Source organism: Streptomyces sp. NPDC002276, from assembly GCF_053891435.1.
Window position 1 is genome coordinate 1 of record NZ_JBSFCQ010000022.1, and the last position, 57,671, is coordinate 57,671.

The following is a 57,671-nucleotide window of genomic DNA, read 5'->3' on the forward strand; positions in this document are numbered from 1 at the left end:
TCCGTCACCGGGGCTTTCGCCGTGCGCAGGGCCTCTGTTGCGCAGAACGGGACAATACGGAGAGGGCCGGGGTCACGGGCGGACCGTGAGACGAGGGTACCGCCGCGGAGGGATCGACCTGTCCTCTTCTTCCAGGCATCCACCAGGGTGGTCGAAAGTGTCGTCCCCGGTCGGTTCCTGACGGGATCGAGGGCGAAGGTGCAAGAGAGTGGTGCGAGCCGAGGTCGGCCTCAGGCGCTGGTCGTTTCGCGTGGCGCCAGGTTGGTGATCGGCCGGGCAGGACGTCTGACGTCGCACGGTATCCGCAACCTTTGGGCAGGACTACGCTGCGAGGTGAGGCCCCAGTCCCCGGTATCGATGCTGTTTCCAGCTCCCGGGAGGCCCGTTGTGTTCGTCTTGCTCCTCATCCTCATAGTGGTCCTGTTCGGCTTCGGTTTCCTCAATCCGCTCTGGTGGGTGGCCGCGGCGGCACTGGTCTACGGCGTCACCTGCCTCGGCCGTGATCGTGGCGGAGGCCGGAGCCGTGACGGCGGTTCCGATCTCGGCGGCTACCGGGACTACCAGGAGCGCCGGAGTCGCCGAGAACGCTGGGACCGCCGATACAGCCGCCAGCACCGGGCGCGCTGGCGGCGCGAGGACCGCCGCGACCACGAACACCGCAGGTGACCTGCGGGGCGCCCTACGAGCCCGGCGCCGCCGGAGAACGTCAACCGGCGCGTCGTTCGATCACCCGTCAATGAGGTGACGGCCCTGCCCCGTGCCTTCGCCGGGGGACGCGGTTCTACTGGCCGAGGTCCTCGAACTACCCGCCACGAATGAGCAGTTGGAACGAGCGCCGACGAACCGTGCGGCAACCGGTCCTGAGATCAGCGGGAGCCTCCGGTCGTCGGACGCCGTGCTGCGCGGCCCACCCAATGGATTTCGCACACCGAAGTCCTGACGCAAGCGAACGGTCCGGGAACTCGCCACCGATAGGGGATACACGTGCCCACGTCGCCCGCACGCGCTCGGAGCCCACGAAGCACCTCCACCTACACCGATTCCCCGGACACCGGCGCCGCGTTCCGCCGTATCGCCGCCCTGCCGGACGGGCCGGAGCGGACCGCACTGTGCCAAGAGGTGGTGTGCGCCTGGGCACCGATGGCCGTACGGCTCGCCCGGCGCTTCCGTCACTGCGGCGAGCCCGTCGAGGACCTCCAGCAAGTCGCCCGACTCGGCCTGGTCAAGGCGGTGTCCCGCTTCGACCCCAGCCGCGGCACCGCCTTCCCGAGCTTTGCCGTCCCGACGATCCTCGGTGAGGTGAAACGGCACTTCCGGGACCACCTCTGGGGCGTGCATGTGCCGCGACGTGTACAGGAGCTGCGCGGCCAGGTCCGCTCCGTCGGGAACGAATGGGCTTCGCTCTACGGTCGTGAGCCCTCCGTCAGCGAGATCGCCTCGCACGCCGGTCTCACCGAGGCGGAGGTACGCCTCGGCCAGGGGGCGCTGGACAGCCTCACGGCCCGGTCCCTGGACGACGTGTCCGGCCACTCCGGGCGCAGCCGCCCGCTGGCCGACACCCTCGGCACCATGGAGCCCGGCTTCGACCGCGTGATCAACCGCGAGGCCCTGCGCCCCCTGTTACAGGCCCTGCCCGAACGCGAACGACAGATCCTCTACATGAGGTTCTTCGGGGAGATGACACAGAACCGCATCGCCCTGCAACTCGGTCTCTCGCAGATGTACGTCTCCCGTCTGATCATCCGCACCTGCGCACGCCTACGGGACCAGGTGATGACCGAAGCCCACGATTAGCGACACCGAGCCGACGCGGGCCTCCCCCTCCGAGGCGTGGGTCAGGCCCCCAGACCGGCAAGGGGTTCGGAATCGTCGACGAAGGCGCGGGCCACGTCGGACAGGCGCCGGTTGTGGGCGCGGGCGTAACCGCGTAACGCGCTGAACGCCTGCTCCATGTCGATGCCCTGGCGTTCGGCGAGCTTCCCCTTGGCCTGTTCGATCAGCACCCGGCTGTTCAGCGCCGCCTGCAGCTGTTCGTTGAGCATTGTGCTGCGGTGGGCGGTGCGTTGTTGCAGCAGGCTGATGGTGGCGACGTCGGCCAGGGCCTGGGCGATGTGCGTGGCGAGCGGGTCGAAGGGGCCGGATGCGGCGCGGAAGAGGTTCAGGGCGCCCACGGTCTCCTCCCGCAGGCGCATGGGCAGCGCTTGTACGGCCCCGAATCCGCTGCGGTGGGCCGCCGTGACGAAGCGCGGCCATCGGTCGATCTCCCGGGTCAGGTCGTGGATGATCACCGGTGCGCCGGTGCGGAAGCAGTCGAGGCAGGGGCCTTCGTCGTTCTGGAGCTGGAAGAGCTCCAGCAGGCGCACCTGTTCGTCGGAGGCGGCCATGACGCGGAGTTTGCCGTCCCTGTCGGCGAGCAGCACGCCGGCGGCGCTCGCGTCGAGCAGGCCGACGCAGCGATCGGTCAGCAGGCGCAGAAAATCGATGAGATCGAAGTCGGCGACCAGATTGTCGGCCAGCTCGACGAACGTCTTGGACAGGAGCTGTTGATCCATCGTGGGCACCCTCGATCGAGACTGGTCCCGGCCCGAAGGGGCGGGAAGTAAGGCACATTTCTCGGACGGCACCCATGCGTCAGGTCTCCTCGTCCGTCTGGTCCGGCTCCGCGTCCGGTGAGAAGCGCAGCCGCCGGGCCACCACGTCCGCGGCCACCTCGGCGAGTCGGCGTCCCTGCGCGAAGGCGTAGCCGCGAAGCCGGACGAAGGCTTCCTCGATGCCTACGCCGAGTTGGACGGTCAGGACGCCGCTTGCCTGGTCGATCTCCGCCCGGTACGCGCCCAGGTCCTCGATGGGGCCACCGCGCGGCCCGCCCGTCTCGTCGATGCGTGCGTCGAGCAGCACAAGAGTGGCGAGATCGGCGAACGCCAACGCGTCCGCCAGTTCCTCCGCGTTCAACCGGACCGGAACCTGGGCGTACAGGTCCAGAACTCCCAGACTGATCGCCCCCTTTTGCAGCGGGAGCGCGAACACCGCGCGTGCCCCGGCTTCCAGGGCCGCATCCGCGAACACCATCCAGCGGTCCTGCAGTTCAGGGGTCAGCAGATCGGGCGTCAGGACGGCCGAACCGTGCCGGAAGGCATCCACACACGGCCCCTCCCCCAACGTGAGCTGGAGTTCTTCCAGTTGCTCGCTGATGTCGTCGGTGCTGCACAGCGGATGACTCGGCGCGGTCCCGGACATCGCCGACAGCCCGGCCCCGCCGACCGGCAGCGCGGCCACGGCCGCCGTACACACGTCCACCACACCGACCCGCACACCACGCAGGGCCGCCTGCTCGGCCACCAGCACCTGGATGCGCTCCGACCGACTGTCAGGTCCCACCCGGGCCACCGCCCGCAGACATCGTCACATGGTCCACCGACGCGGCGCCGGACGATGCCTGACGGTCCGTCAACAGCTCCTCCCGCTCACGACGGAGGAGCCCCCGCTCCAGCGGATGCGGCCGGATCACGACATCACCGGATCCGAAGGCGCCGCCGGACACCGTGAGTTGATCGATGCTGCTGCATGGCGGTAGGCACCACCCGACTTCCGGGACCGCCCCCGCCAACGGTCGTCCGTCATCGCTCATCGCCCGAGAGGACATGCACCAGCCGGGCAGAGCCCTGTGTTGAAGTGGGAACGGGCGCGGCCAGGATGTCCCCGAGAGGAGGCGCCGGATGACCGAGGAGCAGGAACTCGCCGCCGACGACGTCGAGAATCCGAAGCAGCATGGTCGGTGGATGGTGCAATCGCAGAGTCCCGCCGAGCGCTTTGGACAGCTGTGCGGCGCGGAGGAACGTGTTGAGCCCGCTGCAGTCGCAGAAGGTGACGGAGGTGAGGTCGACATCGATGGCGCGCATACCGTCTTGCAGGCATCGCTCCAGGGACACACGCACCAACGGCGCGGATTCGAGGTCGATCTCACCGGCCAAGGTGAGCAGCGCCCGTGTCCTTCGGTCATGGCGGTGGACGGTGAGCTGTGGCAGGGGCATGGCGCCTCGGTTCGGAAGACCATCCGGCAGCGGGTGCGGTGGTGCCGGAGTTACGGCTCCCTGGGCGCGCTCCCGGCGGGGGCGTACTTTCGGCGGAGGCAGAGCAACGGCCGGTCCGACAGCCTGCGCAGCAGGACAGAGGATCAACCCGGTTCCCTCCAGGGATGCGCCGGGTGACAGACGAAGAGTCCGTACCCCCCAGCCATCTGCGTTCAGCATTTGAATGCCGCCGGGGTCTGGGACGTCTGTTCAGCAGACTAGTCCTCGCGTCGTCCCAACGGACGGTTCGAAGCCGCCCAATCCCAGGATGTGGGCGGTGCAAAAGCACGATGCCCGAGTATGCCCGAGACGGCACGCGGTCCTCACGGACGGGAAGACGGCCGAGCATCAAGGTGTCCCGCTACCGTCAACTCATCCACGGGGCCACCAATCGCGGTCTGCCAGCGCCCGCGCGCGTCAATCACACCGCCGAGTCCCTCTCCGGTTGTCAGAGGGAAGGGGCAAGATCAGCCCATCAGGCAACTCCGCGCTACATCAAAGGGCACTCATGTTCACGGCCCGGGCCTCGCCGTTGCGCAGCCCGCACCCCGCCATCATCATGATCTCCAGCGCGAGATCCTCACGTGCGACGGTCAGTGCCTGCTTCAAGTACTCAAGGTTCGGGATGACTACCGTCTGACGGATGTACTCCGGCTCCTGCACGCCTTTCACCGGATCTTCCGCCATCGCTCCCTTGTCACAGGCGTCCCGGAGGATCGTTTTCAAGGTGCGGAATATGCTGACCTGGTTTCCCCGGCCGACCCCGTCGGCCTCCAATTCGTCGAGGAAGCGCTCCACCACGATCGGCGTGACGGTATTCAGCTTCCGCGAGCCGACTCGGGGAACTATGTGGACGTTGATGGAGCTGTCGACGTGCTCTCCCGTGGAATAGTCCGTCATCTTCCGCTGTCGAGGCCGCCACTGCTTCGCGTACTCCCCCACCGTTTTCTGACCCAACTCGCGGCGCGCCTCCGCGACGGACGGCGCCGTCCGCTTCTTCTCCCGGTAAATCAGCGTGAGGCGTTCAATGGCGTCGTCCTGCGTGGGAAAGCCGCCCTCTTCGGTCTGCCTGCCCAGTCCGTTGCGAAAGCGGATCGTGAACGGGTGGGGGCACCGAGTCGGCTTGGTGCAGTCGCAGTCCTTGAAGAACGACCCCATACCGCGGGCGAGCTGGCGAGGCATGTATCGGACCTTCCGGGTCACAGTCGGGCATCCGTCCAGATGCGACCGTGGCGGCCCCTGGGTCAGCGAGCCGGGACCCTATGGTGCGCAGCATCGGACACTCCCGGGACTCGGCTCCCTGCCCGCGGTCGCGGGTCAAGGGCGGGTTTCACAGTATCCGTTGCGGTTGCCGGGTTCCCTGCGGGGGATGAATGTGGCCACAGAGGCTGGATCAGCACCTGGGAGGCACCGTGACCACCGCTTCAGAGCCCCGGGTGTCGGGGCTGGAGATACGTTCCATCGACTATGTCCCGTTGAACGAGCGCCACGGCAAGCTGTGGCACCTGGGCCCCCTGTGGTTCATGTCGAACGCACAGATCGCCACGCTGGCGGTCGGTCTGATCAGCATCACCGAGGGCGGCAACCTCATCTGGTCGCTCATCGCGATCGTCGCCGGCACCCTGCTCGGCACCTTCTTCATGGCCTTCCACTCGGCCCAGGGTCCGCAGCTCGGACTGCCGCAGATGATCCAGTCGCGGCCCCAATTCGGTTACGTGGGCGCCCTGCTGGTGTGGCTGTTCGCCTACGTCCAGTACGCGGGCTTCAACGTCTTCAACACGATCCTGGCCGGTGAGGCCCTGCACACCACGGTGCACGGCAACACCAAGATGTGGGTGGCCGTGGTCACCGTGATCGGGTTCGTGATCGCGCTCGTGGGCTACGACGTCATCCACAAGGCGGAGCAGTTCCTGACGTACACCTTCCTGGTCGTCTTCGGGGTCTTCACCGTGGGTGTGCTGGCGACCCTGCACTACCCGGCGGGCTCCTTCGACCTCGGCGGCTTCTCCTGGACGCCGTTCCTGGCGCAGTTCGGCGTGGTCGCCGGCTATCAGATCAGCTGGGCGATCTACGTCTCGGACTACTCGCGCTACCTCCCGCCGGACGTGACGGTCCGCAAGACCTTCTACTGGACCTACTTCGGGTCGGCGCTCGGCGGGGTCTGGCTGATGACGCTGGGCGCGCTGCTCGCGGCCTGGGCGGGCAAGGACTTCGACACGATCCGCTCGATCAACGCGGCGGGCGACAAGGTGTTCAGCGGCTTCGGCGCGATCGTCCTCCTCTTCGCCACGCTCGGCCTGGTCTCCGTCACCGCGCTGAACATGTACGGCGGTTCGCTGACCCTGATCAGCGCGATCGACTCCCTCAAGAAGGTCCAACCGACCGTGGGCGTCCGGGCGTTGACGATCGGGCTGACCGCCGCGCTCTCGCTGGTCGGCGCGTTCGCCGCGACCTCCGACTTCCTCACCAACTTCAACAACTTCCTGCTGCTGGTGCTCTATCTGTTCATCCCGTGGACCGCGGTCAACCTGATGGACTACTACGTGGTGCGCCGCGGTCACTACGCCATCGCGGAGATCTTCAACCCGCATGGAATCTACGGCCGTTGGGGCTGGCACGGGATCATCTCCTACCTGGTGGGCTTCGGTGTGATGGTGCCGTTCTTCTCCGTCGGCACGCTCTACGTCGGCCCGATCGCCCATGCCATGGACGGCGCCGACCTCTCCCTGTTCGTCGGGCTGCCGGTCGCCGGGCTCCTGTACTGGTGGCTCAGCCGCTCGATCGACGTGGAGGCCGAGATCCGGGTGGCGGAGGCGGAGGCCGAGGAGTTGGAGAAGGCGGCGCACGAGCACCGCGAGCCCTGAGGCGTCGACCGCGACGGCTCGCGGAACTCCTGGCCCCCCGGGCCCCTGACCCCGACCACGCCGTCCCCAGCGCCGGGAGTCCCGCCAGGGCTCGCACATGCATGCGGTACGACGGAATATGCGTCCAGATGCGTATGGATACGACACCCTCGTATCTCGGCATACTGCTCTTCCGCGGTCGCGGCCCGCCGTCGCGTCGCCGCGGATTCCGTCGCGCCGGGGGGAGTGCGTCATGGCTCTGCGTCCGCTGTCCAAAAAGCCGGGGTCCCGATTTCGGCTACGGCCCATTCGGTTACGGTCCATTCGTTCAGGGCCTATTCGGTTGGGGTCCATTCGGTTGCGGCCCGGAGCGCCGCGGACCGATGTCGCCGCGGCCGGCTTCGACGCCTTCATCTCGTACAGCCAGAAGTCCGACCGGGTGCTGGCCGAGGCGCTGCGCGGAGGGCTCCACCGCTTCGCCCGCCCCTGGTACCGGCTGCGCGCGGTGCGGGTCTTCCAGGACGTGGCGAGTCTGTCGGCCAACCCCGGGCTGTGGCCGACGATCGAGGAGGCGCTGTCCCGGTCCCGGCACCTGGTGATCCTCGCCTCGCCGCAGGCCGCCGCCTCGAAGTGGGTGCGGCAGGAGATCGAGTACTGGCGGGCGAACAAGCCGGCCGACGCGCTGCTGCTCGCCGTGACCGACGGCGACTACGCCTGGGACGACCTCGCCGGCGACTTCGACTGGTCCCGCTCCGACGCGGTGCCGCGGGCGCTCGCGGGTGCCTTCGGCCATGAGCCGTTCGTGGTCGACCTGCGCGGCCTCGCGGCTCCGGAGCAGCGGTCGCTGCGGCACACCGGATTCCACACCGCGGTCGCGAGGCTGGCCGCGCACATCCGGGGAATTCCGCTCGACGCGCTCCTGGGTGAGGACGTCGTCCAGCACCGTCGGCGGCGGCGGGTGATCTGGGCGACCGTCGTCGTACTGGCGCTGCTCGCTGTCGCCGCGAGCGCCGCCGCCGTGGTCGCCACCCACAACGCGAACACCGCGGAGAAGCGGCTGCGGGACGTGTCCTCCCGGCAACTGGCGGCCCAGGCACTGGAGTTGAAGAGCGGCTCGATGGACACCGCGCTGCTGCTGGCGGCCCAGGCGTGGCGCACGTCGCCGACACCGGCCGCGCGCAACGGGCTGTTGTCCGTCGTACAGGAGGCGGAGCAGGGGCTGGAGGGGTATCTGCGACTGCCGCCGGGCGTTGCCGCGCCCTTCTCCCTCGACACGGTGGCGGTGAGTCATGACGGCCGGTGGGCGGTCGCCGGGCACTGTCCGTGCGGCTCCTTCTCCGCCGGGGACGCCGGCGGCCCGGACGACGGGCGGGTCTTCGTGTGGCGTACGGACCGGCCGGACCGTACGGCCCTGGTCCTCGACCCGCGCGACCGGACCGCAGGTGACCTCGCGGAGCTGCTTCCGGGGGCCGACGGCCGGTTCGTCCTCTCCCTGGACACCCAAGGCCGGGTCCGGCTCTGGGACACCCGGACCCGTACCGTCCGTGCGCAGGGTCCCGCGTATGAGCCCGCGTGGATCACCTCGACCGGCGACGGACGCCACTTCGCGGCGGTCGTGGCGGCGGGCCGGGTCGTCTTCTTCGACGCGCTGACGGGCCGCCGGACGGCCGAGGTCCAGGGGGATCTGCTCAGGGCGGACGGTGCCGCGACCCGGCGCCCGGTACTGGTGGGCACGGACGCCCAGGGCCGCCTGGTGCTGTGGGACGTGCGGACGGGCCGTGTCCTCGGCCGGGGCCCGGTGCTCGGCGCCGCCCCGGCGGACATACCGGCGCCTTCCTTCAGCGCCGACGGGCGGCGGGTCGCGGTGGTCGTGGGCACGGACCGGGCGCGGGCGGTGGTGCTCGACACGGCGGACGCGTCCGTGGTGGCCACGGTGCGGCCGCCGGGCGGCGGGTCCCTGGCGCAGGCGGCGCTGCGTCCCGACGGGAAGGAGATCGCCCTCGTCGACAGCGGCGGCAGGCTCGCCACTCTGCCGGTCGCCGGGGGCGCCGCCCGCCTCGACGTCCGGATGGCGCTCGCGACCGGCGCGGAGGTGAGCCGGCTCGTCTACAGCCCGTCGGGGCGGCTGCTGTCGGTGACCACGGCCGACGGCACCTCGGGCGGCACCTTCAAGTACGTCGTCACCGCGGCGACCGGCGCCGTGCGGGCCGGACTCCAGGTGTGGGACGCCCAGTTCGCGGCGGGCGAGAAGCTGATCCTCGGCTGGCGCGACACCCGGGTGGTGGTCGGTGACCTCACGTCCGGCCTCACGACACGCGTCGAGCCGGTCTCCGTGAGCGCCGCGGCCCGGTCGGCGGACTCCCGCTACGCGGCGATCGCGGAAGGCGACCGCGTACGGCTGTGGGACCTCACCTCCGACGACGCGCGGCCGGTCGAACTGCCCGGCGTGGTCGGCGGCGTCCAAGGGCTGGCCTTCGCGGGCACCCGCCTCATCGGGGTCGGCTCGACCGGCAGCGCGGTGGTCTGGGACATCGGCCGGGCGGTCCGGCATCACCTGGCGGCCACGCTGCCGTTCGATCCGAACGATTCGCGGCGGGGCGTCGGTTACGCCATGGCCGACGACGGTCGCGGCTTCGTCACCGTGACCCGGCAGGGACGCGTCCAGGTCCACGACCTCACGACCGGACGCGCCCTGCGGACCTTCGACCTGCCCCTCACCACGACGGCAACCCCCATCGTGTCGCTGTCGCCGGACGGTGGCCATCTCCTGGTGTGCTGCACGGACGAGACCCGGAGCGCGGACGGCTCCGTGTCCACCACCACGACCCTGGTCCGGATGAGCGACGGCAGGACGCTGCACGCGTTCCGGGACCTCGCGTCCACCGGCCTCGGCTTCAGCGGGGACGGCGGCCGGCTCGTGCGGGTCACCAAGGACCCGAAGGACGGTGCCCGTGCGGTCACCGTGTACGACACCGCGCACGCCGACGGTCCACCGGTGGTCTCGTTCCCGCTGACCGGGTTCGGGGCGACCGACACGCTCACCTTCGCTCTCGACCGGACCGGTGCCCGGTTCGCCGTGACCGACGCCGTGGGCCGCACCGCCGTCCACGACGTCGCGACCGGCCGACGCCTGATGCTGTGCGCCAGGCAGATGGGCCCGTCCGCCGGGGGCAGCCGGGGCATCGCCTTCGATCCCCGGGGTACGACGGTCGCCGTGTCCTCCCAGGACGCGGCGACCCGACTGCTCACACCCGGCGGAGACGGCGGATGCCGGGTGCTCGCGACGGTGCCCGGCAGCGGCCACACAGTGGCGTTCAGTCCCGACGGGACGCTGCTCTTCACCGAGGGCGACATGCGATTGCGGGACACGGAGACCCTGGAGGTCGTGGGCGAGCCGCTGTTCGACGACGCGGGCCTGGCCGCCGCCGTGTTCTTCACGACGTCCGGTCGGCTGATGCAGGTCTCGTACGACGGCACGGTCCGCGCTCTGGCCCTGGATCCCGAGGAACTCACCCGCCGCGCCTGCCGGTTGGCCGGACGGGAGCTGACGCGGGAGGAGTGGAGCCGGTTCGGTGTGCTCGGTGACTACGGGCCCCGGTGCTCCCGTTCCTGACTAGGCCGCCTCCCCGATCTCCGAGGCCGCGAACCGGAGTTCGGCGTACCGCCCGCCGAGTGCCGACAGTTCCTCGTGCGTGCCCTGTTCCACGACCCGGCCCGCCTCGATCACCAGGATCTGGTCCGCCGAGCGGACGGTGGAGAGGCGGTGGGCGATCACGATCGCGGTCCGGCCCTCCAGGGCTTCCGTGAGGGCCTCCTGCACGGCGGCCTCCGAGGTGTTGTCCAGGTGGGCGGTCGCCTCGTCGAGGATGACGACGCGCTGGCGGGCCAGCAACAGGCGGGCGATGGTGAGGCGTTGGCGTTCGCCTCCGGAGAGCCGGTAGCCGCGTTCGCCGACGACGGTGTCCAGGCCGTCGGGCAGCGACCGTACGAGATCGTCGAGGCGGGAGCGGCGCAGCGCGTCCCACAACTCGTCCTCGGTGGCGGCGGGTTGGGCCAGCAGGAGGTTGGCGCGGACGGAGTCGTGGAAGAGGTGGCCGTCCTGGGTGACCATGCCGAGGGTGGCCCGCAGGGAGGTGGCGGTGAGGTCGCGGACGTCGACCCCGCCGATGCGGACGGCGCCTTCGTCGACGTCGTAGAGCCGGGGCAGGAGTTGGGCGATGGTCGACTTTCCGGCGCCTGAGGAGCCGACGAGGGCGATGGTCTGGCCGGGTTCGGCGCGGAAGGTGATGCCGTGCAGGACCTCGGCGCCGCCGCGGGTGTCGAGGGAGGCGACCTCTTCGAGTGAGGCGAGGGAGACCTTGTCGGCGGAGGGGTAGGCGAAGCGGACCTCGTCGAACTCGACCGCGACCGGGCCCTCGGGGACCTCGCGGGCGTCGGGTTTGTCCTCGATCAGCGGTTTCAGGTCCAGTACCTCGAAGACGCGCTCGAAGCTGACGAGGGCGCTCATCACCTCGACGCGGGCTCCGGCGAGCGCGGTGAGCGGGGCGTAGAGGCGGGTCAGGAGCAGGGCCAGGGAGACGACGGCGCCCGGCTCCAGGGTGCCGTGCAGGGCGAACCAGCCGCCGAGGCCGTAGACGAGGGCGAGGGCCAGGGCGGAGACCAGGGTCAGGGAGGTGATGAACACCGACTGGGCGGTGGCCGTGCGGACGCCGATGTCGCGGACGCGGCTGGCGCGCTCGGCGAACTCGACGGACTCCTCCTCGGGGCGGCCGAAGAGTTTGACGAGGGTGGCGCCGGGGGCGGAGAAGCGTTCGGTCATACGGGTGCTCATCGCCGCGTTCAGGGTCGCCGCCTCGCGCTGCATGCGGGCCATACGGCTGCCCATCCGGCGGGCCGGGATCACGAAGACCGGGAGCAGTACGAGGGCGAGCAGGGTGATCTGCCAGGACAGGGTGAGCATGACGGCCAGTGTGAGCAGCAGGGTGACTACGTTGCTGACCACTCCGGAGAGCGTGTTGCTGAACGCCCGCTGCGCGCCGATGACGTCGTTGTTGAGTCGGGAGACGAGCGCTCCCGTACGGGTACGTGTGAAGAACGCTACCGGCATGCGCTGCACATGATCGAAGACGGCTGTCCGCAGATCGAGGATGAGTCCCTCCCCGAGCGCCGAGGAAAGGCGTCGGCCCAGAATCCCGAGCGCGGCCTCGGCGACCGCGATCAGGGCGATGAGCAGCGCGAGGCGTACGACGGTGCCGTCGTCGCCGCCCGACACGATCGCGTCGACGACATGTCCGGCGAGTACGGGGGTCGCGACGGCGAGCAGTGCGGTCAGCACCCCGAGCAGGACGAAGCGGGCGATCGGGCGGCGGTGCGGGCGCGCGAACGCGGCGATGCGGCGCAGTGTGGCGCGGGCCAGGGGCCGGCGCTCCTGTTCCGCGGTCATGACGCTGTGCAGTTGGGTCCAGGCCGTGCTCTCCATGCTCATGAGGGAGAACGTAGGACCTCAAGCGGTGTTGAGGTCAACGTATCCGGCAGATCGCCGCGCAAGGCCTCATGTAACGCCCCGCGTAAGGAACTGTCCGTGCTGCCGCAACCCGCAGTTGTCGTGGCGCGGAGAACCTCCAGTGGTGTGAGACACATCCGCGTCCGGCAGATCCTGTGCCTGCTTCCGCTGCTTCTGGTCGCCGTCGTCGCCGTCCAGCACCGGTCCGTCCTCGTCGCGGGCTTCGGCCAGCTGCGGTCGGCGGAGTGGCCCTGGCTGGTGGCCGCGGCCGGTGCCACCTGTCTGACCTGGGTCGCCGCCGCCTTCACCCGACAGGGCGCGGTGGTCGAACGGCTGCCCACGCGGCGGCTGTTGGCCACGCAGTTCGCGGCGGGCGCGGCAAATCACCTGCTGCCCACGGGACTTGGCGCGGGTGCGGTGAACCTGCGCTTCCTCACGGTGTGCGGGCTGCCGCTGGCCCGTTCGTCGGCCGCGCTGGCGCTGTTCCTGCTCGCCGAGTCGATAGCCCGGCTGACCCTGCTCACCGCTCTGCTGATCGCCTTCCCGGACGCCCTGCGCCTGGGAACTCTCCTTCCGGCGGGGGCACTTGGCCCGCTGCTCCTGATCATCGGGGCCGTGCTGTGCCTGGCGGTCGTGGTGCTCGTTCTGGTGCGCCGGCTGCGGACGGCCATCCTGTCGTTCCTCCGTACGGCGCTGAGTGAGGCGCGTTCCGTGCACACGCGGCCGGCCCGGGCGCTGGCGCTGTGGGGTGGTTCGCTGGCGTTCCCCGCGCTCCAGGCGGCCGGACTGGTGGCCGTGGGGCAGGCGTTGAACCTGCCGGTGCCGCCCGCGCAGATGGCGCTCGCGTATCTGGCGGCGACGGTGGCCGTCGCGCTGGTGCCCACGCCGGGTGGGATCGGTTCGGTGGAGGCCGCGCTGATCGTGGCGCTGGTCGCGGCGGGCGGTCCGGTCGCGGTGGCCACGGCGGTGGTGCTGGCGTACCGGATCATCACGGTCTGGATCCCCATCATTCCGGGCGCGTTGACGCTCGGCGCACTGGTCCGGCTTCGAGTCATCTGATTCGCGACTCTGTTCTGACACCTCTGTAAAGCAGCATCAGCCCCGGTCGAGCCATCGACCGGGGCTGATTCGCGTTTGCCTCAACTCGCTTGTTTTACTTTTTACTTGACTCCACATGACAGCACGAGTTGACTGAAGGGCGTTGATTTGTCAGCCGAGGAGGCGGGACTGTCATGGGGGACGAGACGTTAGGCATCATCCTGGCGGGAGGCCGGGGCGAACGCGCCAAGCCGCTCACCCTCGCCTCGTCCGACTACATCCGCAGCAAGGCCCTCATCCCGTTCGTCGGCCGTTCCGTCGTCGAATGGCTCGTCGAGTCCTGCCGTGACCAGGGCATCCGCCGCTTCTACGTGATCGCCCAGGGCGCCGAGAACCACAGCCAGATCAAGCTCGTGCTCGGCCACGGCGAACGGTTCGGCGTGGAGATCCACTACTCCCGCGCCCGGCTCGACCGCTACAACGTCGGCTCGGGCGCCGCCACCCTGCACAACCTCGAACAGTGGGATCTGACGAGCCGCGCCCTGGTGCTGCCGGTGGACTCCGTCTTCGAGTTCGACCTCAGCACACTGGTCGACACGCACGACGCCGCCGACGCCGTCGTGACCGTCGCCACGGTGGGCCGTACGCCCGAGGAGATCGCCGGCAAGTACGGCGTGATGCAGACCTCCTCGGACGGACTGGTCGCGGGGTTCCTGGAGAAGCCTGACCTGGACCGCGTCCACCGCGTCTTCCCCGAGACCTCGCTGCCCGGCTCCCGCACCACCCTGCCCACCAACGCCGGGATGTACCTGGTCGACTGCGGCCGGCTGCGGCTGGCCGCGCGCAACCCGGAGATGATCCGGCTCGCCCAGCAGCGCCTGGACTGGGGCGGCGACCTGCTGCCCTGGCTGGTCGGGCGCGGACTGCCGGTCGCGGTCGCCCCCATCGACCGGCTCGGCGACCTCGGCAGCATCCCCGACTACCTCGCCACCCTCGGCGATGTGCTCGGCGGCCACTACCGCCGGATGAACCAGGCCATGGGACAGCCCACCAGCACCGACCCGCGGTACTGGATCCACGAGTCCAGCCTGCGCACCAAGGACAGCGCGACCGGCACCACCCTGGCCCAGAAGATCTCCGAGGGCAGTGTCGTCATCGGCCCCGCCGTCCGCATCGGGCGCAACGCCGAGATCGGTCCCGGAGTGAAGCTGCGGTTCAGCGACATCGGCGACGGCGTCGACGTGGACGAGGGTGCCCGGCTGAGCCGGACGGCGATCGGCGACGGCGCCGTCGTCGGGCCGTACGCCCGAATCACCGACTCGTACGTCGGGCCGCTGGCGCGGGTGCACTCCGAGCACGACAACCCGGTCCGGCTGCTGCACTCCGCGATCGGCGAGGCCGCCGACCTGCGTCCCGGTACCCGGCTGACGGGGGGGTGAGCGTGTATCCGCGGCTGCGGGTGCCCGCCGTCACCGGTCTGCCCACCGGCACCCATCTGACCAGCTCCGACGACATCCTGCACTGGATCTGAGCGCGCCCCGCCAACTCCCCCGCCCCTTCCGGCTCTTCCGCAGCCCCGTGGAGATCTCGATGGACAGCCCGATCGCAGTCATAGGAGGAACCGGCCGAGTCGGCCGGCTCGTCGCCCGTCAACTGCTCGCCCGCGGCGAGAGTGTGCGGGTCATCGGCCGCAGCACTCAGCGCGCCCGGCGGCACAATCCGCCGCAGGCGCAGTTCTTCGCGGCCGACGTACGCGCCCCCGCCACCGTCCGCACACCCCTGCACGGTTGTTCGGCGGTGGTCTACATCGTGGAGCCGGGCACCGACGACGCCGGTCCCGACAGCCCCGAGTCCACCCTGCACACCGGGGTCCGCCATGTCCTGGACGCCCTGCGCGCCGCCTCCGGCAGCCCGCACTTCGTGCTGGTCAGCCAGCGCCATGTGACCCGCCGCGACCACCCGATGAACGCCTACGGCCGGATGCTGGACTGGCGGCTGGCCGGCGAGAACGCGGTCCGCTCCTCGGGGCTGCCGTACACGGTGATCCGTCCGGGCTGGCTGACGGACGAGTCCGGCCACGGTCATCTGCACCTGGAGCAGGGCGATGTCGGCGACGGCCGGGTGGCCCGCCCGCATGTGGCGGACGCCTGCGTCGAGGCGCTGTACTCCCCCGCCGCCCGGGGCGTGACCTTCGAGATGCGCAGCGAGGTGGGGCCGGGCGCCGGCTTCCCGCCCTGGGACGAACTGTTCACCGGCCTCCGCGCCGACACTCCGACCGCGGCCCGGGCCGCACTCGCCTGAGGGTGGCCACCGATGTGTACAACACTCCGACCGACTCTGCGACAGATGCCATGACAGAACAGATGACCTTGAGTCCCGAAGAGGCCGCTGGCACCCACGGCGGCCATCCCTCCGACGTCACCCCCGGCCGCCCGCAGCCGCTGGGGACCACCGTCGACAGCGACGGTGTGAACTTCTCGCTCTTCTCCGAACACGCCACCCGTGTCGACTTGTTGCTCTTCGAGCACTGCGACAGCCCGCAGCCCTACCGCACCATCGCGCTCCTCCCCGACCGCCACCGCAGCTTCCACTTCTGGCACTGCCACGTGCGCGGGATCGGTGCCGGTCAGGTGTATGCCTTCCGCATCGACGGACCGCGCGACCTCAGCGCCCTGGGCAGCCGGTTCGACCAGCGGAAGGTCTTGATCGACCCGTACGCGCGGGCCAACGTCAACAGCCGCTGGGAGCGCACCACCGCCATCGGCCCCGGGGACAACGTCGAGCACTGCATGCGCAGTCTGGTCGTCGACCTGGACGACTACGACTGGGAGGGCGACGCCCCGCTGCACACCCCGATGGCGGAGACCGTCGTCTACGAGATGCACGTGCGCGGCCTCACCGCCTCCCCGACCTCGGAGAGCGCGCGGCCCGGCACCTTCTCCGCCGTCATCGACAAGATCCCGCACCTGCGTGAACTCGGCGTCACCGCCGTGGAGTTGCTGCCGGTCTTCGACTTCGACGAGACCCAGGTGCTGCGCACAGGACCCGACGGCACCCCGCTGCGCAACTACTGGGGCTACGACCCCTACGGCTTCTTCGCCCCGCACACCGGTTACTGCTCCAGCCCTCATCTCGCCACGCACATCACCGAGTTCCGCGACATGGTGAAGGCGTTCCATCAGGCGGGCATCGAGGTCATCCTCGACGTGGTCTTCAACCACACCAGCGAGGGCAACGAGTTCGGGCCGACGATCAGTTTCCGGGGCGCGGCCAACGAGGCGTACTACCACCTGTGGCCGCAGGACCGCTCGCACTACATGGACTTCACCGGCTGCGGCAACGCTGTCAACGCCAACCACCCGATGGTCACCAAGTTCATCGTGGAGTGCCTTGAGTACTGGGTGACCGAGCACCACGTCGACGGCTTCCGCTTCGACCTGGCCTCCGAACTCTCCCGCGGCCCCCTCGGCTACGAGATGGCGGTCCCACCCGCTCTGTGGGCGATCGAACTGTCCCAGGTGCTGTCCGAGACGAAGATCATCGCGGAGCCGTGGGACGGCGGCGGCCTGTATCAGGTCGGCCGGTTCCCGGGGAAGCGCTGGGCGCAGTGGAACGGACCGTTCCGCGACGACGTACGGCGGTTCGTGCGCGGTGACGCCGGCCTGGTCGGCGAGGTCGCCTCCCGGCTCGGCGGCTCGGCCGACCTGTTCGCCGCCCAGGGCGAACTCCCCACCAACAGCATCAACTTCATCACCTGCCACGACGGCTTCACCCTCAACGACCTGGTCAGCTACAACACGAAGCACAACCACGCCAACGGTGAGGCCAACGCCGACGGCGCGGACGAGAACTACAGCTGGAACTGCGGGGTCGAGGGACCCACCGACGACTCCGACGTCGAGTACCTGCGGCTACGGCAGATCAAGAACCTGCTGTCCCTGCTCATGCTCAGCCGCGGAGTGCCGATGCTGCTGGCCGGCGACGAGTTCCGCAACAGCCAGGGCGGCAACAACAACGGCTACTGCCAGGACAACCAGGTCTCCTGGCTCGACTGGAACCAGGCCAGGAAGGAGAAGGAGACAACCTCCTTCACCCAGCGCGTCGTTCAGCTCCGCAGGCACTACCGCACCCTGCGCGAACCGCAGTTCTTCTCCGAACGCCTCAACTCCCGCTCCCAGCCCGACATCACCTGGCACGGCACCCGGCTCCACCAACCCGGCTGGGACGACCCCAACGCCCGGGTGCTGGCCTGCACGTACGGCGGTTTCGACGGTGACCCGGACCTGCATCTGATCCTCAACATGTACCACCTGGGGCTCGACTTCGAGCTGCCCGACGTCCCCGGCCACCACTGGCACCGCGTGCTCGACACGGCCCGCCCCGGCCCCTACGACATCCTTCCGCCCGGAGAAGAGGAGCTGGTTGCCGGTCCGACCCACCACGCCCAGGGCCGCAGCGTCGTCCTGCTCGCGTCCCTGCCCGACGAGAAGGGCACCTGAGATGAGTACATCCGCCCAACGACGCACCCACTCCGACACGCTCGCGGGCTACGTCACGTACTACAGCCCCATCGGACGCCGCTTCGGCCTGCGCACCTCGGACGAGCGGGAGTTCACCGTCCATCTGGCGTCGAACGCCGTCTCACGCATCGTCCGCAACCTCGGCGACGGCTACCGCGACACCACGGCCGACACCGTCGACATGCTCGCCGAGGGCCGCTACGTCTACGCGTACGGCATCCTCTACGAGTGGGAGGGCGGCTCCCGGTTCGACGCGAAGGAGATCACCTTCCCGGAGGAGACCCGCGGCCAGTACGTCTTCGAGCACCCGAACTGGTGGGTCCAACAGGCCGCCGCCATCGCCGACTTCTACCTGCGCGGGCACTTCCCCGACGGCGTGTACGACTGGCGCGGCTTCCGCACCCATCTCACGCTCAGCGGCACCCATCTGCCGGACTTCGCCGGCGCGGACGTACGCCAGGAGACGGACACCATCTCCCGGCTGGTCTACGGCCTGGCCACCGCGTATCTGCTGACCGGCAAGGACCGCTTCCTGGAGGCGGCCGAGGCCGGCACCGAGTATCTGCGCGAGCACATGCGGGTGGACGACACCGCCGACGGGATCACCTACTGGTACCACGGCATCGACATCACGTCGTCCGGCCACCGCCCGGTCTTCGCCTCGGAGTTCGGCGACGACTTCGACGCCATCCCGATGTACGAGCAGATCTACGCGCTCGCCGGTCCCACCCAGACGTTCCGCGTCACCGGCGACCCGCGGATCCTGCGGGACATCGACCGGACGGTCGAGCTGTTCCAGAAGTACTTCCGCGACCCCGTGCGCGGCGGGTTCTTCTCGCACCTCGACCCGATCACCATGGACCCGAACGCCGACTCGCTGGGCCGCAACCGGTCCCGGAAGAACTGGAACTCGGTCGGCGACCACGCCCCGGCGTATCTGATCAACGCCTTTCTCGCGACGGGCCGTTCGGACTTCGCCGCGCTCCTTGAGGAGACCGCGGACACCATCGTGGAGCGGTTCCCGGACGAGCCGAACAGCCCCTTCGTGCAGGAGCGGTTCCACGCCGACTGGAGTCCGGACCGGACCTGGGGCTGGCAGCAGGACCGGGCGGTCGTCGGCCACAACCTGAAGATCGCCTGGAACCTCACCCGCATCAAGTCCCTGCACGACAAGCCCGAGTACGCCACGACCGCCGGGCGGATCGCCGAGATCATGCCGCCGGTGGGCAGCGACGGGCTGCGCGGCGGCTGGTACGACGTGGTCGAGCGGCAGCCCGACCCGGACAGCGGCATCCACCGCATGGTGTGGCACGACCGCAAGGCCTGGTGGCAGCAGGAGCAGGCGATCCTCGCCTATCTGATCCTGGCCGGCACCACCGGCGACCCGGAGCAGCTGCGGCTGGCGCGCGAGGCGGCGGCGTTCTACAACGCCTTCTTCCTCGACTACCAGGACGGCGGCGTCTACTTCAACGTCCTGGCGAACGGCATCCCGTACCTGCTGGGCACCGAACGCCTCAAGGGCAGCCACGCGATGGCCGGTTACCACGCGCTGGAGCTGTGCTACCTGTCGGCCGCCTACACCGGGCTGCTGCTCAGCGACGACCCGGTCACCCTGCACTTCAAGCCGCGCCCGGAGGACCTGCCGGGCCGGGTGCTGCGGGTGGCGCCGGACCTGCTGCCGGCCGGCGCGGTGGAGCTGACCCGGGTGTGGGTCGACGACCAGCCGTACCACAACTTCGACGGCAAGGACCTGACGGTCGTCCTGCCGCGCGGCGACGAACCGGTGCGCGTGCGCGTCGAGTTGGAGCCCGCCACGATGCGGCTGCGGATGCGCACCTCGTTCGAGGGCGGCACCGCGCACGTCAGCTGCCACGGCGTGATCGACGCGACCGAACTGGGCAAGTTCCGCCGGGTGTTGGCCGAGGTCATGGCGGCGACCCCGCAGCGCGTGGAGTTCCATCTGTGCGAGGTCGGCGGCATGTGCCGGCCCGCCATCAACGAGCTGCTCTTCCAGCGCACCAAGGCGGGCCTGGACGTCGACTTCGTCATCGTGGGCTGCGCGCTGCCGGACGTGGCGGACGCCCTGCTCGCGACGGACGCCTTCCTGCTGGCTGGGGGTGACGAGTGCAACCATGAGTGATCTCGCGACCATCACCCTCCCATTACCCCCGATGCGCACCCCGGGGGCACCGCCGGGCACCTCCGCCGGGCTCCCCGCCTACTGCCGCGAGCTGTTCGGCGACTTCACCCGCGCCGACCAGCGGCGCTGGGGCGAGGTGTATGTGCGCGGGCTGCTGGACGTGCCCGGGCGCAAGACGCCCGCCCGGATCTCCGAGCAGGTGCTCGGCAGGCGGGCCGTGCAGCAGATCCAGCAGTTCGTGAACCAGAGCCCGTGGGCGTCCGCTCCCGTGCGGGGGCGGCTCGCCCGGCAGGTGGTGCGGGCCTTCCGGGCCGAGGCCTGGTCCGTCGACGAGGTCGTCTTCGCCAAGAACGGCGACCGGTCGGTGGGCGTGGCCCGCCAGTACGCGGCCTCCCAGGAACGGACGGTGAACTGCCAACTGGCCCTCGCCGCCTCGCTGGTGGGCCAGGCGGGCGGGGTCCCGGTGAACTGGCGGCTGCTGCTGCCGACCCGCTGGGACCGCGACGAGCGACTGCGCGGCCAGGCCCACGTCCCGGCCCAGGAACGGTGCAGGCCGCGCTGGAGCTACGTCCTCGAAGCGCTCGACGAGATGCTCGACGAGTGGTCCCTCGAACCGCTGCCGGTGCTGGCCGACTGGCGCTGCGAGAGCGACCCGGACCCGCTGCTGCGCGGCCTGGAGGCGCGCGGCCTGGGCTACCTCGTCCAGGCGGCACCGCACACCCCGGTGCTGCTGCCCCGGCGGCAGGCCGCCGCCCCCGGCACGCGCGGCACACTCGCCGAACTCGCCGCGCACGCGGCGCGCCACGGCGAGCGGGCCTCGGTGACCTGGCACGACCCGGTGACCGAACGCATGCGGCACTCGGAGTTCGTGACCGGCCCGGTGCTGCTGCGCGCGGACCCGGCCGCGGGCACACTCCCCCGGCCGCGCCTCCTGCTCGCCGACTGGCCCTACGGCCGCTCCCGGCCGCGCGCCTACTGGCTGACGAACCTCCCGGCCCGCCGGCTCGCGGAGATCGTGCCGCTGGCGCAGTTGCGGCGGTTCGCCGAGGGGGCGCTCGGCCGGATGCACGAGGAGTTCGGGCTCGGCGACTTCGAGGGCCGGTCCTTCCGGGGCTGGCACCACCATGTGACGCTGGCCTCGGCCGCGCTCGGCTACGACATGGTGCGCCAGCAGGCGGACGAGAGAGCCCTGAGCCGCCCGCGTGCCTGAACCCGCACCTCACGACGGCCCCGTACGGATACGTCCGTACGGGGCCGCCGTGCGCTCACTTCTGCCAGCCGACCCGGCTGAAGTCGACGTCGCCGAGTCCCGGCACCCCGTAGTTGGCGAGGCCCTTGCGGACGGCGAGGATCTGCGGGCGCTGGTAGAGCTCGATGTCGTGGCCGAGCCGCCAGATCTCGGCGTCCGCCCGGTCGTAGAGCCGCTGGGCGGTCCGTTCGTCGAGGGCGCCGACGGCCTGGCCGAGGAGCTGGTCCACCCGTGCGGATCCGACCCCGCCGTAGTTCTGGAAGGGCTGTCCCGCCTCGGGGCGGCGGTAGATGGCGTAGGCGGAACTGGGGTACGTCAGGCCGGTGAACCGGAAAATGGCGAGGTCGAAGTTGCCCTTCTCCAGGTACTGCGGCGCGTAGGCGGACGCGGGCACCTTCTGGATGTCGACCCGGACGCCGGCCTGGGCGAGCATGTGCTGGACGAGTTGGGCGAGGTCCTCGCCGAGCCGGTTGGTGCCCTCGCTGAGCACGAAGCGGAGGGTGAGGCTACGGCCGTTCTTCATACGGGTCTTGCCGACACCCGGGCTCTTCCAGCCCGCCGCGTCCAGCGCCTTCTCGGCGGCCTTGAGGTCGTAGGTGCCGTAGGGGCGGGAGTTGTCGGTGTATCCGGGCTGGTTGGTCATGAAGAAGTGGTTGCCGAGCAACGGCACCTTCACCGGGAGGCCTTCGGCCGCGACATCGGCCAACGCGGTCCGGTCGACGGCCTGTTGGACCGCGTTGCGTACCGTCTGGTCGGCGAGCGGGCCGCCCGCGCCGTTGAGGGTGATGTGCACCTCGTCCCAGGCGGAGCCGATGCGGATCTCGCTGTCCCGCGCGCTCTTCAGCTGCGCGTAGGCCTCGCTGGTGGCCGCGTTGACCGCGTCGACCTCGCCGTTCAGGAAGGCCTGGAGGGCGGCGTCGGCGTCGAGGACGCGGAGGACGATCCGGTCGAGCCGGGGTTTCGTGCCCCACCAGCGGGGGTCGGGGACGAGGGTGAGGGTCTGCGCGGTCCTGTCGACCGAGGCGAGCTTGAACGGGCCCGCGCTGAGCGGCTGTCGGCCCTGCCAGCCGGAGTTGAAGCGCTGCGGGGTGTCGTAGGCGGCGGCCGGGAAGAGCGGCGTGAACAGCCTGCGCCAGTCGGCGTACGGCTGCTTGAAGGTGACCCGCACCTCGTGCGCGCCGGCGCCCTGGCGTACGTCGGCGATACGGTCGTAGCCGCTGGTGTCGGCGACCAGGTAGCGCTGGTCGGCGCCGCCGAGCGCGTGCCACTGGGCGGCGAAGTCCCGCCAGCCCAGGGCCGTTCCGTCGGACCAGCGGGCCTTCGGGTTGAGCCGGTAGGTGACGACCTGGGGCGAGGTGCCGGTGACGGACGCGGCGAGCAGGTACTCCGGCACCGCGTGCGGGACACCCTTGGCGTCGCGGGCGAAGAGCCGGGGCTCCGTCATGCTGTCGACGGTCCACACGTCGTCCAGGGCGCCGTCGACGTGGTCGAAGTTGAACTGCGTGATCATCTGCGCCATCGGCAGGGTCAGCGTGCCGCCCGCGCGAAGGGCGTCCGCGGGCTGGGCGTTGATGTCGTAGGTGCCGTAAGTCGGCAGCGCCGGACGGCGGTCGGCGGTGGGGGAACCGGAGCAGCCGGCCATGGCCAGGAAGACGAGCGTGCACACCAGCGAGCGCGCGAGCCGGCCCCGTAATCGCTGCACCCTGCGGCCCTCCCAGAACGGACGAACCGTCAACTGCCCGAACTGTCCTGCGCATTGCGGAGCCGGAGCTTAACATCACGATGTGTCACCCACATGAAGCGGAACGAGGGCCCATGCTCTCCCTGATCCTCAGGCGCCTGGTCCACTGCACGATCCTCTTCCTGACCTCTGTCGTCCTCACCTACGCGCTCGCCTCGACCGCGCTCGATCCGCGCGCCTACTTCGAGGGCCGCCAACCGCCGCCGCCCGCCCGGGTGGTGGACGCCGAGCTGTCGCGGCTGGGCATGGACGACCGTGCTCCGCTGCCGGAGCGCTTCGCGCGCTGGGCGGGGCGGGCCGTCCACGGCGACCTGGGCCGGACCATCGACGGGGAGTCCGTGAACGCCGAGTTCGGCCGCCGGGTCGGGGTGTCGGTGCGGCTGCTGCTGATCGGCACCGTGGTGGGTACGGCGGTGGGGGTGCTGGCCGGGATGTGGGGGGCGGTCCGTCACGACCGGCCGGGCGACCGGCTCCTGACGGTGTTCTCGTTCGCGGTGCTGTGCGTGCCCACGTTCGTGCTGGCGCTGCTGCTGAAGACCGGGGCGCTGGCCGTCAACCGGGCCGCCGGGAGCCAGGTCATCCTCTACACGGGCGAGCACACACCGGCGCTGCAAGGCGACTGGACCGTCCAACTGCGGGACACCACCGCCCACTTGCTGCTGCCGGCGATCTGTGTGGCGCTCCCCGCGATCGCCTCCTACAGCCGCTACCAGCGCGCCGCCACCCTCGACGTCCTGGGCGCCGACCATCTGCGCACCGCCCGCGCCAAGGGGCTCACCCCGGGCCGCGCGCTGCTGCGCCACGGCCTGCGGATCTCGCTCGTCCCGGTATCGGTGTTCTTCTCCTTCGGGATGCTGACCCTGTTCACCGGGGCCGTGTTCACGGAGGCGGTCTTCGGCTGGCCCGGCATGGGGAGTTGGCTCGTCGACTCGGTGCAGAAGGGCGACGTGAACTCGGTGGTGGCCGTCAACATCTTCGCCGCCGCCGTCGTCCTGCTCGCCGGGCTGCTCGCCGACGTCCTGCACGCACTGCTCGATCCCCGGGTACGGCAGCCATGAGGTCCGGCGGACGGGGGCGCGCGGTACTGCGCCGGACGGTACGGCGGCCGGGGGCGCTGTGCGGGCTCGCGGTCCTGCTGGTGCTGTTCGCCCTGGCGTTCCTCGGGCCGTACCTCAGCCCGTGGACGCACACGGACGTCGACTACACGGCGCTGCGGCAGCCGCCGGACGCACGGCACTGGATGGGCACCAACCGCATCGGGCAGGACGTCTTCGCCCAAGTCGTACGGGGCCTCCAGAAGTCGCTGCTGATCGGGCTGCTCGTCGCGGTGTTCTCGACCGGGCTGGCCGCGGTGGTGGGCGCCTGCGCGGGCTACTTCGGCGGCTGGACGGGCCGGGTGCTGATGTTCGTCGTGGACCTGATGCTCGTCCTCCCCGCCTTCCTCGTGCTGTCGGTGGCCGCGCCCCGGCTGCGCGACCGGAGCTGGATCGCGCTGGTCGGGCTGCTGGCGCTGCTGGGCTGGATGGTCACCGCGCGGGCGGTGCGCGGGATGACCCGTTCTCTGAGAGATCGTCAGTTCGTGGTGGTGGCACGGCTGATGGGGGTCTCACCCGTCCGCATCCTGTGGCGGCACGTGCTGCCGCACACGGCGTCGTTCCTCATCACGGACGCGACGCTGGCGGTGGGCGCGGCGGTGATCAGCGAGACCGGGCTGTCGTACTTCGGGCTGGGAGTACAGCCCCCGGACGTGTCCCTCGGCACCCTGATCGCGGACGCGACGGACGTGGCGCTGGTGTATCCGTGGATGTTCTTCTTCCCCACCGGGCTGCTGATCGCGTTCGTCCTGGCCGTCAATCTCGTCGGCGGCGCCCTGCGGGACGCGCTCGACCCGACAACAGTGGACACGGTCGCGCCGTCCCGTACAGCCGTGTCGAGGATGTCCCGGTGAACGCCGTCCTGGAGGTCCATGACCTGACGGTCGCCGTCGGCGCGGGACGACGCCCGCCGGTGCCCGTGGTGCGCGGTGTCGATCTCGTCCTCCGTCGCGGTGAAGTACTGGGCCTGGTGGGCGAGTCGGGGACCGGCAAGACCCTCACCGCGCTCTCCCTCATGGGGCTCGCGCCACCGGGCGCGACGGTGGGCGGTTCGGTACGGCTGCTGGGCAAGGAGCTACTGGGGCTGCCGGAGCGGGAGTTGGCGCGGGTGCGTGGGCGCCGGATCGCCATGGTCTTCCAGGATCCGCTGCACGCCTTCACCCCCGTGCGGCGGATCGGCGACCAGCTCGCGGAGGCGGTACGCATCCATCAACGGCCGTGTCCGCGCCGGGAGTCGGCGCTGCGGCGGGCGGTGGAGCTGCTGGACTTCGTGGGGGTGCCGGAGCCGTCGCGGGCCGCGCGGGCCTACCCGCACCAGTTGTCCGGCGGGATGCTGCAACGGGCGATGATCGCGATGGCGATGGCCAACGGCCCCGATGTCCTGGTCGCGGACGAGCCCACCAGCGCGCTCGATGTCACCGTGCAGGCACAGGTGTTGGAGGCGCTGGCCGACGCCCGCCGGGAGACCGGTGCAGCCCTGCTGCTGGTCACGCACGACCTCGGTGTGATCGCGGGTACGGCGGACCGGGTCGCGGTGCTGTACGCGGGCCGAGTGGTGGAGACCGGCCCGGTCGAGACGGTGCTCACCCGCCCCCGGATGCCCTACACGGTCGGCCTCGTCGGCTCGGTACCGCGGACCGACGCCCGGGTCCCCCTCACCCCGATACCGGGAACTGCCCCGACCCCAGGCACAGTTGGCCCCGGCTGTGCCTTCGCACCCCGCTGTCCGCTGACCCAGCCGGAGTGCGAAACCGCCGACATCCCCCTCCTGGGCGTGGACAGCCCGTCCCGCGCGGGCCTCGCCGGAACCGCCGCGCACGAGGCGGCGTGCCGCCGGATCCCGCTGGTCATCCACCGGACGGCGGCGGGACTCTTCCCGGCGGGCGGGGCATGGGCTGCCGTGGGTGGAAGGCACGCGGGACCGGTCGGGACGCGCGGCGTCGACAGCGCGGGGCCCTACCCGAGCGGGCAACCCGCGCTGCCGGGCAAAGGACGACCGGCCGTGCACACCACACCGGGTGGGAGACACGCCCTCCCGAGCGCCTCGGGATCGGCCGCGTTTCCGCTGTCCCGCTCCGGCCCGGACGCTCCCGAGGTCGTGCTCCGCGTCTCCGGCCTCGCCAAGACCTACGTGCCCGTCAGTGGTCGGCGCCGCCGTGAGCGGGCGGTGCGGGCGGTCGAGGAGGTCGATCTGGAGGTGTGCCGCGGGGAGACCCTCGCGCTGGTCGGTGAGTCCGGGGCCGGGAAGTCGACGGCGCTGATGGAGATCGTGTCGCTGGCCGCCCCGGAGGCGGGGACCGTGGAGATCCTCGGGCAGGATGTCGCGCGGCTGAGTCGACGCACCGCGCGGCTGCTGCGCGGTGCCGTGCAGATCGTGCCGCAGGATCCCCTGTCGAGTCTCGATCCGCGGATGCCTGTGGGTGACATCGTCGCCGAGCCGCTGCACGCCCGGCGGGTACCACGGGGTGTCGTAGCGGCGCGGATTCCGCGGTTGCTCGCTCAGGTGGGGCTGGATCCGGCGGACGCGGAACGTTATCCGCATCAGTTCTCCGGGGGGCAGCGGCAGCGGGTCGCGATCGCGCGCGCCCTGGCCGTGAAGCCCGCGCTGTTGCTGCTCGACGAGCCGGTGTCCGCGCTGGACGTGTCCGTGCAGGCCCAGATCCTGGATCTGTTGCTGCGGCTGAAGCGGGAGTTGGGGCCCGCGTATCTGCTGGTGTCGCACGATCTGGCGGTGGTCCGGCAGATCGCCGACCGGGTGTCCGTGATGTACGCCGGGCGGGTCGTGGAGACGGGGCCCGTCGCGGAGGTGTTCGACGGGCCCCGCCATCCCTACGCGCGGGCGCTGCTGTCGGCCGTCCCGCTGCCGGACCCGGTCGCCGAACGCGCCCGGCGCCGGATCGTGCTGCCGGGTGAACCCCCGGCCGGCGTGCCGCTCGTCGCGGGGTGCCGTTTCCGGCCCCGCTGTCCCGTCGCCGCGACCCTGCCGCCCGCTGGGCGGACGCGGTGTGAGACCGAGGTCCCTCGGCAGTCCCAGGTCACCCCGGCCGGCACCCATACGGTGGCGTGCCACTTCCCGCACCGGGGACAGCCCTGGGAGGGGACACGGACGGACCGGGGGACGACCGGCCGGCCCTGGAGCGAGCCGCCGGACCGCCCTCCGGTCCGCTGAGCCTCGTGTGCCATTGTCCGTACGGCCGCCTCAGCAACAGGCGCCGCTCGCACCGCTCGACTGGGCGATGCCCTCGCGCAACGGATGCGTGGTGGCACCCGAACCGTTCAACCAGAGTCCGCTCGTCACTAGCCCACCGACGAAGACGACGATTGCGATGAGCGTGAATACTTTGATGCTCATGAAAATCTCCTCTCCGAGCATTTACGGATGACGCGTTGACAATACGAGTCAACAAGAACTTACTGAATGAGTCAAGTATTAATCTCGCAAAAGACGATCTCCAAAAACGGAATGCCCACACCCAAATGAGATTTGAATTAACGCCAATTCAGAAAGTGCCTGCACAGACCACTTCGCGCCAGCGAATCGATCAAGAAGACTCCATTGGATCGCGAACGACTTACTGGTAACATTGATCTGTCATCCCGGTGGTCATAGCCACCTCCTAGGAGCCCACATGGACCCTCTCGAAAACACGACGACCGCAGGGCTGGGCGACCGCATCCGGCTACTGCGCGGCAAACGTGGCCTCAAGCAGCAGGACCTGGCGTCCAGCGAGATTTCGGCGAGCTACATCTCCTTGATCGAATCCGGCAAGCGCGCACCGTCGGACGCGGTGCTCGCCGCCCTCGCGGAGCGCCTCGGCTGCTCCGCCGAGTACCTGCGCAGCGGACGGGACGACCACGAACTGGAAGAGGCGCGCCTGCGGCTGGCCTTCGGCGAGATGGCCCTGCGCAACGGCAGCAACGGCGAGGCCCTGCAATCCCTCAGCGAGCTGCTGACGAAGCCCACCCTCCTGGACGTCTCGATGACCCGGCGGGCGCGCATGGCGCAGGCCTCCGCGCTGGAGAAGCTCGACCGGACCGAGGCCGCCATCGCGGTCCTTGAGGAACTACAGCGGGACCCCGACCTGGCTCCGGGATCAGCCGAGTGGTGCCAGATCGCGGTGGCCCTGTGCCGCTGCTATCGCAACGCCGGCGACATCACGCTCAGCATCGAGATCGGCGAGCGCGCCATGGCCCGGCTGGACGCCCTCGGCCTGGACGTGACGGTCGACCACGTCCAGCTCGGTGCCACCCTCATGGGCTCCTTCCATATGCGCGGCGACCTCATCCACGCCCAGCTGATGGGCGGCAAGCTCCTGGACGCCGCCGAGAAGCAGGGCGCGCGGGCCGCCCGCGGCGCCGTCTACTGGAACGCCGGCCTGGTGGCCCGCTCCCGCGGCCAGCTCAACGAGGCCCTGGCCCTGGTCGAGCGGGCGCTCGCGCTCATGTCCGAGGACGACAACCTCCGTCACCTCGCCATGCTCAAGATGAACTACGGCTCCCTGCTGCTCCAGGTCGACGAGCCCGAACCGGCGCGCGGCAAGCAGCTGTTGGAGGAGGCGCAGCAGCTCCTGGCCGAGGTGGGGAACGCGCCGGAGCTGGCCCAGTGCGAGATCGGTCTCGCCGACGCGGACGCGATGCTCGGGCAGTGGGACGAGGCCGCGGCGCACGCCGAGCGGGCCCTCGGGCTGACCGGCACCGAGTCCCGCATCCAGGCCGTCGGCGCGCGCGGCACGCTCGCCGAGATCCAGCTGATGCGCGGCAACCACGAGCAGGCCGCGCAGTATCTACAGGCCGCCACCCGGCAGTTGCGCCAGTTCCGCCCGTCCCACCAGGTGGCCCTCAACTGGCGTTACCTGGGCGACCTGTGGAAGCGGCAGGGCAATACCGCCGAGGCGCTCAAGGCGTACGACCGGGCCCTGTCGGCCGCCGGTATGGCACCGCACCGCGACCCCGGCCAGATCCTCTCCGAGCAGCACCGCGCCTGAACTGCCCGCCGAATTCCCGAATCCGGTACGGACCTTTGATCCTCACCCCCGGTAAAGGCCCGGACCTTTCGCCGTGGAGTGGTCCGGCAAGGCAGGCGCCCCGGTTCCGTTTCCGGCCGGATGCGAGCCCTCCGAACCCCCCGCCTGGAAGAGTGTCCGGGGCGGGGGGTTCGTCGTGTCTCCACTCGACGGGCCGCGCGGGCGGGAAATCCGCCGGCGAATTACGCCCGGTCTCCCGTCACCGGAATTCCTGCCGTAATTCCTGCCTTAATTCCCTTGCAGGGCACGGGAGTTCGCATTCCGGCGGGGCGCTGAATTCGGTGGAGTTCAGCGGGCGGTGTTCGCCAGCCGGTGCACGGCGGCGAGCGGGATCTTCAGGCGGTCGGGGCGCAGGCGGGACTCGTATACGGCCTCGTACACGGCCTTGTCCGCCTCGAAGGCGCGCAGGGCCACCGGCTGGCAGCGCGGGTCCTCCCGCCCGGCGGAGGCGTATCCCTCGATGAACGCCCGCCGGTTGCGCACCGCCCACGCGTAGGCGCGCCGGCGTCGGCGCAGTCGCCGCGCGGGCGAGCCGTCCTCCCCCGGGTCGCCCGACTCGCGGTCGGCCAGGCCGGTGCGGGCCGCGTAGTCGAAGGAGCGCAGCATGCCCGCGATGTCCCGCAACACCGGTTGCGGGCGGGCGCGTTCGGCGGCGGGCCGGGCCGGTTCGCCCTCGAAGTCGACGATCCGCCAGCCGTCCGCGGTGCGCAGCGCCTGGCCCAGGTGCAGATCTCCGTGGGTGCGCTGGGCGAAGACGGGGCTGCCGCGCCCGGCCACCCGGGCGTAGTCGTCGAAGAGGGCGCCGAGCCGGGTGGTGTAGCGGGCGAGCGCCGGTACCTCCTCGGCGGCCTCCTTGAGCCGCATGTTCATGCGGGCCGCCTCCTCCGCCACGTCCTGTGCCGTGAGGCGGCCGCGGCCGAACGCCTTGCCCAGCGCGCCGTGCACGTCCGCCACGGCCCGGCCGAGGCCGTGCGCGTGCGCGGTGAAGCCGCCGGTGTCCGGGGCGGTGCGGCCCGCGCCGTCCATGCAGTCGCCCGCCTGCCGCACCGCCTCCTCCCAGCCGTCCCGGGCGTCGGGCAGGAATTCCTCGATCAGGCCGAGTACCAGGCCCTCCGCGCCGGGGGCGTCGCTGTGCAGCGCGCCGTAGAGGTGGGGGGTGCGGGCGCACTCCTGCCGGGTGAGGGCGTGCAGGGCCTCGACCTCGGTGTGCGGTCCCGGTTCGGGGCGGCGGAAGATCTTGAGGAGGATCCGGCCGCCGTACGCCACGGCCGTGTTGCTCATCTCGCCGCTGAGCGGGTGGGGCACCAGGCCCACGGGGAGTGGATAGCGGCCGGTGCGTTCCAGGCGCAGGCCGGGGTCGGTGCCAGGGCCCGCGAGGGTGCGCAGCAGCAGCCCGAGGAGGGCGCCGTCGGCGAGGGCGTCGTAGACGTGCCAGCCCTGGAAGGGGCCGGTGGGGACGGCGGCGACGGCGGCCGGTTCGAGGCGGGTGGGGAGGTCGGGGCGCAGGCCGAGCAGGAGTTGGTAGTCGAGGACGGATCCGTCCGCGCGCCGGGCCGAGATCACGGCGTGCAGCAGCAGGGGCGGTTCGGTGCCGAGCACGGTGGCGGCTCTGGCTTCGAGTCGGGCTCCGTCGTAGCGGGCGTCGAACCATCGGCGGCCTTCCAGCCATGGTGCGAGGGCCGGCAGCAGGGGTTCGAGGATGCCGTCGCTCATGTTCCCTCCGCGGGTGTGAGCACGTGCGCGACCTGGTGGGCCGGATCGAGGCGTACGTAGGTGGACTCGCCCCAGGCGTAGGTCTCGCCGGTGAGTTCGTCGCGCAGCTTGCGGGTGCCGTCGGCGGGCAGGCCGAGGACGGCCGGGTCGCAGGTGACGGTGGCCTCTTGGGCGTGGTGCGGGTCGAGGTTGACGATCACGAGCACCAAGTCGGTTGTGCCGTCGGGGAGTTCGACGTGCTTGGTGTAGGCGAGGAGCTGGTCGTTGTCGGTGTTCTGGAGGCGCAGGTTGCGCAACTCCTGGAGGGCCGGGTGGAGTCGGCGGATCCTGTTGAGGAGGGTGATAAGCGGAGTGATGGTGCGGTCCTCAGCCTCGGCCAATGCCCAGTCCCGGGGCCGGAGTTGGTACTTCTCGGAGGCTAGGTAGTCCTCGGTGCCCTCCGCCAGCGGGGTGTTCTCGCAGAGTTCGTAGCCGGCGTACACGCCCCAGCTCGGCGCGGCGGTCGCGGCGAGCACGGCACGGACCTCGAAGGCGGGCCTGCCGCCGTGCTGGAGATAGGCGTGCAGGATGTCGGGGGTGTTGACGAAGAGGTTGGGCCGCAGGAAGTCGGCGCTGTCCTGGGCGAGTTCGGGGAGGTAGGCGGTCAGTTCGGCCTTGGTGTTCTTCCAGGTGAAGTAGGTGTACGACTGCTGGAATCCGGCCTGCGCGAGCGCGTGGACCATGGCCCGGCGGGTGAACGCCTCGGCGAGGAACAGCACATCGGGGTCGGTGGCGTCGACCTCGGCGATCAGCCACTCCCAGAACTGCACCGGTTTGGTGTGCGGGTTGTCGACGCGGAAGATCCGCACGCCCAGGTCCATCCAGTGGCGGACGATCCGCAGCGCCTCCGTGTACAGGCCCTCGGGGTCGCCGTCGAAGTCGAGTTGGTGGATGTCCTCGTACGTCTTGGGCGGGTTCTCGGCGTAGGCGATGGAGCCGTCGGCGCGGTGGTGGAACCACTCGGGGTGCTCGGTGAGCCAGGGGTGGTCCGGTGAGCACTGGAGGGCGAGGTCCAGGGCGACTTCGAGGCCCGACTCCCGTGCTGTGGCGACGAAGTGGCGGAAGTCGTCCTCGGTGCCGAGGCCGGGGTGGATGGCGTCGTGACCGCCGTGCCGGGAGCCGATGGCCCAGGGCGAGCCGACGTCGTCGGAGCCGGCGTGGAGGGTGTTGTTCGCGCCCTTGCGGTGGGTGGTGCCGATGGGGTGGACGGGTGGGAGGTAGACGACATCGAAGCCCATGGCGGCGACGGCGGGCAGCCGTTCGGCGGCCGTCCGCAGGGTGCCGCCGACGGGGTGGCCGCCCGCCCGCACCACCGCTCCCTCCGAGCGGGGGAACAGTTCGTACCAGGAGCCGACGAGGGCGCGCCGCCGTTCGACGCGCAGCGGCAGGGGCCGGGAGGCGGTGACGAGATCACGCAGCGCGTAGCGCCCCAGGGCGGCCGTCACCCGGGGGGTGGTGACGGCGGACAGCCGGGCCGGAGGGGGACCCAGGGTGTCGCGGAGCGCGGCCACGGCCGCGGAGACCGCCTCCCGGCGGTCCGTTGAGGTGATGCCGAGTGCCGCCCGTTCGTGGAGCAACGCGCCCTCGGTCAGGGTGAGTTCGGTGTCGACGCCTGCCTCGATCTTCAGCGTGGCGTCGTGCCGCCAGCTCTCCAGCGGGTCGGCCCAGGCCTCGACCCGGAAGGTCCACAGGCCCTCCGTGTCGGGCACCACGGTCGCCCGCCAGCGGTCGGCGTCCTCGTCGACGAGGGTCATCGGGACGCGGTGGGCCGGGCGCCCGGCGGGGTCGTGAAGGAGGACGTCCGCGGCGACGGCGCCGTGGCCCTCACGGAAGACGGTGGCCGTGATGTCGAGGTGTTCGCCGGTCACGGCCTTGGCGGGCAGCTCCCCGTCCCGCACCCGTGGTCGGACGTCGAGGACGGGGATGCGCCCGGTCACCGGTGTCATGGGTTGACTCCTCCCCGCTCTGATCCCGTCAGCGGAGCCCGGTCGGGGCCGGCGTCCGGGATGCGAGCAGGTCGATGATGGTCCGTGCGAAGAGGTGGCAGTGGTTGCCGGTGCGGCCGGTGACGAGGTCGTCGTGGATGACGACGTCCTGGTCGACGTACTCGCCGCCCATGTTGCGCAGGTCGCCCAGCAGGTTGTTGTGGACCACCGCGCGCCTGCCGTGCATCAGGCCCTGCACGGGTGCGGCGAGCCACATGCCGTGGCAGATGATGCCCTTGAGGATCGCCGGGTCGGCGAACGCGCGGCGCAGGAACTGCGAGGCGGGCGGCAGGAGTTGGGGGTCCTCGGTGAAGCGCAGCCGGTCCGCGACCATCCCGGAGGGGACGATGATCGCGGAGTACTCCTTCAGTGCGAACTCGTCGAGGTCCTCGAAGGACTCGTCGACCTCGAAAGGCATGCGGTGCTCATGGCCCTGGAAGGTCATCTGCTCGTTGCCCCACAGGCGGGACAGGAAGTGGACCTCGGCTCCCTCCTCGGGGAAGCGGTAGCGGTAGTAGAGGATCTCGGGCTCGTAGAAGTCGCTCTCCATCAGGACGGCGATCTTGTGACCGGACAGTCGCACGGCGGCTACCCCTTCCCCTTGGCGGTCACCAGGTCGATGAGGAACGGCCCGCGGTGGGCGAGCGCCTGCGCGACCGCCTCCTCGGCCTGCCCGGGCTTCTCGACCCGGACGGCGGCCACGCCGAGCGAGCCGGCGAGGGAGACGAAGTCGACGGCCGGACTGCTCAGGTCGAAGATCTCGGGCTGTTCGTGGGCGGGGATGTGCTGGTCGCGCCAGTACTCCTCGATGTTGTTCTCCAGGAGCTTGTAGCGGCCGTTGTTGCAGATGACGAACTTGGTGGGCAGGCCGTAGCGGGCCGCCGTCCACAGCGCCTGGAAGGTGTACATGCTGCCGCCGTCGCCGGTGAAGCCGACCACCGTGCGGTCGGGGTGGGCGAGTTGGGCGCCCAGCGCGCCGGGGATGCCGACGCCGAGGGAGCCGCCGCGGGTCTCCATCCACTGGCCCGGCACGGTCGGCGCGAGCCTGCGGAAGATCTCCGGGGACGCCGTCAGCGCCTCGTCGAACAGGATCGCGTCCGGCGGCAGCCGACGCGCGAACTCCTGGGCGAGCGCGATGGTGGGCAGTTCCAGGGCGGTGGCCGTGGCCTCCTCCCGCGCGTCGGCCGCCGCGAGCGCGGCCGAGCGCTGTGCGGCGTGCCGGCGCAGCCGCTCGACGGCCGCCGTCCGCCGCCCGAGGCCCATCTCCCGGCCGAGCGCGTCGGCGAGCAGGCCGAGGGTGGCCTTGGGGTCGGCGACGATGCCGAGGTCGACGGGGTGGTTCTTGGCGATCGCGCCGGGGTCGAGGTCGATGTGCACGACCGGGACACCGGCCCCGAAGACGCCGTCGAGCGCCGGGTACACCTCGGGCAGCACATAGGTGCCCACGATCAGGACACCGTCGGCGGCGCCGGTGATCTTCCGGCTCTGCTCGCCGAACATGTGGCCCAACTGGCCCGCGTAGGCGGGGTGTTCGACGGACAGATTGACCTCGGCCCAGTCGGCGCCGTACACATCGGCGCCCCACACCTCGGCCAACCGCCCCAACTCGGCCTGGGCACTGGCGAAGTGGACTCCGTCACCGGCGATGATCAGCGGGTTGCGGGCGTCGGCGAGCAGCGCGGCGGCCCGCGCCACGGTGTCGGGGGCGGGCAGGCTGCGGGTCTCCGGGTAGGAGACGGGCGCCACCGCCTCGGTGGTGTCGCGGTCCATGACGTCGGCGGGCAGCACGACCAGTACCGGACCGTACGGCGGGGTCCCGGCGACCTTGAAGGCGCGGCGCAGCACCCGCAGCGTGGAGTCGGGGTCGACCACGCGGGTGGCCCACTTGGTCACGGGTTTGGCCATGCCGACCAGGTCGGCGGCCATCTGCGCGTCCATGCTGTCGTAGCGCAGCCCGGACTCGCCGACCAGGGTGACGATCGGGGCGTGGCCGCGCATCGCCTGGTAGAGCATGCCGATGCCGTTGCCTAGCCCTACTCCGGAGTGGAGTTGCAGGACCGCCGGGGTGCGGGTGGCGCGTGCGTAGCCGTCGGCCATGCCTACGGCGGTGCACTCCTGGAGGGCCAGGATGTACTGGATCGAGGGGAAGGAGCGCAGTTCGTCGAGGAACCCCTGCTCGACCGTGCCGGGGTTGCCGAACATGAACCGGACCCCTTCGGCGTGCAGTTGTTCGAGCAGCGCGATCCGCGCGGGCCTGCTGTCCATCGTGTGCTCACCTCTCGTCGGGGCGAAGGGGCGCGGGACGGTCGCCTGGATCAGGCGGTCGTCCTGAACCCCCACTGCCGCAGGCCCTCTTCGAGGACCTCGACGGTCTTCTGTCCGGTCAGGTAGGAGTCGGGCGTCGAACGGCCCGTGATGAACGGGTAGTCGACGATGACGGAGGTCTCCTTGCCGAAGTTCCCGTGGTAGGCGCCGCCGGGTGCGGTGGCGTCGCGCAGGATGTACTCCAGCGGGTACGGCGGCGGCCCCATGACGAAGTCGGTGCCGATGAACCCGGTGCCGTCCTTGTAGTCGTACTCGATGCAGTGCCCGGTGACGTGCTTGCCGCGGATGAGGGACTCGCGGGTCTCCTGGTCGCGGGCGAAGGCGAGGCAGGCGACGCCGTAGCACTCGGCGGCGATCGGCCGGTCCAGGGCGTAAAAGGCGAGGATCAGGTCGTGGACGCGCCAGTTGTTGGCGAGGTCGACGATCGGTCCGCTGCCGCCGACGATCAGCAGTGCGTCGTAGCGGTCGGCGATCTGTGAACGCACCTGCTCCAGGCGGGTGTTGTAGGCCTCCCAGTCGCGCAGGAAGTACGGCTTGGACCGGTAGGGCCGGTCGGGCAGCCAGGACGACAGGTCGAGCGGGTTGTCGAGCCGGTCGGAGTCCTCGACCTTGCGCACCTTCGCGGCGGTCTCGGGGGTGGTGACGGAGCGGCCGAGCGGCGGGTCGATGTACTCGGGGTCCATGCTCGGCGGCAGCGCCTGCGGGCGCTTGCCGGTGGGGGTGGCGAAGGTGAGGTGGTAACCGGCCTGGTCGAAGGTCTCCAGGGGGCCGATCAACTCCTCGCCCCAGTAGCCGTGTTCGGACAGGACGACCAGAATGCGCCTGCTCATGGGGTTCCTCCCGTTCGGCGGGACGGTGCCAACTGGCGGATTCCTGTCTACGTCGGGGCCGTTGCCCCTGGCCGTCGGCGGCGCCCGGGTCGCGGCACATCCTCAAGTGGCCGAACGCACTACGGCATGTCGTGGCCATCGGTCTTCGTTCCGTGAACCCACCGGCGCACGCCGGGAGTTGCCGCAGCTCCGGCCGCGACTTCGCACAGTGCGCCCGGTCCGCGCGCACGAGCGGACCGGGCGGGCGCGGGTGTGGGGTCATCGGACCCGTGCCGCTTCCGGACCCCGGGAGCGGAACCCCGATGAGCGGAGACACACATGCCGAGCGAACAGACCGGCTCCGACCGGGAGATCGCCGAGTACGTGCAGCGCTGGTACGACCTGCTGAGCGCGCACGCGCCGGTCGAGGAGCTGCTGCCCTTCGTCACCGACAAGGGTCTGGTGATGGCCTTCCCGGAGCGGACCCTGTACAGCCACGCGGACTTCCTCGACTGGTACACGGCCGTCGGCGAGGCCTACACCGACCAGAGCCACACCGTGGAGAAGGTCACCACGCACGAGGAGGGCGCCCGGATCGACGTCGACGTCACGGTGGTGTGGACCGCCAAGTCGACCGCGGACGGCACTGTCTCGTCCTTCCGGATCAACCAGAAGTGGCAGTTGGAACGGTCCACACCGGGCGCCCGCCCGCTGATCGTCGACTACCGGGTCGGCGAGCCGGCCGCGATCTGATTCCCGTCACCTTTTGGAGGCTGTCATGCCGTCGAAGTCGCTGCCCCTCGGGGCCGATTACATCGTCGTCGGCGCCGGCTCGGCCGGCTGCGCGGTCGCGGCCCGCCTGACCGAGGACCCGTCAACGACCGTGGTCCTGCTGGAGGCGGGCGGCTGGGACGAGCGCCCCGAGATCCATCAGGCCGACGCGGCCTCGGTCCTCTCGCTGCTCACCGCCGAGTGGCGGAGCGAGATCGACTGGGGCTACGTCACCGAGTCCGAGGCGGGCATGGAGGGCCGCCGAGTCCCCGTGGCCCGTGGCAAGGTCGTCGGCGGGTGCAGTTCCGTCAACGCCCTGATGTGGGTGCGCGGCAGCCGCCACGACTACACCCGCTGGGTCGCCGAGGGCGCCACCGGATGGTCGTACGACGAGGTCCTGCCGTTCTTCCGGCTGGCCGAGGACTACTCGGGCGGCGCGGACGAGTTCCATGGCACGGGCGGTCCCGTCCGGGTGCGGCAGCTCGATCGCCCCTCCCCGATCGCGCGGGCGTTCGTCGCGGGCGCCGGTGAACTCGGGTACTCCGCGGACGGTGCCGCCGACGGGGACTACAACGGCGCCCGCCAGGAGGGCTTCGGCTTCCTGTACCAGACGTTCCGCGACGACGCGGGCCGCCGGTGCAGCACCGCCGACGCCTATCTGCGCCCGGCCCTGGACCGTTCCAACCTGACCGTGCTGACGGACACCCTGGTCACCCGGCTGCTGCTGGACGGGACGCGGGTCACGGGCGTCGAGTACGTCCAGGACGGCGAGCGGCGCCAGTTGCGCGCCGAGAGCGAAGTCATCGTGTCCGCCGGGGCGTTCGAGACGCCGAAGCTGCTCATGCTGTCCGGCATCGGCCCGGCCACCCACCTGCGGGAGCATGGCATCCGCTGTGTCCAGGACCTGCCGGGGGTCGGCGCCGGACTCCAGGACCACCTGTTCACGCCCATCTGCTACCAGTCGCTCCAGGAGCACCCGGACGGGGCGCTGCTGTCCGAGGCGGGGCTGTTCACCCACACCCGCGAGGCCGGTCCTGAGGACTCCCCCGACCTCCAATTCACCTTCGGGCCCATCAAGTTCCTGCCGTCCGACGCCCCCGCCGAGCAGTGGGACGGCCCCGGCTTCACCTTCGCGCCGATCGCGCTGCAACCGCGGAGCCGGGGCCGGGTGCGGCTGCGCGACGCCGACCCCACGTCCAACGCCGTCGTCAGCGCCGGGTACCTCACCTCCACCGCCGACCTCGAAGTCCTGGTGCGTGGCGTGGAGTTGGCGCGCGAGCTGGCCGCCACCCGCGCCTTCGACGCGTTCCGCGGCGACGAGCTGGGCCCCGGCAAGGACATCACCGGGCCCGCCGAGCTGCGCCGGTACGTCGCCACCAACGCGACCACCCTGTGGCACCCGGCCGGCACCTGTCGGATGGGCACGGGCGCGGACGCCGTCACGGACCCCGAGCTGCGCGTGCACGGCATCGCGGGGCTGCGGGTCGCGGACGCGTCGGTGATGCCGTCGATCACCGCGGGCAACACCCACGCGCCCAGCGTCATGATCGGCGAGCGCGCTGCGGCGTTCGTCCGCGGGGCCGCCGTCCCGGCTCTCTCCGAACCGTCCCTGTCCGACGTCCACTTGAGCTAGGGGAAGCACCATGTCCGACCTCGACCAGTCCCAGCAGGACAACCTGAACCTGTACCGGCGTTTCCTCGACGCGTTCAACGCCGGCGACCAGGCGGAGATGCCCCGGGTCATCGCCGCCGACTTCACCGACCACCACCCCGGGTTCGACATCAACGGCCTCGACTCCTATCTGGAGGCGCTGCGCGGGGCCTACAACACCCTTGATCTGAAGGGCGAGTTGGAGGAGCTGTCGGCGCTCGGCGAGGACCGGGTCCTGACCCGGGTCAAGCTGACCGGCACCCACCTCGGCGAGCTGCTCGGCTTCCCGGCCACGGGCCGCAAGGTCGAGTGGACGACCACCGAGATCTGGCGGGTCGAGGGCGGCCTGTTCGTGGAGCGGTGGGCGCAGGACGACATGCTCGGGCTGCGCGGGCAGATCTCCTCGGACGCCTCGAACCTGGCCGTCGTCCAGCAGGTCAGCGACGCCGTCAACCAGCGCCGACTGGACGCCCTCGACGACCTGTTCGGGCCGACGTTCCACGACAACAACCCGGCGTGGAGCTGCGAGAGCCTGGAGGAGCTGAAGGGGATCATCCAAGGCGCGTACGACGGCCTCGACTTCTCCGTGCACCTCGACGCGCTCTACCCCGCCTCGCCCGACAAGGTGATCATGCACATCACCTTCCACGGGCGGCACATCGCCCCGTTCTTCGGCCAGGAGCCGACTGGCAAGAAGGTCTCCTGGACCAGCCTTGAGGTCTACCGGCTGGAGGACGGCAAGGTCGTCGAGCGCTGGGTGCAGGCCGACACCGCGGGCCTGATGCGCCAGGTCGGCGTGCCGCTCCCCTGATCGTTCCCGCACCCCAGACAGCAACCGGAAAGGACGGGCGCATGAACACCCGAGAAGTGGTCGACACGTACTACCGGCTGGCCAACTCCGGCGAGTGGGACGCCTGGTGCGACCTGTTCGCCATCGACCAGACCATGGACGAGCAGCTCGCCGGACACGTCGAGGGCCGCGAGACCCTCCGGGAGATGATGAAGGGCTTCCCGGAGATGTACGCCTCCTTCGCCAACGTGCCCCGGCACGTGGTCGTGGACGGCGAACAGGCCGCGGTGGTCTCCGACATCACCGGCACCACCCACGACGGCATCACCGTCGAGGCGAAGGTGTGCAACTACTTCCGTGTCACCGGCGGCCTCATCACGTACTTCGCGAACTTCCACGACAGCGTGCCGTTCGCCGCGGTCATCGGGAAATGAGGGCCCACCGATGACGACCGCCGCCCCGGCCGGCCTGCGCTGGTCGCACGTCGGCCTCAACTGCCGTGACCAGAAGGCCACGGAGGACTTCTACACCCGGCACTTCGGGTTCGCCCGGGCCCGGGTGGTGGAGGCCGACGAGGTCCGCGTGGTGTTCCTGCGCAACGGCCCCGTCTATCTGGAGCTGTTCGCGACCGACGCGGACGCCCTGTTCACCACGGCGAAGGACGGCCCCGCCAACCCCGGCACGGCACGCCATCTCGCCTTCCAGGTCGACGACGTGGACGCGTTCCTCGCCGCCGCCGGGGGCGAACTGGAGCCGCTGCTCGGCCCGTTGACCTTCGACGAGTTCATCCCCGGCTGGAAGACGGTGTGGGTGTCCGACCCGGACGGCATCGTGCTGGAGGTCAGCCAGGGCTACACCGATCAGACCACCGACGAACTGGCCACGTACGCCTGACAGGAGAGTGCACCACCATGAGGCCCGTCCCCGACCAGACCATCCTCCTCACCGGCGCCACCGACGGCATGGGCCGTGAGCTGGCCCGTGAACTCGCCGCGCAGGGGGCGTCGTTGATCCTGCACGGCCGCAACGCGGCCAAGGGCGCGGAGCTGCTGGCCGAGCTGCGCGCGTCCACCGGCAACGACAGGCTCAGCTACGAACTGGCCGACTTCTCCTCGCTGGAGGACATCCGCAAGCTGGCCGACCGGATCCTCGCCACGCACGACCGGCTCGACGCGCTGGTGAACAACGCCGGCATCGGGGTCGAGCTGGTGCGCCACGAGAGCCAGGACGGCCTGGAACTCACCTTCCAGGTCGACTACTTGGCGGCCTACATGCTCAGCTGCCGACTGGCGCCGCTGCTGGTGCGCTCGGCCCCGGCCCGCATCATCAACGTCAGCTCCGCGGGCCAGGCGCCGATCGACTTCCGTGACGTGATGCTGGAGCGGCACTGGGACGGCGTGCAGGCCTACTGCCAGGCGAAACTGGCCCAGATCAGCCTGACCGTCGACCTGGCGGAGCGGCTGCGCGGCACCGGGGTGACGGCCAACGCCCTGCACCCGGCGTCGTACATGCCGACGAAGATGGTGGTGAACCTGTTCACCCCGCAGTCCACGGTCGCGGAGGGTGTGCACAGCACCCTGCGCCTGATCACCGACCCGGCCCTCGACGACGTCACGGGCACCTACTTCAACCGCACCCAGCGCTCCCGGGCGGGCGCCCAGGCCTACGACGAGAAGGCCCGCGCCCAACTGCGGTCGCTGAGCGAGTCGTTGACCGGGGTGTCCTTCCCGGCCGACCTCAGCGGCTGAGCGACACACGGCAGCACCGAGCCCCCGCCTCGTGCACGCGAGGCGGGGGCTTCGTGGTGTGCCGGTGCTAGTTCGCGGTGACGGACAGCTTGTGGTGGAACACGTTCCCCGGGTCCCAAGTCGCCTTCACCTGACGCAACTTGGCGAGGTTGCCCTTGAAGTACAGGGTCTCCCAGGGCACGCCCGAGGTGTTCCAGGCCGGGTCGGTGAGGTCGGTGTCGGGGTAGTTGATGTACGAGCCGTCGTTGGTGTCGTCGGGCACCGGCACCCCACCGGTGTCCGCGTAGAGGTCGCGGTACAGCGCGCGCATCCAGGCCACGTGCCGGTCGTCCTGCGTCCGATCGGGCCAGTACGTCGTGAAGTTGGCCTTCAGGATCGAGTCCCGCTGGGCGAGTGCGGTGGCCGTGGGCGACACGGTGTTGACCTTGCCGCCGTAGGAGTAGAGCAGGATGCCGGCGTGCCCGTCGTAGGCGGCGTCGGAGAGGTAGCCGTAGAGCGTCCTGGCCTGAGCGGCGGACCAACCCCGGCGCAGATAGGCGCCCTTGGACTTCGTGCGGTTGTAGAGGCCGGTGTCGTAGGGGTCCTTGAGAGTCGTCTTCAGCCAGGGCCAGGAGGAGCGGCCGTCCGTGTACGGGACGCCGATGCCGCCGACCACCGCCGTGACGTAGGCGTCGAGAAGGGCCGAGGCGTCCGAACGGGTGCCGTCTATCTGGGTGTTGAGGACCAGGCTGCCCTGGATCCGGTTGTAGAGGATCAGGACACTGTGGAGGCTGTCGTAGGAGGAACCGGCGACGCTGTTGCGGGCGTGCCAGGCGCCGTGGTTCGCGATCAGCGCGGTGAAGGCCGCTTCCGTGAGGTCGGTCCACTTGATGGCGACGGTCGACTTCAGCAGGGTCTTCGGCGGTCTGGGGAGCAGGGTGGCGGGGTCTGTGCCGGTGGCGTCGGGGGTGCGGAACCAGTAGCGGGTGACGATGCCGAAGGTGCCTCCGCCGCCGCCCGTGTGGGCCCACCACAGGTCGCGGTGCGGGTCGTCGGCCTCGCGGGTGGCGACCACGGCACGGGCGGTGCCGTGCGCGTCGACCACGACGACCTCGACGGCGTAGAGGTGGTCGACGACGGCACCGTACTGGCGGCACATCGCACCGTAGCCGCCGCCGGTGACATGGCCGCCGACACCGACGGTCGGACAGGTGCCGCCGGGCAGGGAAACGCCCCACTCCAGGTAGAGGGTGCGGTAGACGTGGCCGAGAGTGGCGCCGCCCTCTACCAGGAACGCGCGGCGGGCGGGGTCGTGGCGGACCGCGTCCATCTCCGACATGTCGACGAGGATCCGTACGTCCGGGTCGTCGACGAGTCCGTCGAGGCAGTGCCCGCCGCCCCGCACACCGATGCGTTTGCCCGCGTCGACCGCCTCCTGGACGACGGACACCACCTGCGCGGTGGTGTGGACGAGGCGTATCGAGTCGGGGGCGGCGGTGAATCTCGCGTTGTAGCCGCGGGAAGTGAGGTCGAGATAGCGGGAGTCGGCCGCGTCGACGGTGACCGCGGCGGGGGTGGTGGTGACCGTGCTCTCGGCGGCGAGGGCGCGGGTGGGGACCACGGCCGCGGTGATCCCCGCGGCGGTGGCGGTGCCGAGGAGTCCGCGCCGGGTGAGGCCGGTGGACGGAGGTCGGTCGGGTTGTGGTGGTGTCACTGCTGTCTCCTTCGTCTTCTGGTCGCTGTCACTGGACGAAAAACTGCCGCCCAGGAGGCGGGGGGCCTTCTGGGCGGCAGGAGTTGAGGGAGTGTCAGACGACGTCGTGGCCGCTGACCGTGGTCTCCGGGATCTCGTCGCGGACGTCCCAGTGCTCGACGATCAGTCCGCCTTCGAGCCGGAAGATCTCCACGACCACCGAGCCCCGGTCCGTCGAGGTGGCGCGGAAGTGGGTGTGCACGAAGACCAGGTCGCCGGAGCTCGCCGCGCGCTTGATCTCGAAGCGGGCGTCGGGCAGCTGCTTGCGGAAGCCCTGGATGAACTCGACCAGCGGCTCACGTCCGTCGGGCAGGTTCGGGTTGTGCTGGATGAGGTCCGCGGCCAGGTACTTGTCGGCCAGGTCGGTCTGCCCCTGGTTCCAGACGGTCTCCAGGTATTCGCTGACGAAGTGCACCTGGTGGCTGCTCATGAGTTCTCCTTGACTGGCTGATCCAACTGACAGATCTAGCTGATGTGTACAGGTGTGGCGGGCTGCTCTGCGGACGCTGCCGCCGAGGCCTGCCGGACGGACAGCACATGGGTCAGCGCGGCGAGGACGAGGACGCCCAGGGCCGCGGCCGGGATGGGGCCCGCGCCCACGCCGGGCAGCAGGGAGCTGCCGATGAAGCTGCCGAGGCTCATCCCGAGGTAGAGCGCGGCGGCGTTCAGGGCGAGGATCAACCCCGGTTGCAAGGGCACGAGTTCGACCAGCCGGGCCTGTTGCGGGGCCTGGTAGAGCTGGCTGAAGAAGGCCCAGAAGGCGAAGAACACCAGCCCGGCGTGGGAGTGCGGGGCAACCAGCAACAGGGCGAAGCCCGCCGCGAGTCCGATGACGGCGAGGCCCACCGTGCGGTCCCCGCCGAGCCGTTCGGCGATCCTCGGCGCGGTCGCGTTGCCCGCGACGCCGATCACGCCGAAGGCGAGCAGGGTCACCGAGATCAGTCCGGAGGACGCGTCGAAGCGGTCCTTGAGGTAGGCGCCCGCGATGCCGTAGACGGTGAACTGGGCGGCCATGAAGAGAAGCGTCGTAGAGACGGTGGCCACGGTGGCGGGCGTGCCCAGCGCGCCGCGGTAGGCGCGGACGGTGGGCGGTTCGCCGGCCGGGATCTCGGGGACGAACACGAACACCGTCACGAAGGCGATGGCGGAGAGCGCGGCCACGCCGAGGAGGGCCGGGCGCCAGCCGAGGCTGCCGCCGAGGAAGGACGCCAGCGGCACCCCGAGCACGGCGGCGGCCGTCATCCCGCCGAAGACGGTGGCCAGCGCCCGCTGCCTGCGCTCCGCCGGGACGATGAGCGCGCCGGCCGCCGAGGCGCCGGGGCCGAAGACGGCGGCGCCCATCGCGGCGAGGACCCGAGTGCCCGTCAGGAAGCCGTAGTTGGGCGCCACCGCGCCGAGCGCCGCGCCGACCGTGAGCAGCCCGATGCCGACGAGGAGGACGCGCTTGCGGTTCCACCGGCGCAGCAGGATCGGCGCGGTGGGCGCGCAGACGGCGAAGGTCAGCGCGAAGACGGTGACGAGGATGCCCACCGAGGCGGGCTGGACGTGCAGGTCGTCCCCGATCGGACCGTTGAGGCCGACGACCGCCAGCGAGATCGTCCCCAGGCTGAAGTAGCCGAGTGACAGCGACAGCAAGGCCGGTAAGGCGTTGCGGGAGGGCATCACGCCACCTCGTCTTCCGAACGTTCCACACGTTCCGAACGGGAAAGTTGCATACGGCGACCGTAGGAGCGCCGGTCACGGCCTCGCGCGCGTCGCGAGGAGGCGGTCGGCACTGCCCGAGGTCCGTCCCCGCACTACGTCAGGTCGCGCCGAAGGACCGTGAGCGCAGCACCAGTGGCACGCTCCGGTCGGTACTGATCAGCCAGTGCTCGACGCCGTTGACCAGCAGGAGCAGCAGGGTGGTGAGGGCCAGCACGGCGAGGGCGGGCACGAGGGGCGCGACGACGGCGGCGGCCAGGAGGACCAATCCGCAGTAGAAGCGGGTGGCGGACGCGGCGCCGAACATCCGGCGGCGCGTGTAGCAGAACGTCAGCAGGATCAGGGCGGCGCCGACGGGCAGCAGCCCGGCGGCGCCGGAGTGCGGGGCCCGCAGCGGGTCGTGGACGGTGCGTACGGCGCCGACGGAGACCAGCAACAGGCCCGCGACCAGGGCGAGATGGCCGTAGCTGAGGACGTCGCGGACGACGACGGCGGGGGTGGGGTGGGTGCGCAGGGCGTGGGCGACGGCCGAGGCGGCGAGGTGGAAGTAGAGCCACCACAGGGCGCAGCCGATGAGGAAGGCGAGGATGAGCGCGGTCAGGCTGACCGGGTCGAGGGGGCCTTTGGCGACTCCGGCGCCGACGGAGAAGATGTTCTCGCCGAGGGCGATGATGATGAACAGCCCGAAGCGTTCCGGGAGATGGTTGACGCCGAAGGCCAGTCGCCGCAGATGGCCGCTGAGCAGTACGGGTGCCACGAGTTCGGCGATCACGGCGAACGCCCAGCACACCGCGCGCCAGGGGGCGGGGAGGGTGGCCGCGGCGAACAGCACGAGCGCGAAGGCGAGTCCGGCACGGTAGGGGTGGATGGTGTAGAGGGCGCACTCCCTGCGGATGGCCTCGCCGATGAGCAGGCGCAGGGCGAGATAGCTGCCCGCGTACAGCAGTGCCTGTTCGCGGTCGACGAGTGCTTGTGGCGCGGCAACTGCCATGCCGTAGACGGCGAGTGCGGTCAGGAGGAGGAACACGCGTTGCTGAGTGGTCTCGTGGACGGCGTTCATCGCCATGACGACATCCACCCAGGCCCACCAGAGCGGGACGAGCACGAGCAGACACTGTCCGAGGACGGGCCAGGTGGGGTGTCCGGAGAGCAGGTGCGCGATCTGGCCCACGCCGAATGCGAGGACCAGATCGAAGAAGAGCTCCGCCCAGGTGGCCCGGTCGCGCACCTGAACGGCCGGGACGGTCGTTGTCTCGGTTGCGTCGGTCATCGTCGTATCGGCGCACGGGCGGAACCCGGCGAGCACGGAATCGCCGAACTGGACTCCTACTGCGGCGAGTCGGGGCGCCTGCTGTGGGAACTCCGGGGCGGCGCGGGGCCGTTGGCCGTGGCGGTCATCCGGGGATGCGGTCGAGCAGGGCGGTGACCTCGGTGCGGAAGGCGGCGAGGCGTTCGGCCGCGTGGTCGGGGCTGATGCGGGGCTCGTAGACGGCGGAGGGTTTTCCGTCGGGCAGCGCGTCGGCGAGCGACAGTGCGGATTCGGCGCCGAGTCGGGCCAGCGCGCCCACGCCGAGGGCGGTCGCGTCGGGCAGGACGGACACCTCGACGGGGCATTGCAGCAGGTCGGCCTGAGTCTGCATGAGCAGGGCGGAGCGGGCGAGGCCACCGTCGACGCGCAGTACGTCGAGAGGGGTGCCGAGGTCGGTGGTGGCGGCCGCGGCGAGTTCGACGACCTGTGCGGCGATGCCCTCGCACAGGGCGTGCACCAGGTGCCCGGCCGTGGTGTCGAGGCCGAGTCCGGTGAGGGAGCCGCGCAGGTCGCCGCGCCACCAGGGGGCGGCGAGTCCGGCGAGGGCGGGGACGAAGGTGACGCCGCCGTTGTCGGGGACGGTGCCGCCGACGCGGTCGAGGTCGGCGGGGCCGGTGATGACGCCGAGGTCGGTGAGCCAGCGTACGGCGGACGCGGCCGTGTACACCTGCCCGTCGAGGCAGTAACCGGTCCGCCCGTCCAGCCGCCAGGCCACACAGCTCACCAGACCCGAGTCGCCGCGCCGGGGCGTGTCGCCGGTGTGGGCGAGCAGCAACGCCCCTGTGCCATAGGTGCACTTGGCGCCGCCGGGCGCGGTGATCCGCTGGGCGAGGAGGGCCGCCTGCTGGTCCACGACGAGTCCGGTGAGGGGGATCTCCGCGCCGAACGCGGTGGTCGTACCGATGGGTTGGGCGCAGTCGACGACTCCCGGGAGGCGTTCGTCCAGGAGTCCGTAGAGGTCGAGGGCGCGAGGCGACCAGGCGGCCTTGTCCAGGTCGAGGAGTTGGGTACGGCCGGCCGTCGCCGCGTCGGTGACATGGGTGCCGGTGAGGCGGTGCACCAGCCAGGAGTCGCTGGTGGTGACCATGCCCTCGCGGGTGAGGTGGCGGCGGATCCAGGCCATCTTGGGCGCGGCGAAGTGCGGGTCGAGGGGCAGCCCGGTCAGTCGGCGTAACTCGTCCGCGTGCTCGGCGAGTTCGGCACAGACGCTCTCCGCCCGCCGGTCCTGCCGTACGAGGGCGTCGGTCAGCGGCATACCGGTGTCGGGGTCCCAGGCGAGGACGGTCTCGCCCTGGTTGGCGAGGCCCAGCGCGACCACGGGTTCGTCGGCCTCGGCGAGCGCGCGGCGACCGGCGACGATCACCGACTCGTACAGTTCCTCGGGGTCGGCCTCGATCAGACCGCCCGGCGGCCGGCGGTTCCCCACCGAGACGAACCCGGTGCCGATCACGCCGCGTTCGGGACAGATCACCAGGGCCTTCGTACCGGATGTTCCCTGGTCGACGGCGAGTACCGGACCCGTCATACCACCCCTCCCGTAGATCAACGCCCGCCAGCCTGCCGCCGCTCCGCACACCACGTCAAGCATTTCTGATCTTCAGTCAACTCGCAGATATATCTGTGGAGTTGGGGAGGATCGGGAGGCGGCGGGGGATGCGTGGTTACGAAGTCACGGCACGGATACGGCAGGATGAGCGGTCGCGTCGGCACACGGGCCCCGTCCCGGCCGGCGCGAGCGCACTACCGGCAATGCCCGCAATTCGAGCAGGTGGCAACAACGTGACGACACTTCACATCCGGCCGTACGCGGCGCTCTTCGCCGCAGTTTCCGCTCCCGGAGGTGACCGATGAACCGCACGCCGACCCTGGACGACTTCATGCTGGCCGGAATCGCCCTGGCCTCGGGCCTGTTGGCGGCGTTCCTGCTGCGCGTACTGCTGCGCTGGCTCGGCAAGCACGCCGACCGGACACGCTGGAGCGGCGACGACGTGATCGTCGACGCGCTGCGGACCGCGCTGCCGTGGTCGGCGATCGCCGGTGGCGCGGCGGTCGCGGGGGCGGCGCTGCCGTTGACGCACACGGTCCAGCACCAGGTCAACCAGAGCCTCAAGGTGCTGATCATCCTCGCGGTGACGGTGTCGGCGGCCCGGGTGATAGCGGGGCTCGTCCGGGCGGTCACCAACTCCCGCTCCGGCGTCGCCGGTTCGGCCACGATCTTCGTCAACATCACCCGGATACTGGTCCTGGCCATCGGCTTCCTGGTGATGCTCCAGACCCTGGGCATCTCGATAGCGCCGATGCTCACCGCCCTGGGCGTCGGCGGTCTGGCCGTGGCGCTCGCGCTCCAGGACACCCTCGCGAACCTCTTCGCGGGCATCCACATCCTCGCCTCGAAGACCGTCCAGCCCGGCGACTACATCAAGTTGAGCAGCGGCGAGGAGGGATACGTCGAGGACATCAACTGGCGTCAGACGACGGTCAGGGCGCTCTCCAACAACCTCGTCGTGATACCGAACGGCCAGCTCGCCAAGACGAACATGACCAACTTCATGCGTCCCGAGCAGCAGTTGACGATCCTGGTCCAGGTGGGCGTCGGCTACGACAGCGACCTGGAGCAGGTCGAGGAGGTGACCATGGAGGTCATCGCCGAGGTCATGACCGACATCACCGGCGCGATCCCCGAGCACGAACCGGCCATCCGCTTCCACACGTTCGGCGACTCGCGGATCGGCTTCACGGTGATCCTGGGCGTGGGCGAGTTCAGCGACCAGTTCCGCATCAAGCACGAGTTCATCAAGCGCCTGCACAAGCGGTACCGGGAGGAGGGCATCCGGATCCCGGCGCCGACGCGGACGGTGGCGCTCCAGCAGGGGTCCATCGCCATACCGCAGCAGCGGGTCCCGGAGGACGAGCCGGGCGAAGTCTCCTCCACCCGGCTCGACTGACCCGACCGGTCAACTCCCTCAGAGCGTCGCCGAGTTGTCGCGGTAGTGCCGCGGGGCGGTGAACGACGACTTCACCGGCGTCACCGTCCAGTCCGGATGACCGGGCATGCGCGGTGTCGCCGTACCGTAGAGCCAGTCCCGCAGGAAGCCGGACAGGTCCTGGCCGGAGACCCTCGACGCGACGGCGATGTAGTCCTCCGTCGTCGCCGAGGAGTCGCGGTAGCGGGCGAGGAAGGCGCGCTCCACGGCGTGGAAGGTGTCCTCGCCGATGAACTCCCGCAGGGCGTACAGGACCAGGACACCGCCCAAGTAGCGCTGGTTGTCGAAGAGGTTGACCGCGTTGGGGGCGGCGACCGGGCCCGAGTCGTGGCGCCACTGGTCGCCGCGCGCGTAGGTGTCCTTCATGCGGGCCTCCATCGTGGTGAGGCCGAGGGAGTCGGGCCAGCCGCGCTCGTAGCGGTAGAGCAGCCCGTAGAAGTCGGCGTGACCCTCGTTGAGCCAGAGGTCGGCCCAGGTGGCGGGGCTGACGCTGTTGCCGAACCAGGAGTGGACCAGCTCGTGCATCATGTGCGAGCCGATCTTGCTCTCTGCCTGGAGCAGGAAGTTCGGCTTGTAGAGGGTGAGGGTCTGGGTCTCAAGTCCCGTGAAATCAAAGGCGGTCGGACTGTCGGAGTTGCAGGGCAGCAGTCCGTACGTCTCGAACGGGAACGCCCCGAGCCGCTGCTCCAGCCAGTCCACCTGACCCGGCGTCAGCGCGAGCGCCGGTTCCAGGGCGGCGGCGCGGGCGGTGGGCACGATGTCCCGCAGCGGCAGCCCGTGCGGGCCACGGCGCTCCTTGACGACGTAGTCGCCGACCGTGATCTGCACCAGCTCGGTCGCCATCGGCGAGCGCGAGCGGTAGCTGAACGCGGTCCGGTCGCCGTCCAGCCGCTCGGTGCACACCAGTTGACCGTTCGCGACCCCGCGCAGTCCGTCCGGGACGGTGATCCGGAACGTGAAGTCGGCCTTGTCGCTGGGGTGGTCGTTGCAGGGGAAGACGGTGTGTGCCAGGTTCGGCTGGCCGCACACCGCGAAACCGTCGGGGGTGAGGACCCAGCCGCCGGTGGGCGCGGCGGCGCGACTCGGGTCGGCGGAGTACGCGACGCGGACGGTAACTCGGGTCCTCGCCGGGAGAGTTCGGGCGGGCGTGATCCGCAGCTTCTCGCCGGCCTGCGCGAAATCGGCGCTACGGCCCTGGACGCGGACCTCGTGGATGTCGAGGCCGAGGGCGTCGAGGGAGAACCGCGTGAGGGCCTCGGTGGTGCGCAGTTCTATCGTGACCGTCCCGTCGACGAGCTTCGTCGTCGCGTCGTAGGCGAGGTCGAGGTCGTAGGACCGGACGCGGTAGCCGTCGTTGCCGAGGCTCGGGTACACCGGGTCGCCGAGGGTCTCGGCGCCCTCGTCGCCCTTCCCCCGCCCAGTCGTCCCGTCGACGTTCCCCCGTCCGGCCGCGATGGCCGGGGAACCCATGGTCAGTGCTGTTGCCATACCTGTCAGGGCGGCCAGCGGGGCCGTCACTCTGGTGCGATTTCTCATGATCCGCTTTCGCTCGGGCGGCCGGGTGGTCAGCTCCGGCCGTCGGTCGGTGAAGGTGATCCACCCGTTACTGACAACGGGGCCGGGCGAACGGTTGCGCTTGATCGTCGGACAGGTGTTCGCGCAGTGCGGACGGACCGCTGTCGAGTGGGACCGCATCACGAGATATCTTGATGTCGAGCAATGTTGCAGACGTGGAGCGGAGCACCGGTGACTGACTCGACCATCATCTATACGCACACTGACGAGGCCCCGGCCCTGGCGACGTATTCCTTCCTGCCGGTGGTCCAGGCGTACGCCTCGCAGGCGGGTGTCGCCGTGACCACGCGGGACATCTCGCTGGCCGGGCGCATCATCGCCGTGTTCCCGGAGTACCTCACCGAGGACCAGCGGATCCCGGACGCCCTGCACGAGCTGGGCGAACTGGCGAAGACGCCCGAGGCCAACATCATCAAGCTGCCGAACATCTCGGCGTCCATCCCGCAGCTCAAGGCCGCCGTGGCCGAGTTGCAGGAGCAGGGCTACGCGCTGCCGAACTACCCGGACGACCCCAAGACCGACGAGGAGCGGGACATCCAGTCCCGCTACGACAAGGTCAAGGGCTCGGCCGTGAACCCGGTCCTGCGCGAGGGCAACTCCGACCGGCGCGCCCCCGCCTCGGTCAAGAACTACGCGAAGACCCACCCGCACCGCATGGGCGCCTGGTCGGCCGACTCCAAGACCAACGTCGCCACCATGGGCGAGAACGACTTCCGCTCCACCGAGAAGTCCGTGACGATCGCCGAGGCCGGTGCGCTGCGCATCGAGCTGGTCGCCGAGGACGGCGCCACCACCGTGCTGCGCGAGTCCGTACCCGTCCAGAAGGACGAGGTCGTCGACGCCTCCGTGCTGCACGTGGCCGAGCTGCGGGAGTTCCTCACCGCGCAGATCGCCCGCGCCAAGGCCGAGGACATCCTGTTCTCCGTGCACCTCAAGGCCACGATGATGAAGGTCTCCGACCCGATCATTTTCGGCCATGTGGTCCGCGCCTTCTTCCCGAAGACCTTCGAGCAGTACGGCGCCACGCTCGCCGCGGCCGGTCTCTCCCCGAACGACGGTCTCGGCGGCATCCTCAAGGGCCTCGCCGCGCTGCCCGAGGGCGACGCGATCAAGGCCTCCTTCGACGCGGAGATCGCCGAGGGCCCCGCGCTCGCGATGGTCGACTCCGACAAGGGCATCACCAACCTGCACGTGCCGTCCGACGTGATCGTCGACGCCTCGATGCCGGCCATGATCCGCACCTCCGGCCACATGTGGGGCCCGGACGGCGCGGAGGCGGACACCCTCGCGGTGCTCCCGGACTCCTCCTACTCGGGCGTCTACCAGGCCGTGCTGGACGACTGCCGCGCGCACGGCGCCTACGACCCGTCGACCATGGGCTCGGTGCCCAACGTCGGTCTGATGGCGCAGAAGGCCGAGGAGTACGGCTCGCACGACAAGACCTTCGAGGTCCAGGCCTCCGGTACGGTCCGCCTCGTCGACCAGGCCGGCAACGTCGTCCTGGAGCAGTCGGTCGCCAAGGGTGACATCTTCCGCGCCTGCCAGACCAAGGACGCCCCGATCAAGGACTGGGTGAAGCTGGCCGTCACGCGGGCGCGTGCCACCGGCAGCCCGGCGGTGTTCTGGCTGGACGAGACCCGCGCGCACGACGCCCAGCTGATCAAGAAGATCGAGGCGTACCTGCCGGAGCACGACACCGAGGGTCTGGACATCCGTGTCCTCGCCCCGGTCGAGGCCACCAAGCTGTCGGTGGAGCGCATCCGCCGCGGCGAGGACACCATCTCGGTGACCGGCAACGTGCTGCGCGACTACCTGACCGATCTCTTCCCCATCCTGGAGCTGGGCACCAGCGCCAAGATGCTGTCGGTCGTCCCGCTCATGGCGGGCGGCGGCCTCTTCGAGACCGGCGCGGGCGGTTCCGCGCCGAAGCACGTGCAGCAGCTGGTCAAGGAGAACTACCTGCGCTGGGACTCGCTCGGTGAGTTCTTCGCGCTGGTCCCCTCTCTGGAGCAGTACGCGACGTTCACCGGCAACACCCGCGCCAAGGTCCTCGCCGACACCCTCGACCGCGCGACGGCGACCTTCCTCAACGAGGACAAGTCGCCGACCCGTCGCGTCGGCGGCATCGACAACCGCGGCAGCCACTTCTTCCTCTCGCTGTACTGGGCGCAGGAGCTGGCCGCGCAGACCGAGGACGCGGACCTCGCGAAGGCCTTCGCCGGATTCGCCGAGACCCTCGCGGGCGCCGAGCAGCAGATCATCGAGGAGCTGGGCGCGGTGCAGGGCAGCCCGGCCGACATCGGCGGCTACTACCAGCCCGACCCGGCCAAGGCCGCGAAGGTGATGCGCCCGTCGACCACGTGGAACGAGGCGCTGGCTTCCCTGAGCTGACGCACGAAGCCTGAGAAGTCTGAAGGGCATACCTGCCCCTCCGCCCCGGCCGGGGTCTCCTCCGGCCGGGGCGGCTGCGTTCGTCCACGTTCTCTCCCCCCGGTCCGTGATCGTCGATGCCGATACCTTGATCCTGCACCACGCCACTGACAACGCCCCGGGAGCCGCCCGTGTCCCATCCCCCCGCGCCGTCCTCGGCGTCTTCCGCCGCGCCGTCCTTCGAGTTGCTGCCCGGTGCCGTCGACTCGCCCGTGATCCTCCATGTCCCGCATTCCGCGCGGGAGATACCGGCCGACGTCCGCGCGGGCATCGTGCTGGACGACCCGGAGTTGGAGCGGGAGCTGGACCACATCACCGACAGCCACACGGCCCGGATCGCCGAGGAAGCGGCACGCGCGTGTGCCCTCACCCCATGGCGGTTCGTGAACCGGCTGTCCCGGCTGGTCGTCGATCCGGAGCGCTTCCCGGACGAGCGCGAGGAGATGCTCGCCGTGGGCATGGGCGCGGTCTACACCCGCACCACGCACCGCGCCGAGCTACGGCCCGCCGACCACGACCCGGAGCCGTTGATCGACCGCTACTTCCGCCCGTACGCCCGGGCCATGACGGAGGCGGTCGCCGACCGGCTGGCCGCGACCGGCCGGGCCGTCGTCGTCGACCTGCACTCCTACCCCACCGCCCCGCTCCCCTACGAGCTGCACGGCACCGGCCCCCGGCCGCCCGTCTGCCTGGGCACGGACGCCTTCCACACCCAGCCCGCGCTGCTGGCGGCGGCGCGCGAGGCGTTCGCGGGGTGCGGGGAGATCGGCGTCAACAGCCCCTTCATCGGGACCTACGTCCCGCTGGAGTTCTACGGCAAGGAACCGGCCGTGGGCGCGCTGATGGTGGAGCTGCGCCGGGACACGTACATGACCGAGCCCGGCGGGCCGCCCGACGGCCCCTCGGTCGCCCGGCTCGCCTCCGCGCTGGCGGCGCTCGTGGCCGCCGTATCGGGCTGACCACCGGCTGGAGCACTCCCGCAGGACAGGTGGGCGGGGGCGTACGAGGGTGGACGCATGACCGAGGAGACCACCACGCTGACCAGCCAGGCCCCGCAGCCGCCCGTGCGGGACTGGCCCCCGATCGACCTGACCGGGACCGACTTCGACCCGGTCCTCGCGGAGCTGATGCGCGAGGGTCCGCTGAACCGGATCCGGCTGCCGCACGGTGAGGGCTGGGCGTGGCTGGCCACCCGCTACGACGACGTGAAGATGATCACCAATGATCCGCGGTTCGGCCGCGCGGAGGTGACGACCCGTCAAGTGACGCGTATGGCCCCGCACTTCAAGCCGCGTCCGGGGTCACTGGCGTTCGCCGACCAGCCGGACCACAACCGGCTGCGCAAGCCGGTCGCGGGCGCGTTCACGGTCGGCGCGATGAAGCGGTTGCGGCCCCGGGCGCAGGCGCTGCTCGACGCGCTGGTGGACGGGGTCGTGGCGGACGGGCCGCCGGCGGATCTGATCGAGCGGGTCCTGGAGCCCTTCCCGCTCGCGGTGGTCAGCGAGGTCATGGGGGTGCCCGAGGAGAACCGCGAGCAGGTGCACTCCTGGACCCGGCAGATCATCTCCACGTCCGGTGGTGCCGAGGCCGCCGACCGGGCCAAGAACGGCATGTACGCGTGGATCACCGACACCATCCGCGCCCGCGCCGACAGCGACGGCACCGATGTGTACTCGCTGCTCGGCACCGCCGTGGCCCGGGGCGACATCAGCGAGCCGGAGGCGGTGGGCCTCGCGGGTCCGTTGCAGATCGGTGGGGAGGCGGTCACCCACAACTGCGGCCAGATGCTGTACCTGATGCTCACCCGGCCCGAGCTGCTGGAGCGCCTGCGGGGTCAACCGGAGTGCCGGGAGGCCGCGTTGGACGAGCTCCTCCGCTTCATCCCGCACCGCGCGTCGGTCGGGCTGGCCCGGATCGCCCTGGAGGACGTCGAGTTGCACGGTCACCGCATCAGCGCGGGGGACCCGGTCTACGTCTCCTACCTCGCCGCCAACCGCGACCCGGACGTGTTCCCCGACCCGGACCGCATCGACGTCGACCGCGATCCCAACCCGCATCTGGCCCTGGGCAACGGCCCGCACTACTGCACCGGTGCCGTACTGGCCCGGTTGCAGACCGAACTCCTCGTCGACACCCTGCTGGACCGGCTCCCCGGGCTCCAACTGGCCGTACCCGCCGAGGAGATCGTCTGGCGCCGCAAGACGATGATCCGGGGTCCGCAGACGCTGCCGGTGACCTGGTAGGGCGCTGATGCGCGAGGAAGAAGCGTCCCGCTCCCCTTCCTCGCGCACCGGCGGTCACGCGCCCGCGGTCACGCCCGCAGCCACTCCGTGACGACCACCTCCCCTCCGGTCCGCAGCCGTAGCGCGAAGGGACCGACCGGGGTCACGTCACTGGTGAAACGGCCCATGGCGTCGGCCGTCAGGGTGGTGGGGCGCAGGGCCTGCGGGCCGTTCAGGACCTCGATGCCGGCCGGTTGGGGCGGCATCACCTGGCCCATCAAACCATCGCTGGTCACCTCCACGTCGACGCTGAGCTCGCCCGCCGTGAAGGTCAGCATGCGCGGTACGTCCAGGGCTCCCCTGACCGGGATGGCGTCGACGAGCGAGTCGAAGGTCAGCTCCGCGAGCCGGGCGTCCATGTCGTACAACGCGTAGGCGTCCATGGCGACTTGGCGCAGTTCGGCGGGGACCGGGTCCAGGATGGCGACCGCCTGGCGCAGCTCCTCCTCCAGGAGGGAGTCGTCGAACTCCGAGCCGTCGTCGTCCTGTTCGCCCTGCTGCTCGTCGAACTCCTCGTCGCCGAAGGGGTCCTGCCCGAAGGCACCGAAGGCGTCGAACGCTCCGGGACCGTCGCCGTACATGCCGTTCACAGCGCCTCCCCGGCGTTCAGTCGGGCTCGCAGCCGGCGCAGACAGCGCTGGCGCATGGGTCCGATGCTGCCCACGGCGATGCCCAGACCGGCGGACACCTCCTGATAGCTGGGTGGCGGCGAGGCCATCAGGACGCGCAGCAACTGCCTGCACCGTTCGCCCAGTTCGGCGAACTCCTGCCACAGCCTGCGGATGCGTTCGGCCTCGGAGGCCGCCTCCTCCGAGTCGAGGACCGACTGCTCGGGAGTGCGCTCCTCACTGACGCGGTCGAGGAGTTGGGGGTCGTCCGTGGGCATGAGCCGCCGCAGTCCCTTGATCACCTTCAGGCATTCGTTGCGCGCGGTGCTCGCCAGCCAGGAGCCCGCCTTGTCGGGTTCCCGGATCCGCCCCAGGTGCTGGGCGAAGCGGAACCACACGGTCTGGTACACCTCGCCGGCGTCGGCGTCGGAGAGCCGATGGGCGCGCACCACTGACCAGACCAGTGGGCTGAGCCCCTCCACGAGCGCCTTCCAGGCCGCCGCGTCGCCGTCGACTGCCGACCGGACGAGCGCGCCGACTTCTGCACGGTCCACGGTGCCACCCCTCGTGTACGGCATGTCATCGTACGCCGTGGAGGGGATGGTTCCGGCCCTCATGCCGGTGCGGAGAGCGGCACGACGGGGACCGGGCGCCAGGTGGGCGGGCGCAGCGCCGGTACATGCGCCCCGCGTACTTCGGCGTACTCGGTGTTGGCCGCGAGGAGTTGGGTACGGGCGGCGCGCGCGTCGCTCTCCTTGTTGGCCGTCATGTAGGCGGCGACCAGGCCTGCGGCGACGGGGGCGGCGAACGAGGTCCCGCTCCAGTGCGCGAACCCCTCGAACATCACCTGGTCGGGCTTGCCTACGGAGTTGTCGCCCTGCTGGCTCAACACCCCGGTGTGGGTGGGGTATTGGCAGGTGCAGGAGTAGGTGAAGCCGAACCGGCAGGCGTCGTAGGTGCTGTGCTGGTAGGTGTAGGGCGTGGGTGCGTCGAAGCCGGTGAGGGGGCCGATGAGCCGCTCGCCGGGGGCGTAGGCCTTGACCCAGGCGCCGTGGTTGCTGAAGCAGGCGCCGTACTCGCCGTCGCCGCGCAGGGCGCCGACCGAGAGGACGACGTCCTGGTAGTCGGGCAGGTCGGCGTAGGCGGCGGGCCAGAAGGGGGTGGCGCTGGCGTTGTTGCCGGCCGCGGCGACGAGCAGGGTGCGCTGTGCGCGCAGGGCCTGCATGAAGCCCTCGACGCCGAGGAGGCCGTCGGTGCGGCCGTTGCTGGTGCCGGCGGAGAGGCTGATGACGTCGGGCCAGCCGTTCTGGTCGACGGCGGCGAACAGGGCCTCGCCGAAGTCGGATTCGAGGATGGCGCCCGCGTCGTTGAGGGTGTTGCGGACGGTCACCTCGGTGTTGGGCGAGACGGCCGCGACGAGTCCGGCGATGAACGTGCCGTGTCCTACGTACTGTTGGAGCACTCCCGCCGCGTCGGTCTCCTTGATCTGCGGGTCGCCCTGGACGTGGGCCAGCAGCGGGTAGGACCGGTAGTCGTGCATGAGTCCGGTGTCGATGACGAGGACGTCGACGGCGGTGTCCGGGTCGTAACCGGCTTCCGCGGGGGCGGGGTTGGCGCCCTGGGTGAGCGGGGCGGGCACGGGTTCGTCGCCGGGACAGGCGTTCACGGCGATCGACACGACGTGGTTGCGGCTGACCAGTCGGCGGCCCGCGCGGCCCTCGGGCTCGCGCAGGGCGCGCAGCGCGTTGGCCACGGCGCGGTCGCCGCGCCGGTCGCCGTGGCCGGGGTCGCCGACCTGGATGCGGGTGATCCCGGACCGGTTGGTATCGGGTCCGGCGCGGCGGACGGAGTCGGCGGTGAGGCCGGTGGCCTCGGTGAAGTGGGTGCGTACGGTGTCCTCGACGAGGCGGGCCTCCTCGCCGTCGCGGGCGAGCACGACGCCCTTCTCGTAGAAGAACTCGGCGGAGTCGTCCGGCCCCATCGCGAGGGGGATGTCG

45 protein-coding genes (1 of these 45 running past the window's edge) are annotated in these 57,671 nt (G+C 70.6%); 24 read left to right on the forward strand and 21 right to left on the reverse strand.

The features are described 5' to 3' along the window. Positions 1–387: 387 nt before the first annotated feature. Positions 388–666: a hypothetical protein gene (locus tag ACWIHT_RS39350; RefSeq protein WP_456173326.1), complete on the forward strand. Its 279-nt coding sequence runs from the start codon at positions 388–390 to the stop codon at positions 664–666. A gap of 318 nt (positions 667–984) precedes the next feature. Beyond that, entirely contained in the window at positions 985–1,794 is an 810-nt protein-coding gene (locus ACWIHT_RS39355; RefSeq protein WP_456173327.1) for a SigB/SigF/SigG family RNA polymerase sigma factor, read from the forward strand. 41 nt (positions 1,795–1,835) lie between these two features. Here ACWIHT_RS39355 and ACWIHT_RS39360 read toward each other — a convergent pair whose 3' ends face one another. From ACWIHT_RS39360 to ACWIHT_RS39375, 4 genes are all read right to left on the reverse strand, one after another. Then, positions 1,836–2,552 carry a GAF and ANTAR domain-containing protein gene (locus tag ACWIHT_RS39360; protein ID WP_456173328.1) on the reverse strand — a complete coding sequence of 239 codons (717 nt, stop codon included), beginning with the start codon at positions 2,550–2,552 and terminating at the stop codon, positions 1,836–1,838. 79 nt (positions 2,553–2,631) lie between these two features. Then, positions 2,632–3,378 (reverse strand): GAF and ANTAR domain-containing protein, encoded by a 747-nt coding sequence (locus ACWIHT_RS39365; RefSeq protein ID WP_456173329.1) that lies wholly within the window; start codon positions 3,376–3,378, stop codon positions 2,632–2,634. 239 nt (positions 3,379–3,617) lie between these two features. Beyond that, the gene (locus ACWIHT_RS39370; protein ID WP_456173330.1) at positions 3,618–4,031 is read right to left on the reverse strand and encodes an STAS domain-containing protein; all 414 of its coding nucleotides are present in this window, start codon (positions 4,029–4,031) and stop codon (positions 3,618–3,620) included. Between the two features lie 534 nt (positions 4,032–4,565). Continuing rightward, a complete protein-coding gene (locus ACWIHT_RS39375) occupies positions 4,566–5,252 on the reverse strand; it encodes a tyrosine-type recombinase/integrase (RefSeq protein WP_456173331.1) in 687 nt (228 codons plus the stop codon). Positions 5,253–5,482: 230 nt separating this feature from the next. Here ACWIHT_RS39375 and ACWIHT_RS39380 point away from each other — a divergent pair, with 230 nt between their 5' ends. Beyond that, positions 5,483–6,934, forward strand: coding sequence for a purine-cytosine permease family protein (locus tag ACWIHT_RS39380; RefSeq protein WP_456173332.1), 1,452 nt, complete (start codon positions 5,483–5,485; stop codon positions 6,932–6,934). A gap of 337 nt (positions 6,935–7,271) precedes the next feature. Next, complete coding sequence (locus tag ACWIHT_RS39385) at positions 7,272–10,526, forward strand: toll/interleukin-1 receptor domain-containing protein (protein ID WP_456173333.1); 3,255 nt, start codon at positions 7,272–7,274, stop codon at positions 10,524–10,526. Here ACWIHT_RS39385 and ACWIHT_RS39390 read toward each other — a convergent pair whose 3' ends face one another. Beyond that, positions 10,527–12,392 carry an ABC transporter ATP-binding protein gene (locus tag ACWIHT_RS39390; RefSeq protein WP_456173442.1) on the reverse strand — a complete coding sequence of 622 codons (1,866 nt, stop codon included), beginning with the start codon at positions 12,390–12,392 and terminating at the stop codon, positions 10,527–10,529. It lies immediately after the preceding gene. A gap of 150 nt (positions 12,393–12,542) precedes the next feature. On the opposite strand from ACWIHT_RS39390, the gene ACWIHT_RS39395 reads away from it, so the two are divergent. From ACWIHT_RS39395 to ACWIHT_RS39420, 6 genes are all read left to right on the forward strand, one after another. Beyond that, positions 12,543–13,475: a lysylphosphatidylglycerol synthase transmembrane domain-containing protein gene (locus tag ACWIHT_RS39395; RefSeq protein WP_456173334.1), complete on the forward strand. Its 933-nt coding sequence runs from the start codon at positions 12,543–12,545 to the stop codon at positions 13,473–13,475. Between the two features lie 173 nt (positions 13,476–13,648). Then, positions 13,649–14,893 carry a sugar phosphate nucleotidyltransferase gene (locus ACWIHT_RS39400; RefSeq protein WP_456173335.1) on the forward strand — a complete coding sequence of 415 codons (1,245 nt, stop codon included), beginning with the start codon at positions 13,649–13,651 and terminating at the stop codon, positions 14,891–14,893. Positions 14,894–15,044: 151 nt separating this feature from the next. Then, a complete protein-coding gene (locus ACWIHT_RS39405; RefSeq protein WP_456173336.1) occupies positions 15,045–15,755 on the forward strand; it encodes an NAD(P)H-binding protein in 711 nt (236 codons plus the stop codon). A 62-nt stretch (positions 15,756–15,817) separates the two neighbouring features. Further along, positions 15,818–17,953, forward strand: a complete 2,136-nt coding sequence (gene glgX, locus ACWIHT_RS39410) for a glycogen debranching protein GlgX (RefSeq protein WP_456173337.1) — start codon at positions 15,818–15,820, stop codon at positions 17,951–17,953. 1 nt (position 17,954) lies between these two features. Then, a complete protein-coding gene (locus tag ACWIHT_RS39415) occupies positions 17,955–20,114 on the forward strand; it encodes an AGE family epimerase/isomerase (protein ID WP_456173338.1) in 2,160 nt (719 codons plus the stop codon). A gap of 31 nt (positions 20,115–20,145) precedes the next feature. Continuing rightward, complete coding sequence (locus ACWIHT_RS39420; protein WP_456173443.1) at positions 20,146–21,324, forward strand: IS701 family transposase; 1,179 nt, start codon at positions 20,146–20,148, stop codon at positions 21,322–21,324. A 55-nt stretch (positions 21,325–21,379) separates the two neighbouring features. Here ACWIHT_RS39420 and ACWIHT_RS39425 read toward each other — a convergent pair whose 3' ends face one another. Then, positions 21,380–23,098 carry an ABC transporter family substrate-binding protein gene (locus ACWIHT_RS39425; protein WP_456173339.1) on the reverse strand — a complete coding sequence of 573 codons (1,719 nt, stop codon included), beginning with the start codon at positions 23,096–23,098 and terminating at the stop codon, positions 21,380–21,382. Positions 23,099–23,178: 80 nt separating this feature from the next. Between ACWIHT_RS39425 and ACWIHT_RS39430 the strand changes: the two genes are divergently transcribed. From ACWIHT_RS39430 to ACWIHT_RS39440, 3 genes are read left to right on the forward strand one after another with little or no spacing between them, the layout of a single operon-like run. Continuing rightward, positions 23,179–24,162 (forward strand): ABC transporter permease, encoded by a 984-nt coding sequence (locus ACWIHT_RS39430; protein ID WP_456173340.1) that lies wholly within the window; start codon positions 23,179–23,181, stop codon positions 24,160–24,162. After that, entirely contained in the window at positions 24,159–25,052 is an 894-nt protein-coding gene (locus tag ACWIHT_RS39435; RefSeq protein ID WP_456173341.1) for an ABC transporter permease, read from the forward strand. The genes ACWIHT_RS39430 and ACWIHT_RS39435 overlap by 4 nt, the downstream gene beginning before the upstream one ends. Next, the gene (locus ACWIHT_RS39440; protein ID WP_456173342.1) at positions 25,049–27,367 is read left to right on the forward strand and encodes a dipeptide ABC transporter ATP-binding protein; all 2,319 of its coding nucleotides are present in this window, start codon (positions 25,049–25,051) and stop codon (positions 27,365–27,367) included. The genes ACWIHT_RS39435 and ACWIHT_RS39440 overlap by 4 nt, the downstream gene beginning before the upstream one ends. Before the next feature lie 30 nt (positions 27,368–27,397). Here ACWIHT_RS39440 and ACWIHT_RS39445 read toward each other — a convergent pair whose 3' ends face one another. Further along, the gene (locus tag ACWIHT_RS39445; RefSeq protein ID WP_158697264.1) at positions 27,398–27,550 is read right to left on the reverse strand and encodes a hypothetical protein; all 153 of its coding nucleotides are present in this window, start codon (positions 27,548–27,550) and stop codon (positions 27,398–27,400) included. A gap of 277 nt (positions 27,551–27,827) precedes the next feature. On the opposite strand from ACWIHT_RS39445, the gene ACWIHT_RS39450 reads away from it, so the two are divergent. Next, positions 27,828–29,183, forward strand: coding sequence for a helix-turn-helix domain-containing protein (locus tag ACWIHT_RS39450; RefSeq protein ID WP_456173343.1), 1,356 nt, complete (start codon positions 27,828–27,830; stop codon positions 29,181–29,183). A gap of 327 nt (positions 29,184–29,510) precedes the next feature. Here ACWIHT_RS39450 and ACWIHT_RS39455 read toward each other — a convergent pair whose 3' ends face one another. The 5 genes from ACWIHT_RS39455 to ACWIHT_RS39475 are packed head-to-tail and all read right to left on the reverse strand — an operon-like array spanning position 29,511 to position 36,114. Further along, the gene (locus tag ACWIHT_RS39455; protein ID WP_456173344.1) at positions 29,511–30,935 is read right to left on the reverse strand and encodes a maltokinase N-terminal cap-like domain-containing protein; all 1,425 of its coding nucleotides are present in this window, start codon (positions 30,933–30,935) and stop codon (positions 29,511–29,513) included. Further along, on the reverse strand, positions 30,932–32,920 hold the full coding sequence (locus tag ACWIHT_RS39460; RefSeq protein WP_456173345.1) for an alpha-1,4-glucan--maltose-1-phosphate maltosyltransferase: 1,989 nt from the start codon (positions 32,918–32,920) through the stop codon (positions 30,932–30,934). The genes ACWIHT_RS39455 and ACWIHT_RS39460 overlap by 4 nt, the downstream gene beginning before the upstream one ends. Before the next feature lie 28 nt (positions 32,921–32,948). After that, the gene (locus tag ACWIHT_RS39465; protein ID WP_456173346.1) at positions 32,949–33,542 is read right to left on the reverse strand and encodes a DJ-1/PfpI family protein; all 594 of its coding nucleotides are present in this window, start codon (positions 33,540–33,542) and stop codon (positions 32,949–32,951) included. Positions 33,543–33,547: 5 nt separating this feature from the next. Further along, positions 33,548–35,224, reverse strand: coding sequence for a thiamine pyrophosphate-binding protein (locus tag ACWIHT_RS39470; protein ID WP_456173347.1), 1,677 nt, complete (start codon positions 35,222–35,224; stop codon positions 33,548–33,550). Positions 35,225–35,274: 50 nt separating this feature from the next. After that, entirely contained in the window at positions 35,275–36,114 is an 840-nt protein-coding gene (locus tag ACWIHT_RS39475; protein WP_456173348.1) for a type 1 glutamine amidotransferase domain-containing protein, read from the reverse strand. 318 nt (positions 36,115–36,432) lie between these two features. On the opposite strand from ACWIHT_RS39475, the gene ACWIHT_RS39480 reads away from it, so the two are divergent. From ACWIHT_RS39480 to ACWIHT_RS39505, 6 genes are read left to right on the forward strand one after another with little or no spacing between them, the layout of a single operon-like run. Next, positions 36,433–36,846, forward strand: coding sequence for a nuclear transport factor 2 family protein (locus ACWIHT_RS39480; protein ID WP_456173349.1), 414 nt, complete (start codon positions 36,433–36,435; stop codon positions 36,844–36,846). 25 nt (positions 36,847–36,871) lie between these two features. Continuing rightward, the gene (locus ACWIHT_RS39485; RefSeq protein ID WP_456173350.1) at positions 36,872–38,497 is read left to right on the forward strand and encodes a GMC family oxidoreductase; all 1,626 of its coding nucleotides are present in this window, start codon (positions 36,872–36,874) and stop codon (positions 38,495–38,497) included. A gap of 10 nt (positions 38,498–38,507) precedes the next feature. After that, entirely contained in the window at positions 38,508–39,326 is an 819-nt protein-coding gene (locus ACWIHT_RS39490; RefSeq protein ID WP_456173351.1) for an ester cyclase, read from the forward strand. A gap of 41 nt (positions 39,327–39,367) precedes the next feature. After that, positions 39,368–39,739: a nuclear transport factor 2 family protein gene (locus ACWIHT_RS39495; protein ID WP_456173352.1), complete on the forward strand. Its 372-nt coding sequence runs from the start codon at positions 39,368–39,370 to the stop codon at positions 39,737–39,739. A 10-nt stretch (positions 39,740–39,749) separates the two neighbouring features. Then, on the forward strand, positions 39,750–40,199 hold the full coding sequence (locus ACWIHT_RS39500; RefSeq protein ID WP_456173353.1) for a VOC family protein: 450 nt from the start codon (positions 39,750–39,752) through the stop codon (positions 40,197–40,199). A 17-nt stretch (positions 40,200–40,216) separates the two neighbouring features. Continuing rightward, positions 40,217–41,053, forward strand: coding sequence for an SDR family NAD(P)-dependent oxidoreductase (locus tag ACWIHT_RS39505; RefSeq protein ID WP_456173355.1), 837 nt, complete (start codon positions 40,217–40,219; stop codon positions 41,051–41,053). 67 nt (positions 41,054–41,120) lie between these two features. Here the strand turns inward: ACWIHT_RS39505 and ACWIHT_RS39510 are convergent, their stop codons facing one another. From ACWIHT_RS39510 to ACWIHT_RS39530, 5 genes are all read right to left on the reverse strand, one after another. Beyond that, positions 41,121–42,746, reverse strand: coding sequence for an FAD-binding oxidoreductase (locus ACWIHT_RS39510; RefSeq protein ID WP_456173357.1), 1,626 nt, complete (start codon positions 42,744–42,746; stop codon positions 41,121–41,123). A 94-nt stretch (positions 42,747–42,840) separates the two neighbouring features. Next, positions 42,841–43,215, reverse strand: a complete 375-nt coding sequence (locus ACWIHT_RS39515) for a nuclear transport factor 2 family protein (protein WP_200709068.1) — start codon at positions 43,213–43,215, stop codon at positions 42,841–42,843. A 35-nt stretch (positions 43,216–43,250) separates the two neighbouring features. Next, positions 43,251–44,447, reverse strand: coding sequence for an MFS transporter (locus ACWIHT_RS39520; protein WP_456173359.1), 1,197 nt, complete (start codon positions 44,445–44,447; stop codon positions 43,251–43,253). A 139-nt stretch (positions 44,448–44,586) separates the two neighbouring features. Then, positions 44,587–45,756: a low temperature requirement protein A gene (locus ACWIHT_RS39525; RefSeq protein ID WP_456173360.1), complete on the reverse strand. Its 1,170-nt coding sequence runs from the start codon at positions 45,754–45,756 to the stop codon at positions 44,587–44,589. A 124-nt stretch (positions 45,757–45,880) separates the two neighbouring features. Continuing rightward, positions 45,881–47,320 carry an FGGY family carbohydrate kinase gene (locus tag ACWIHT_RS39530; RefSeq protein WP_456173361.1) on the reverse strand — a complete coding sequence of 480 codons (1,440 nt, stop codon included), beginning with the start codon at positions 47,318–47,320 and terminating at the stop codon, positions 45,881–45,883. Positions 47,321–47,642: 322 nt separating this feature from the next. Between ACWIHT_RS39530 and ACWIHT_RS39535 the strand changes: the two genes are divergently transcribed. Further along, the gene (locus ACWIHT_RS39535; RefSeq protein ID WP_456173362.1) at positions 47,643–48,740 is read left to right on the forward strand and encodes a mechanosensitive ion channel family protein; all 1,098 of its coding nucleotides are present in this window, start codon (positions 47,643–47,645) and stop codon (positions 48,738–48,740) included. Positions 48,741–48,758: 18 nt separating this feature from the next. Here the strand turns inward: ACWIHT_RS39535 and ACWIHT_RS39540 are convergent, their stop codons facing one another. After that, entirely contained in the window at positions 48,759–50,315 is a 1,557-nt protein-coding gene (locus ACWIHT_RS39540; protein ID WP_456173363.1) for a M1 family metallopeptidase, read from the reverse strand. 210 nt (positions 50,316–50,525) lie between these two features. Here ACWIHT_RS39540 and ACWIHT_RS39545 point away from each other — a divergent pair, with 210 nt between their 5' ends. The 3 genes from ACWIHT_RS39545 (at position 50,526) to ACWIHT_RS39555 (ending at position 55,027) form a co-directional block, all read left to right on the forward strand. Then, positions 50,526–52,745 (forward strand): NADP-dependent isocitrate dehydrogenase, encoded by a 2,220-nt coding sequence (locus tag ACWIHT_RS39545; RefSeq protein ID WP_456173364.1) that lies wholly within the window; start codon positions 50,526–50,528, stop codon positions 52,743–52,745. A 170-nt stretch (positions 52,746–52,915) separates the two neighbouring features. After that, positions 52,916–53,743 carry an N-formylglutamate amidohydrolase gene (locus ACWIHT_RS39550; protein WP_456173365.1) on the forward strand — a complete coding sequence of 276 codons (828 nt, stop codon included), beginning with the start codon at positions 52,916–52,918 and terminating at the stop codon, positions 53,741–53,743. Between the two features lie 57 nt (positions 53,744–53,800). Then, entirely contained in the window at positions 53,801–55,027 is a 1,227-nt protein-coding gene (locus ACWIHT_RS39555; RefSeq protein WP_456173366.1) for a cytochrome P450, read from the forward strand. A gap of 68 nt (positions 55,028–55,095) precedes the next feature. On the opposite strand, the gene ACWIHT_RS39560 is transcribed toward ACWIHT_RS39555, so the two are convergent. The 3 genes in view from ACWIHT_RS39560 to ACWIHT_RS39570 are tightly spaced (each overlapping or abutting the next) and all read right to left on the reverse strand, a layout consistent with a single transcriptional unit that may run on beyond the window. Then, positions 55,096–55,656, reverse strand: a complete 561-nt coding sequence (locus tag ACWIHT_RS39560; RefSeq protein WP_456173367.1) for a hypothetical protein — start codon at positions 55,654–55,656, stop codon at positions 55,096–55,098. Then, positions 55,653–56,291, reverse strand: coding sequence for an RNA polymerase sigma factor (locus tag ACWIHT_RS39565; RefSeq protein ID WP_399115690.1), 639 nt, complete (start codon positions 56,289–56,291; stop codon positions 55,653–55,655). Before ACWIHT_RS39565 ends, ACWIHT_RS39560 begins: the two co-directional genes overlap by 4 nt. Then, positions 56,288–57,671 carry the 3' portion of a S8/S53 family peptidase gene (locus tag ACWIHT_RS39570; protein WP_456173368.1) on the reverse strand. It continues 53 nt past the right edge of the window, so the window shows 1,384 of its 1,437 coding nt (coding positions 54–1,437); its start codon lies off the right edge, out of view; it ends in the stop codon at positions 56,288–56,290. Before ACWIHT_RS39570 ends, ACWIHT_RS39565 begins: the two co-directional genes overlap by 4 nt.

What these genes read in the sequence shown, in the direction of transcription:
- glgX (WP_456173337.1), top strand. Translation starts at nt 15,818, where the DNA reads ATGACCTTGAGTCCCGAAGAGGCCGCTGGCACCCACGGCGGCCATCCC.
- ACWIHT_RS39420 (WP_456173443.1), top strand. Translation starts at nt 20,146, where the DNA reads ATGCGCACCCCGGGGGCACCGCCGGGCACCTCCGCCGGGCTCCCCGCC.
- ACWIHT_RS39445 (WP_158697264.1), bottom strand. Translation starts at nt 27,550, where the DNA reads ATGAGCATCAAAGTATTCACGCTCATCGCAATCGTCGTCTTCGTCGGT.
- ACWIHT_RS39485 (WP_456173350.1), top strand. Translation starts at nt 36,872, where the DNA reads ATGCCGTCGAAGTCGCTGCCCCTCGGGGCCGATTACATCGTCGTCGGC.
- ACWIHT_RS39480 (WP_456173349.1), top strand. Translation starts at nt 36,433, where the DNA reads ATGCCGAGCGAACAGACCGGCTCCGACCGGGAGATCGCCGAGTACGTG.
- ACWIHT_RS39500 (WP_456173353.1), top strand. Translation starts at nt 39,750, where the DNA reads ATGACGACCGCCGCCCCGGCCGGCCTGCGCTGGTCGCACGTCGGCCTC.
- ACWIHT_RS39415 (WP_456173338.1), top strand. Translation starts at nt 17,955, where the DNA reads ATGAGTACATCCGCCCAACGACGCACCCACTCCGACACGCTCGCGGGC.
- ACWIHT_RS39400 (WP_456173335.1), top strand. Translation starts at nt 13,649, where the DNA reads ATGGGGGACGAGACGTTAGGCATCATCCTGGCGGGAGGCCGGGGCGAA.
- ACWIHT_RS39520 (WP_456173359.1), bottom strand. Translation starts at nt 44,447, where the DNA reads ATGCCCTCCCGCAACGCCTTACCGGCCTTGCTGTCGCTGTCACTCGGC.
- ACWIHT_RS39430 (WP_456173340.1), top strand. Translation starts at nt 23,179, where the DNA reads ATGCTCTCCCTGATCCTCAGGCGCCTGGTCCACTGCACGATCCTCTTC.
- ACWIHT_RS39450 (WP_456173343.1), top strand. Translation starts at nt 27,828, where the DNA reads ATGGACCCTCTCGAAAACACGACGACCGCAGGGCTGGGCGACCGCATC.
- ACWIHT_RS39530 (WP_456173361.1), bottom strand. Translation starts at nt 47,320, where the DNA reads ATGACGGGTCCGGTACTCGCCGTCGACCAGGGAACATCCGGTACGAAG.
- ACWIHT_RS39490 (WP_456173351.1), top strand. Translation starts at nt 38,508, where the DNA reads ATGTCCGACCTCGACCAGTCCCAGCAGGACAACCTGAACCTGTACCGG.
- ACWIHT_RS39470 (WP_456173347.1), bottom strand. Translation starts at nt 35,224, where the DNA reads ATGGACAGCAGGCCCGCGCGGATCGCGCTGCTCGAACAACTGCACGCC.
- ACWIHT_RS39405 (WP_456173336.1), top strand. Translation starts at nt 15,045, where the DNA reads ATGGACAGCCCGATCGCAGTCATAGGAGGAACCGGCCGAGTCGGCCGG.
- ACWIHT_RS39525 (WP_456173360.1), bottom strand. Translation starts at nt 45,756, where the DNA reads ATGACCGACGCAACCGAGACAACGACCGTCCCGGCCGTTCAGGTGCGC.
- ACWIHT_RS39535 (WP_456173362.1), top strand. Translation starts at nt 47,643, where the DNA reads ATGAACCGCACGCCGACCCTGGACGACTTCATGCTGGCCGGAATCGCC.
- ACWIHT_RS39565 (WP_399115690.1), bottom strand. Translation starts at nt 56,291, where the DNA reads ATGAGGGCCGGAACCATCCCCTCCACGGCGTACGATGACATGCCGTAC.
- ACWIHT_RS39515 (WP_200709068.1), bottom strand. Translation starts at nt 43,215, where the DNA reads ATGAGCAGCCACCAGGTGCACTTCGTCAGCGAATACCTGGAGACCGTC.
- ACWIHT_RS39495 (WP_456173352.1), top strand. Translation starts at nt 39,368, where the DNA reads ATGAACACCCGAGAAGTGGTCGACACGTACTACCGGCTGGCCAACTCC.
- ACWIHT_RS39375 (WP_456173331.1), bottom strand. Translation starts at nt 5,252, where the DNA reads ATGCCTCGCCAGCTCGCCCGCGGTATGGGGTCGTTCTTCAAGGACTGC.
- ACWIHT_RS39360 (WP_456173328.1), bottom strand. Translation starts at nt 2,552, where the DNA reads ATGGATCAACAGCTCCTGTCCAAGACGTTCGTCGAGCTGGCCGACAAT.
- ACWIHT_RS39540 (WP_456173363.1), bottom strand. Translation starts at nt 50,315, where the DNA reads ATGAGAAATCGCACCAGAGTGACGGCCCCGCTGGCCGCCCTGACAGGT.
- ACWIHT_RS39460 (WP_456173345.1), bottom strand. Translation starts at nt 32,920, where the DNA reads ATGACACCGGTGACCGGGCGCATCCCCGTCCTCGACGTCCGACCACGG.
- ACWIHT_RS39555 (WP_456173366.1), top strand. Translation starts at nt 53,801, where the DNA reads ATGACCGAGGAGACCACCACGCTGACCAGCCAGGCCCCGCAGCCGCCC.
- ACWIHT_RS39390 (WP_456173442.1), bottom strand. Translation starts at nt 12,392, where the DNA reads ATGGAGAGCACGGCCTGGACCCAACTGCACAGCGTCATGACCGCGGAA.
- ACWIHT_RS39475 (WP_456173348.1), bottom strand. Translation starts at nt 36,114, where the DNA reads ATGAGCAGGCGCATTCTGGTCGTCCTGTCCGAACACGGCTACTGGGGC.
- ACWIHT_RS39455 (WP_456173344.1), bottom strand. Translation starts at nt 30,935, where the DNA reads ATGAGCGACGGCATCCTCGAACCCCTGCTGCCGGCCCTCGCACCATGG.
- ACWIHT_RS39435 (WP_456173341.1), top strand. Translation starts at nt 24,159, where the DNA reads ATGAGGTCCGGCGGACGGGGGCGCGCGGTACTGCGCCGGACGGTACGG.
- ACWIHT_RS39505 (WP_456173355.1), top strand. Translation starts at nt 40,217, where the DNA reads ATGAGGCCCGTCCCCGACCAGACCATCCTCCTCACCGGCGCCACCGAC.
- ACWIHT_RS39370 (WP_456173330.1), bottom strand. Translation starts at nt 4,031, where the DNA reads ATGCCCCTGCCACAGCTCACCGTCCACCGCCATGACCGAAGGACACGG.